General features: G+C 40.6%; 44 protein-coding genes and 2 tRNA genes (1 of these 46 only partly in view). 25 read left to right on the top strand and 21 right to left on the bottom strand.

Features of this window, described 5'->3' with window-relative positions; genetic code table 11:
* The 3 genes from gcvP to BWD42_RS13130 form a co-directional block, all read left to right on the top strand.
* Positions 1-1,545, top strand: partial view of an aminomethyl-transferring glycine dehydrogenase gene (gcvP, locus tag BWD42_RS13140; RefSeq protein WP_077436830.1) — the 3' portion only. It extends 1,329 nt beyond the left edge of the window; only the last 1,545 of its 2,874 coding nucleotides appear in the window; the start codon falls outside the window, past its left edge; it ends in the stop codon at positions 1,543-1,545.
* A gap of 255 nt (positions 1,546-1,800) precedes the next feature.
* Complete coding sequence (locus BWD42_RS13135) at positions 1,801-2,460, top strand: hypothetical protein (protein WP_077436829.1); 660 nt, start codon at positions 1,801-1,803, stop codon at positions 2,458-2,460.
* A 207-nt stretch (positions 2,461-2,667) separates the two neighbouring features.
* Entirely contained in the window at positions 2,668-3,492 is an 825-nt protein-coding gene (locus BWD42_RS13130) for an N-acetylmuramoyl-L-alanine amidase (RefSeq protein ID WP_077436828.1), read from the top strand.
* A gap of 169 nt (positions 3,493-3,661) precedes the next feature.
* Here BWD42_RS13130 and idi read toward each other — a convergent pair whose 3' ends face one another.
* The 7 genes from idi to BWD42_RS13095 form a co-directional block, all read right to left on the bottom strand.
* Positions 3,662-4,195 (bottom strand): isopentenyl-diphosphate Delta-isomerase, encoded by a 534-nt coding sequence (gene idi, locus BWD42_RS13125; RefSeq protein WP_077436827.1) that lies wholly within the window; start codon positions 4,193-4,195, stop codon positions 3,662-3,664.
* Positions 4,196-4,261: 66 nt separating this feature from the next.
* Positions 4,262-5,575, bottom strand: a complete 1,314-nt coding sequence (locus tag BWD42_RS13120) for a nicotinamide mononucleotide adenylyltransferase (RefSeq protein WP_077436826.1) — start codon at positions 5,573-5,575, stop codon at positions 4,262-4,264.
* Between the two features lie 78 nt (positions 5,576-5,653).
* A complete protein-coding gene (locus BWD42_RS13115) occupies positions 5,654-6,196 on the bottom strand; it encodes an NUDIX hydrolase (protein WP_077436825.1) in 543 nt (180 codons plus the stop codon).
* Positions 6,197-7,933 carry a phospho-sugar mutase gene (locus BWD42_RS13110; protein ID WP_077436824.1) on the bottom strand — a complete coding sequence of 579 codons (1,737 nt, stop codon included), beginning with the start codon at positions 7,931-7,933 and terminating at the stop codon, positions 6,197-6,199. It abuts the gene before it with no gap.
* Positions 7,934-7,966: 33 nt separating this feature from the next.
* Positions 7,967-8,650 carry a hypothetical protein gene (locus tag BWD42_RS13105; RefSeq protein WP_077436823.1) on the bottom strand — a complete coding sequence of 228 codons (684 nt, stop codon included), beginning with the start codon at positions 8,648-8,650 and terminating at the stop codon, positions 7,967-7,969.
* A gap of 21 nt (positions 8,651-8,671) precedes the next feature.
* Positions 8,672-9,436: an enoyl-CoA hydratase/isomerase family protein gene (locus BWD42_RS13100; protein ID WP_077436822.1), complete on the bottom strand. Its 765-nt coding sequence runs from the start codon at positions 9,434-9,436 to the stop codon at positions 8,672-8,674.
* A 39-nt stretch (positions 9,437-9,475) separates the two neighbouring features.
* A complete protein-coding gene (locus BWD42_RS13095; protein WP_077436821.1) occupies positions 9,476-12,160 on the bottom strand; it encodes a carboxypeptidase-like regulatory domain-containing protein in 2,685 nt (894 codons plus the stop codon).
* Positions 12,161-12,354: 194 nt separating this feature from the next.
* On the opposite strand from BWD42_RS13095, the gene purD reads away from it, so the two are divergent.
* Positions 12,355-13,629, top strand: a complete 1,275-nt coding sequence (gene purD, locus BWD42_RS13090) for a phosphoribosylamine--glycine ligase (RefSeq protein ID WP_077436820.1) — start codon at positions 12,355-12,357, stop codon at positions 13,627-13,629.
* A gap of 93 nt (positions 13,630-13,722) precedes the next feature.
* Positions 13,723-13,794 (top strand) — tRNA-Glu (locus BWD42_RS13085).
* 93 nt (positions 13,795-13,887) lie between these two features.
* Here BWD42_RS13085 and BWD42_RS13080 read toward each other — a convergent pair.
* Genes BWD42_RS13080 through BWD42_RS13070 form a run of 3 tightly spaced genes read right to left on the bottom strand, consistent with a single transcriptional unit; the run spans position 13,888 to position 17,925 of the window.
* Positions 13,888-15,408 (bottom strand): TlpA family protein disulfide reductase, encoded by a 1,521-nt coding sequence (locus BWD42_RS13080; RefSeq protein WP_077436819.1) that lies wholly within the window; start codon positions 15,406-15,408, stop codon positions 13,888-13,890.
* A complete protein-coding gene (locus tag BWD42_RS13075; RefSeq protein WP_077436818.1) occupies positions 15,405-16,163 on the bottom strand; it encodes a LytR/AlgR family response regulator transcription factor in 759 nt (252 codons plus the stop codon). Before BWD42_RS13075 ends, BWD42_RS13080 begins: the two co-directional genes overlap by 4 nt.
* 4 nt (positions 16,164-16,167) lie before the next feature.
* The gene (locus BWD42_RS13070; RefSeq protein ID WP_077436817.1) at positions 16,168-17,925 is read right to left on the bottom strand and encodes a sensor histidine kinase; all 1,758 of its coding nucleotides are present in this window, start codon (positions 17,923-17,925) and stop codon (positions 16,168-16,170) included.
* Positions 17,926-18,649: 724 nt separating this feature from the next.
* Between BWD42_RS13070 and BWD42_RS13065 the strand changes: the two genes are divergently transcribed.
* From BWD42_RS13065 to BWD42_RS13040, 6 genes are all read left to right on the top strand, one after another.
* Entirely contained in the window at positions 18,650-20,107 is a 1,458-nt protein-coding gene (locus BWD42_RS13065) for an IPT/TIG domain-containing protein (RefSeq protein WP_077436816.1), read from the top strand.
* A gap of 11 nt (positions 20,108-20,118) precedes the next feature.
* On the top strand, positions 20,119-23,280 hold the full coding sequence (locus tag BWD42_RS13060; RefSeq protein ID WP_254846233.1) for a SusC/RagA family TonB-linked outer membrane protein: 3,162 nt from the start codon (positions 20,119-20,121) through the stop codon (positions 23,278-23,280).
* A 12-nt stretch (positions 23,281-23,292) separates the two neighbouring features.
* The gene (locus BWD42_RS13055) at positions 23,293-25,350 is read left to right on the top strand and encodes a RagB/SusD family nutrient uptake outer membrane protein (RefSeq protein ID WP_077436814.1); all 2,058 of its coding nucleotides are present in this window, start codon (positions 23,293-23,295) and stop codon (positions 25,348-25,350) included.
* A gap of 15 nt (positions 25,351-25,365) precedes the next feature.
* Positions 25,366-26,349, top strand: a complete 984-nt coding sequence (locus BWD42_RS13050) for a DUF4973 domain-containing protein (RefSeq protein WP_077436813.1) — start codon at positions 25,366-25,368, stop codon at positions 26,347-26,349.
* Positions 26,350-26,407: 58 nt separating this feature from the next.
* Entirely contained in the window at positions 26,408-27,154 is a 747-nt protein-coding gene (locus BWD42_RS13045; protein ID WP_175992056.1) for an aspartate/glutamate racemase family protein, read from the top strand.
* Positions 27,155-27,256: 102 nt separating this feature from the next.
* Positions 27,257-27,970 (top strand): pirin family protein, encoded by a 714-nt coding sequence (locus BWD42_RS13040; RefSeq protein ID WP_077437017.1) that lies wholly within the window; start codon positions 27,257-27,259, stop codon positions 27,968-27,970.
* Positions 27,971-28,098: 128 nt separating this feature from the next.
* Here BWD42_RS13040 and xseB read toward each other — a convergent pair whose 3' ends face one another.
* Complete coding sequence (gene xseB / locus BWD42_RS13035; protein ID WP_077436811.1) at positions 28,099-28,317, bottom strand: exodeoxyribonuclease VII small subunit; 219 nt, start codon at positions 28,315-28,317, stop codon at positions 28,099-28,101.
* Between the two features lie 46 nt (positions 28,318-28,363).
* Positions 28,364-29,647 carry an exodeoxyribonuclease VII large subunit gene (gene xseA / locus BWD42_RS13030; protein ID WP_077436810.1) on the bottom strand — a complete coding sequence of 428 codons (1,284 nt, stop codon included), beginning with the start codon at positions 29,645-29,647 and terminating at the stop codon, positions 28,364-28,366.
* A 165-nt stretch (positions 29,648-29,812) separates the two neighbouring features.
* Between xseA and BWD42_RS13025 the strand changes: the two genes are divergently transcribed.
* From BWD42_RS13025 to radA, 3 genes are read left to right on the top strand one after another with little or no spacing between them, the layout of a single operon-like run.
* Positions 29,813-31,537, top strand: coding sequence for a serine hydrolase domain-containing protein (locus BWD42_RS13025; RefSeq protein WP_077436809.1), 1,725 nt, complete (start codon positions 29,813-29,815; stop codon positions 31,535-31,537).
* Positions 31,534-32,694: a dipeptidase gene (locus BWD42_RS13020; RefSeq protein ID WP_077436808.1), complete on the top strand. Its 1,161-nt coding sequence runs from the start codon at positions 31,534-31,536 to the stop codon at positions 32,692-32,694. Before BWD42_RS13025 ends, BWD42_RS13020 begins: the two co-directional genes overlap by 4 nt.
* Before the next feature lie 30 nt (positions 32,695-32,724).
* A complete protein-coding gene (radA, locus tag BWD42_RS13015; protein WP_077436807.1) occupies positions 32,725-34,110 on the top strand; it encodes a DNA repair protein RadA in 1,386 nt (461 codons plus the stop codon).
* Between the two features lie 189 nt (positions 34,111-34,299).
* Here the strand turns inward: radA and BWD42_RS13010 are convergent, their stop codons facing one another.
* The gene (locus BWD42_RS13010; protein WP_077436806.1) at positions 34,300-34,980 is read right to left on the bottom strand and encodes a peroxiredoxin family protein; all 681 of its coding nucleotides are present in this window, start codon (positions 34,978-34,980) and stop codon (positions 34,300-34,302) included.
* A gap of 72 nt (positions 34,981-35,052) precedes the next feature.
* Here BWD42_RS13010 and BWD42_RS13005 point away from each other — a divergent pair, with 72 nt between their 5' ends.
* From BWD42_RS13005 to BWD42_RS12995, 3 genes are all read left to right on the top strand, one after another.
* On the top strand, positions 35,053-36,201 hold the full coding sequence (locus tag BWD42_RS13005; RefSeq protein WP_077436805.1) for a methionine aminotransferase: 1,149 nt from the start codon (positions 35,053-35,055) through the stop codon (positions 36,199-36,201).
* A 141-nt stretch (positions 36,202-36,342) separates the two neighbouring features.
* Positions 36,343-38,271 carry a glucosamine-6-phosphate deaminase gene (gene nagB / locus BWD42_RS13000; RefSeq protein WP_077436804.1) on the top strand — a complete coding sequence of 643 codons (1,929 nt, stop codon included), beginning with the start codon at positions 36,343-36,345 and terminating at the stop codon, positions 38,269-38,271.
* Positions 38,272-38,413: 142 nt separating this feature from the next.
* Positions 38,414-40,909, top strand: coding sequence for a TonB-dependent receptor (locus BWD42_RS12995; protein ID WP_077436803.1), 2,496 nt, complete (start codon positions 38,414-38,416; stop codon positions 40,907-40,909).
* A gap of 160 nt (positions 40,910-41,069) precedes the next feature.
* On the opposite strand, the gene BWD42_RS12990 is transcribed toward BWD42_RS12995, so the two are convergent.
* Positions 41,070-43,586 carry a family 20 glycosylhydrolase gene (locus tag BWD42_RS12990; RefSeq protein ID WP_077436802.1) on the bottom strand — a complete coding sequence of 839 codons (2,517 nt, stop codon included), beginning with the start codon at positions 43,584-43,586 and terminating at the stop codon, positions 41,070-41,072.
* Between the two features lie 140 nt (positions 43,587-43,726).
* Between BWD42_RS12990 and BWD42_RS12985 the strand changes: the two genes are divergently transcribed.
* A tRNA-Glu gene (locus tag BWD42_RS12985) sits at positions 43,727-43,798 on the top strand.
* A 247-nt stretch (positions 43,799-44,045) separates the two neighbouring features.
* Positions 44,046-45,335: a site-specific integrase gene (locus BWD42_RS12980; RefSeq protein ID WP_077436801.1), complete on the top strand. Its 1,290-nt coding sequence runs from the start codon at positions 44,046-44,048 to the stop codon at positions 45,333-45,335.
* 254 nt (positions 45,336-45,589) lie between these two features.
* Here BWD42_RS12980 and BWD42_RS12975 read toward each other — a convergent pair whose 3' ends face one another.
* Positions 45,590-46,870 carry a S41 family peptidase gene (locus tag BWD42_RS12975; protein WP_077436800.1) on the bottom strand — a complete coding sequence of 427 codons (1,281 nt, stop codon included), beginning with the start codon at positions 46,868-46,870 and terminating at the stop codon, positions 45,590-45,592.
* A gap of 278 nt (positions 46,871-47,148) precedes the next feature.
* Here BWD42_RS12975 and BWD42_RS12970 point away from each other — a divergent pair, with 278 nt between their 5' ends.
* Both BWD42_RS12970 and BWD42_RS12965 read left to right on the top strand, forming a co-directional pair.
* Positions 47,149-48,045, top strand: a complete 897-nt coding sequence (locus BWD42_RS12970; RefSeq protein WP_077436799.1) for a hypothetical protein — start codon at positions 47,149-47,151, stop codon at positions 48,043-48,045.
* A gap of 4 nt (positions 48,046-48,049) precedes the next feature.
* Entirely contained in the window at positions 48,050-48,520 is a 471-nt protein-coding gene (locus BWD42_RS12965; protein ID WP_077436798.1) for a hypothetical protein, read from the top strand.
* A 220-nt stretch (positions 48,521-48,740) separates the two neighbouring features.
* Here the strand turns inward: BWD42_RS12965 and BWD42_RS12960 are convergent, their stop codons facing one another.
* Positions 48,741-49,127 carry a helix-turn-helix domain-containing protein gene (locus BWD42_RS12960; RefSeq protein WP_077436797.1) on the bottom strand — a complete coding sequence of 129 codons (387 nt, stop codon included), beginning with the start codon at positions 49,125-49,127 and terminating at the stop codon, positions 48,741-48,743.
* A 4-nt stretch (positions 49,128-49,131) separates the two neighbouring features.
* The gene (locus BWD42_RS12955; protein ID WP_077436796.1) at positions 49,132-49,497 is read right to left on the bottom strand and encodes a helix-turn-helix domain-containing protein; all 366 of its coding nucleotides are present in this window, start codon (positions 49,495-49,497) and stop codon (positions 49,132-49,134) included.
* Between the two features lie 763 nt (positions 49,498-50,260).
* On the opposite strand from BWD42_RS12955, the gene BWD42_RS12950 reads away from it, so the two are divergent.
* Positions 50,261-50,644 carry a helix-turn-helix domain-containing protein gene (locus BWD42_RS12950; protein ID WP_077436795.1) on the top strand — a complete coding sequence of 128 codons (384 nt, stop codon included), beginning with the start codon at positions 50,261-50,263 and terminating at the stop codon, positions 50,642-50,644.
* A gap of 544 nt (positions 50,645-51,188) precedes the next feature.
* On the opposite strand, the gene BWD42_RS12945 is transcribed toward BWD42_RS12950, so the two are convergent.
* The 4 genes from BWD42_RS12945 to BWD42_RS12930 form a co-directional block, all read right to left on the bottom strand.
* On the bottom strand, positions 51,189-52,730 hold the full coding sequence (locus tag BWD42_RS12945; protein WP_077436794.1) for a Fic family protein: 1,542 nt from the start codon (positions 52,728-52,730) through the stop codon (positions 51,189-51,191).
* Between the two features lie 520 nt (positions 52,731-53,250).
* A complete protein-coding gene (locus BWD42_RS12940; RefSeq protein WP_077436793.1) occupies positions 53,251-53,568 on the bottom strand; it encodes a hypothetical protein in 318 nt (105 codons plus the stop codon).
* Positions 53,561-53,833 (bottom strand): helix-turn-helix domain-containing protein, encoded by a 273-nt coding sequence (locus tag BWD42_RS12935; protein WP_077436792.1) that lies wholly within the window; start codon positions 53,831-53,833, stop codon positions 53,561-53,563. The genes BWD42_RS12940 and BWD42_RS12935 overlap by 8 nt, the downstream gene beginning before the upstream one ends.
* Before the next feature lie 133 nt (positions 53,834-53,966).
* Entirely contained in the window at positions 53,967-54,692 is a 726-nt protein-coding gene (locus BWD42_RS12930) for a TMF family protein (RefSeq protein ID WP_077436791.1), read from the bottom strand.
* Between the two features lie 508 nt (positions 54,693-55,200).
* Between BWD42_RS12930 and BWD42_RS12925 the strand changes: the two genes are divergently transcribed.
* The 3 genes from BWD42_RS12925 (at position 55,201) to BWD42_RS12915 (ending at position 57,656) form a co-directional block, all read left to right on the top strand.
* Complete coding sequence (locus tag BWD42_RS12925; protein ID WP_077436790.1) at positions 55,201-55,488, top strand: hypothetical protein; 288 nt, start codon at positions 55,201-55,203, stop codon at positions 55,486-55,488.
* 379 nt (positions 55,489-55,867) lie between these two features.
* Entirely contained in the window at positions 55,868-57,199 is a 1,332-nt protein-coding gene (locus BWD42_RS12920; protein WP_077436789.1) for a hypothetical protein, read from the top strand.
* A gap of 16 nt (positions 57,200-57,215) precedes the next feature.
* Positions 57,216-57,656, top strand: a complete 441-nt coding sequence (locus tag BWD42_RS12915; RefSeq protein WP_077436788.1) for a hypothetical protein — start codon at positions 57,216-57,218, stop codon at positions 57,654-57,656.
* Positions 57,657-57,671: the final 15 nt, after the last annotated feature.

Genomic DNA, 57,671 nt, shown 5'->3' with positions numbered 1-57,671 from the left:
TTGAACGATGTAGATTTTGATACATTAGAAGAAAATGTTGGCTCCTCAATCCCTGCTGAACTGGTCCGTACCTCAGCTTACTTAACGCATCCAAACTTTAATAGCTACCATTCAGAACATGAGATGTTACGCTATATTAAATCGTTGGAAGCGAAAGATTTGTCGTTGTGTCATTCGATGATCCCATTGGGTTCATGTACAATGAAATTGAATGCGACAGCTGAAATGACCCCTGTTACCTGGGCGAGGTTTGGTGGATTACATCCATTTGCGCCAGCTGACCAAACTTCCGGCTATATGCAGATGATCGGTGAATTGAATGATTGGTTATCAGAGATCACAGGTTTTGCTAAAATGAGCTTCCAGCCTAATTCAGGAGCACAAGGCGAATATGCCGGTCTAATGGTTATCCGTGCGTATCATGAGAGCCGTGGCGATCATGGCCGTAACATCTGTTTGATTCCAGCTTCTGCACATGGTACAAACCCTGCATCGGCTTCAATGGCTGGTCTGAAAGTGGTGGTCGTGAAATGTGACGAACTTGGAAACATTGATATCCCAGATTTGAGAGCTAAAGCGGAAGAGCATGCTGCTCATCTGAACTCATTAATGGTGACTTATCCATCTACACATGGTGTATTTGAAGAATCTATCATTGAAGTGTGTGAAATCATTCACGCCAATGGTGGTCAGGTATATATGGATGGTGCTAACATGAATGCTCAGGTAGGCTTGACTAGCCCAGGTCATATTGGTGCTGACGTTTGTCACTTAAACTTGCACAAAACGTTCTGTATTCCACATGGTGGTGGTGGTCCAGGTATGGGGCCGATCGGTGTTGCTAAACACTTGGTGCCTTTCTTGCCAAACCATCAAGTTGTTTCTACTTCAGGAGAAGAAGGAATTACAGCTGTTTCGGCGGCCCCATTTGGCTCAGCATCAATCTTAATTATCTCCCACGCTTATATTTCGATGATGGGTGGTGAAGGCTTGACTAATGCTACACGTACAGCAATATTGAATGCAAACTATATTAAAGCGCGTTTGGAGAATGCTTACCCAGTACTTTATTCTGGTAGCAACGGACGTTGTGCGCATGAGATGATCTTAGATTGCCGCGGTTTCAAAAATGTAGGTATCGAAGTTGCTGATATCGCAAAACGTTTGATGGACTACGGTTTCCATGCACCGACAGTTTCTTTCCCTGTGGCTGGTACATTGATGGTTGAACCAACGGAGTCGGAATCGAAAGCTGAATTGGATCGTTTCTGTGATGCATTAGTTGCAATTCGTCAGGAAATTGCTGCGGTTGAATCGGGCGAAGCAGAACAAGCAAATAACGTATTGAAGCATGCTCCGCATACAGCAGCAGTAGTTACTGCAGATGAGTGGGATAGACCTTACAGTCGTCAGACTGCGGCTTATCCTTTGGAGTACGTAAGAGAGCGTAAGTTCTGGCCGTCTGTAGGTCGCGTAAACGACTCTCAGGGAGATCGTACATTGATCTGCTCATGTCCTTCGATCGAAGAATATGCTGAGGCGTAACAACCTTGGAAAATAATATTACAATAGAGCCTCCGTATTACGGGGGCTTTTTTTTTTACTTAGAATTTGGAAAAGGTAAACGAAAAGAATAGATGCGAAAAAGGACGTAAGCATGATGGCCTCATAGCTTATTAGATCGGTTCTGATAGGTTCGGGAAAAACAAGTGGGACTATTTTACGGCTATATTTTAAATAGTTGCGCCTGTAAAATCATTTTTTTATCTTTCTGACGTTTTATCTAAAAAACTGATAATCATGAAAAGACAATTGAGTTTAATGTCCCTCTTATTGAGCGCGGCTATTTTGATCGCAGGTTGCGGTAACCGTAACGAATCCCAGGATGGTGCGGCGGATGATAATGAAACGAGTGCAGGGATCTCCGATGTGGTTAAAGGAGTATCTAATCTGGATAACCTGACTGATGGAGCAAAGAAAATGGAAGAACTCCAGACTAAACTAAAAGCTGAAAAACCATTGAGTTCGGAGGAATTAAAAGCATTTCTTCCGGAAAGTTTAGACGGTTTGAAAAGAACATCTTATTCTGCGGGCTCTATGTACGGTGTCAGTGTCATTTCTGGCGAGGCAACGTATACCGTGGATGATCAAAAGGACATTAAAATCAACATTATTGACGGTGCAGGTGAGAACGCTTCGGCTATTGTAAGTCTCGCTCAGATGGGTTTTATGGTCGATTCTGAAAATATTACGGACACAGAAGTAGAGAAAACAGGTGATTTTGAAGGAAAGCGTGCAAAAACAATGGACAATAAAGGCGTGGAAGGTTCGACACCAAAGAGCTCCGAAATAAGCTATCTCGAAAAAGACCGTTATTTGATCACATTAAGAGGTAATGGCTATAGTTTGGATGAGCTGAAAGCATTCATGGGTAAATTGAACGTAAGCGCTTTAAAATAAAATATCAATACGTTACATCGTTCTCAAAAAGTCCAGATACTCCATCTGGACTTTTTTGATGATCAGCTACTCGTGTGCAGTAGACCAATCAGGAACATTTGGCATTTCCCTGTTTTGCTTTAGAAAAAGAAGATTATTGTATCATTTTAGCGTATAATCACATTCATATCCTATTTTGGAGGTATATTTGTACAGAAACATTTCGATATGAGGATAACATCACGATTCAATCTTTTTATTATTGCAGCATTGATTACATCTTGTGCAGGCAATAAATATGCTAAAACGGAGAAAGTATATAAGAAACAGGCAAAAGAGTTCGCTAATTTGTATCGGCAATCTCCGGTATCCGGACAGCTGGAAAAAGTAAATGTGAAAGATCAACAATGGATTGCCTCTATCAATTTCGGTATCCGGAAGCCTAATTTTGTGGTCATTCACCATACAGCGCAAGATTCTCTGGGACAGACAATCCGTACCTTTCACTCTGCGAAAGCCGGTGTAAGTTCACATTATGTTGTGGGACGGGATGGTAAGGTGGTGCAGATGGTAAATGATCTATACCGGGCTCATCATGCAGGTCTGGGTAAATGGGGGAATGATACTGATCTGAACTCCGCATCGATAGGTATTGAACTGGATAATAATGGGACGACCGACCCCTGGACGGATGCACAGATAAATGCGTTGATTCAGCTGCTGAACTATTTGAAAAATACCTATAAGATTCCACAGGCAAATTTCATCGGGCATATGGATCTGGCACCTTCACGTAAAAATGATCCCTCACGGTTCCCTTGGAAAAAGTTGGCCGATCAGGGATTTGGTTATTGGTATGAGGAATTTTTAGAAACACCGCCTGTTGACTTTAACCCCAAAATGGCATTGCGTATCATTGGATACGATGTCAGTAACCTCGATGCGGCAATAAAGGCGTTTAAGATCCACTATATTCAGCAGGATGTGAATACCGCATTTTTGAGTGAAAACGATCTAAAAATTATGTATTCCATCTATAAGAAATATCTATAGTTGGCTACTCGAGGGTATAAAAAGAGAGGAGCATTTGTGATAGAATTGCTCCTTTTTATTTGTAGGGCTAGCGGCCCCTAGAGCTTCTATTATGGTGCTATTCATGGAGTTTGGCCATTACAAGGAGGACGTCGCTGTGCTTTTATCGCTACATGGCTTTTGGGATACCTTACTTCTTGTATTTGTCCAAATAGGTCTCAAATACACGTTGATAGATCATTTTGAACCAAGGGGTAAATTTCTCTGGAAAGTGCGTGATCTCATCTTTAATCTGTTGTTGATCCAAATATTGTATAGCAGCTACTTCTGCAACATTAAAATCAGATTCACCGTTGAATTTGCCAATAAGTACATGATCAAACTCATGCTCTGTAAGGCCATTGTCAAACTCGGCTTTGTATACAAATGAAAATGAATCATATAGGTCTGATGCTTCTATACGAAGCTCCTCCATCAGGCGCCGTGTGGCAGCTTCCAAATTACTTTCGCCAAGCCGTTGATGGGAACAGCAGCTGTTGGTCCATAATCCACCACAGTGATATTTGTCTAAGGCCCTTTGCTGTAAGAGCAGCTGACCCATGTCATTGAATAAAAAGACACTGAACGCCCGATGCAGCAAGCCCTTTTCGTGAGCTTCGTATTTCTCCATACCCCCAATGACAGTGTCATTGGAATCGACTAGTATTACATGTTCTTGCTTCATAAGGCTCAGATATAAATATAGTCCAATTTAACGAAATTGGACTATAAATTATAGCAAAGATTTGCACTATACGGTTTTTACAAACTTCTCGTCGTAATTTTCAATATCAATGATATAACCGTTTTTAATTAAGAATTCAAATAGCGGTTTGGCTTCTTCGGAGACGGGCATATTTTGCGTCGTGATGATTTTATTTTCCTTTTTCAATAGATATGGATAAGCATAAAGCTTTACATTTTTATTGAACATACCGGATATGTAGGATAATAACTCGTTGGTATAAAGCTCTTTGTTATAGTTGTCCGAATTGAAGATGTTTTTTAAGTTATAAACGTTTGTTGCAATTCCGATATTTTTGGGTTTAAAGTTACTAATAAACTCAGCGAGATGGTTATTTCTACGGAAGTTGCTGACAATAATATTATTGCCTGTAGCGCATAATTCATCTGCTCTCGATGCAAATTCCTGTAGATCTTCATCTGTGATTTCATGTGTATCCTCCAGTACATTTCCCATTAATACCTCGATCAATACGATGGTATCCTTGTCTGTTGCTCCCGTATTTTTCTTAAACTGCTCTACAGCAAGATTAAATAGGTCAAAGTTAGGAAGTGATTTCTGACGGTATTTTGTACGTAGCAAGATGATATTCTTTTTGTACAAATAATCCTTGATCTGTACTGCTTTTCCATCTGGTTGGAAAATAGCGGCTTTCGCAAACCCTTTGGCAATTAGGTATAAGTTGATCAGCCGTTGATTGACATTTTCAAACAAAGGGCCATTTAACTTAACAAGATCAATTTCTACTGATCCGACAGATAGATTGTCGACCAGGGATTCAATCATGGTCTGTACATTTTCCGTATAGTAGTAAGCCGCAAATAACAAGTTTACGCCAATAATACCCAATACTTTTTGTTGCAGCTGATTGTCGCTGTCCAAAAGCCTGACATGGACGATGATATCATTGGTGGGGCCACCGACTTCGTGCTGAAAACGGAGACCAATCCAGCCATGAGGCTCATTGGTTTTGGTGAAGTTCAGCGTAGTAACAGTATCTGCAAAGGCAAAGAACTTTTTGTTGCAATACTTATCACCATGTAGTCGTTGCGTCAGCAAATCAAATTCATGAGAAAGCATTTTTTGTAAGCGGGTTCTGCTGACATATCTGCCATCCTCTTCCTCGCCGTAAATCGCATCACTGAATGCCATGTCATACGCTGACATTGTTTTTGCAATTGTGCCGGAAGCAGCCCCTGCATTGAAAAAATTACGTGCGACTTCCTGTCCAGCACCGATCTCAGCGAAGGTTCCGTAAATCTCAGGATTTAGATTTATTTTCAGGGCCTTTCGCTTGGTTTCAAAAATTTCTCTTGCCATAGCACAAAGGTACAAAAATCAAAAGTCTAGTGAAAATTAAAGTATGAAAGGAAAAAACAGAATAAAATTAGGCTTGTTTTATAACAAGCCTAATTTATTAAAAGCATAGAATAAAGCGCTACTATGTAGTGCTTGGCTAAATTTATTCTCCAGCAGCATTGTTTTTGCTTCTTCAAGTGGGATAAGGAATACTTCGATTTCCTCGTGTTCATCCAGTTCCTGTTCCTGCACTTTACGTCCACCTGTCATCAGATAGGTATATGTAACGTTGCCACTTGTTGCGGGGTTGGCATAAAGGCTCGCAATCTCTTCAATGTTATCGAACTGATATCCCGTTTCTTCGAGCATTTCCCGGATTGCGGCATCTTTTGGATTTTCTCCCGGTTCCATTGTCCCGGCCGGAATTTCCAATGAAATCATACCGGCACCATGACGGTATTGTTGGATCACCAATAGCTCATTTTTCTCGGTAATGCCGACCATATTAACCCAATCCGGATATTCTAGTACATAATAATGGTCATTGATGCGTCCGTCGGGGAGCTCGCAGGTATCTCTGCGTAACGTTGCCCATGGCTCCTTACAGATATATTCAGATGATAATTGTTTCCACTTCTCCATTTAACCAACAATATCTTTCATCATACGGTCTACCTTTTCTTCCAATATTTTTTGAAGGCTTAGGTAATCACTTTTATCTTGAAGCGTTCCCTTAACCGAACAATAGAATTTGATCTTGGGCTCTGTACCCGAAGGTCTGGCTGAAATCACATCACCATCTACCGTGATAAACTGTAAGACATCCGATTTTGGAAGGGTAATTTCACTTTTACTGCCTGTTTTCATATCAGTCGTTTGTGAAAGCTCATAGTCCCGAATTTCTTTAACTTCGATTCCTCCGAGTTTGGCTGGTAGATTTTGGCGTAGACCGGCCATCATGGCCTGAATTTCTTCGGCTCCTGCTTTTCCTTTTTTTGTTAAGGAAATCAGTTTTTCCTGATAGCAGCCAAATTTCTGGTAGATATCTAATAAAACTTCGTAAACAGTCTTGCCTTTTGACTTAAAATATGCGGTCATTTCTGCTAGGAAGGCACAAGCATTCGGGGCGTCTTTATCGCGGACCAAATCACCGACTAAGTAGCCATAGCTTTCTTCCCCACCGGCAAGATATTGAGCTGAATCACCTAATTTTGTCATCAATTCACCGATGTATTTAAACCCGGTCAGTGTTTCATAATGCGTAACTTTGTAATGATCTGCAATATCAGACTGGAGGTTGCTGGTTACAATGGTTTTCACAATATAAGGATTGTTGCCCAATTGTTTTAAATCACTTTTTGCACTTAGTACATAATAGATTAACAAACTGCCGATCTGATTACCATTGAGTAATTGAAATTGGCCCTGACTATTTTTAATAGCAATACCTACACGGTCCGCATCAGGGTCGGTGGCCAAAACAAGGTCCGCATCAATCTCTTCACCTTTTTTCTTTGCTAAGGCCATAGCATCTTCTTCCTCAGGATTGGGGTAAACCACAGTGGGGAAGTTTCCGTCTGGAGTTGCCTGTTCTGTGACAATAGTAACGTTTTCAAAGCCCCAGGAAGCAAGCATTTTGGGAACGATTGTAATTCCGGTACCATGGATCGGAGAATAAACAATTTTTAGATCCTTCTGCGCATGTACAGCCTCTGGATGAATACGCAATGCTTTATTTGCCTCAATATAAATTGGATCGATTTCCTCGCCAACCGGAATAATATTTTGGGTATTCCCTTCAAATCGGATGTCGTTTACGCTGGCAATTGCATTGACTTCATCGATCACGTTTTTATCATGGGGAGCCGTCAATTGACACCCATCGTTCCAATAAGCTTTATAGCCGTTGTATTCTTTGGGATTATGTGAAGCTGTTAACATGACCCCGCTTTTGCAGCCAAAATGACGGATAGCAAAAGAGAGCATCGGAGTAGGGCGTAGTTCATTGAAAAGATAAACCTTTATACCATTTGCGGCAAATACTTGGGCAACAAGCTGACCAAAGGATTGTGAGTTATTGCGGCTATCGTAGGATACAGCTACTTTTATTTCCTCGTTGGGAAACTGTTTTTTTAGATAGTTTGATAATCCCTGGGTCGCTTTCCCAATCGTGTACTTATTCATACGGTTGGATCCTACACCCATAATCCCTCTTAAACCTCCTGTTCCAAATTCAAGATCCTTGTAGAATGAATCAATAAGTTCTGTCTCTGCCTGATCATCTATTAATTTCTGGACGGAGGTTCTTGTTTCCTCATCATAATTGGAGGTTAACCAATCGTCGATTTTCTTTTGTATGTCTTTATCTAAATTTCCCATGCTCTTAAAAATGGCTAAATGTAAAAAATCTTTTTATGCATCACAACCTGCATACGCGCGGTCTATAACTGTAATATACCATTTTTCTCCTTCTTTTGTTACATGAAAAACAAAAGGCTCTTCGCTTTCATTGGACGTCATGATCGCACGATAGCTTCTGGCTTCTATATTTCTCAGCCGCTGCAATTCGGTCCGATTAATTTTTGCATCTAAAATCTCGTTCATGAATTTAGCCGTTTGTGACAGTTCATTCGGACGGGACTTCTTATCATAAAAAAAGCCTAACTTATCCCATTTCATTGTTCCACAGTCAAAAGCAGGGAGCTTTCCTGCTTTTAACGGTCCTTTGTAACTCAGTTTTTCATACGAATGATATTCTGGGACCGGTTTGGAAAAATTAAAACTATTTTGATGCACATACGAATCCAATGCTCCCGGACGATAGATGATATAGATCCCTAATTTTGGATGTATATAGTTATTGATCGTTTTACTGTCTTGTTCAGTATATGCTTTGGCAATTTTTTCCAGTACTTCTTCCAGCGTTTCCGTATCCTCTTTCTTTATTTCTTTCTCGACCGTGTCCGGTTTACTTATCGTATCCAATGGAATAGAGTCCTGGGCAATTTTGACTGCCTTGTCTTCCTTTTTATTGTTTCTACAGGAAACCACACCTATGGAGAGACAGATAAGAACAAAGAAAAAGAGATTTCTCATGTTATTTTCGTTTATTAAATATTATTTTTTTGAAGTCAAATTTTCGATGATCGACTTTAATATAGACCGTGTTGACGGTAGCCACCATTGTTCGAGAATAGCCTGAATCGTCTCTTCTCTATTTTCACGCAATTTAAGAATTATTTCTTTTCGGAAGTTTAGTTTAGAAGTTTGCCAGGTTTTTTGATTAAACTGTGCGATCTGTTTTATTTTCTTCGATGCGGTATTAAATAGTATATCTGCCGGTACAACTTCGTCGACCAAGCCCTGTGATTTTGCTTCAAGCGGCGAGAGCAGTTTTCCTTCGAGCAGATTCTGATAAGCATGTCTTTTCCCGATCCAGAAAGCATAAAGTTGGAAGATACTTTCAGGTACGATAAGCCCCACTGGTATTTCATTGAGTCCTATCACGAAATTCCCTTCAGCCATAATCCTATAATCGCAGCATAGGGCGAATACACAACCTCCAGCCGGACTATGGCCCGATATGGCGGCGACTATCGGTTTCGGGAAAGATGCCAGTAGGGAAGTGGCCTCCAAAAAAAGATTCCAGAATTCCCGGATTTGATCCTCATCATAATCAATTAAGGTGATCAGGTCAAGACCTGCGCTAAAAAAGTTCTCCTTACCGATAAGAATCGCTCCGCGCACAGCATCGTTAGCCTGATTAGATTCGAGGGTCTCTATCAGCTCTTTTAATAACTGTGTATCGATGGCGTTGGACTTTCCCCGATCCAAAAAAATACTTAAAATATGGTCTTCTATTTTGGTTTTGATATGCTGCATAACGAATTTATTTAAATTTATAACGGTTTGTTCGGATTGCTATTGTGATTTTACTTCTATTAAATATTCAAGATGGGCAATTTTGCCTTCCATGTCAACGCCTTCGACTGTAATCTTATAGGTTCCGGGTTCATCGGAAGTAAAAAAATCAAATTTGGTTTTCCCATTTTTCTCGGTCACTAGATTAGGTTCCCAGGCGATGGTTGTTCTTAGGTCACGTTTAAGTTCCTGTTTTTGTGTAGTGTTATATTGTGGTTTGAAAAAGATGCGATTTACATGCAGTCCTTTAGGCACAATGGTGACGATCCCTGTAGGTGTATAGGAGGCTGACATTGCATCTCCGGATTTACTTGTAATGACCAATACACCGTTTCCGCCATACATACCATAGATTGCGGTGTTGCCGATGCTCCTCAGTACCTCGATACTGGCAATGTCCTGAACATTGATCATGTTGAGCTGATCCGCCTCGATGTACATCCCATCTAAAACAACCTGCATGGGATTACCACCGTTCATTCCCATCGAGCGGGTACTGTAAGGAACTCCATTTCGGAAGATAACGCCCACTAGTCTTCCTGCTAGACATTGCTCCAGGGTTGCGCAAGTAGATAGATCTTCCGCTGATATGACCTGATCGGCATGGCCCGGACCATTGAGATTTCTTGAATTTTTGTCCGCTTTATTGGTCCGCACCCTGTTAACCTGTACTTCCTCCAGTTTAATACTTTTTTGAATAATGCCGGCAGCTTCCAGTTCAGTCAAAAATTGCTGGCTACCTTTGAGCTGATCGATCAGTTTGCTGTTGACATCATTCACGATCAATGGCTGGTCTTTGCTTTCAGTAACAGCAGGAGCTGCGATCTCGTCAATAAGTATGTCAACCCTGTTCTTTTCCTTTTGACCATTCCCGGTTACGATAAATTTGATGCTATCGGCGAATAGTAGGTCATCAAAAATAAATCGACCATCATTATTTGTGGTTGTGTCTATACTCAGCATCATATTGCTGGTTGGTACTAAAGTCACTTTAGCATTGGGAACAACTGCTTTTCGTCCGGTTTTCTTGACGGTCCCGGAGATTGTGAGGCCTTTTTCCGGTCGATAAAGATTATTCGTTGCGCTCAGATAATTCTTCCAGTCCAGTTTACGCCAACCTTGGATCAACATGAGGTTGTCAAGTTCATTAAATCGGATGTTATCCAAATCATCAAAATAGTAATTGGGGCGCTCTACAAAACCACGGAGATCAGATTTTAGGAGAAGCTCAGAGACAATCGAAGAATAATATTGATCTGTCGTGGAATCAACTTTACTGCGGTTGACTACAGCGGCTGAGAGCGCCGCTATTTTTGAGGTATCGCTACTACCATCTTTAATGGAGAGGCTTGCGATGACTTGCTCTCTCGTAGCAAAGGAGGACTTGTTTAATTGGAGGGTTATTGGGAACAGTGTTTTAGGAGCATTGTAATTAAAGACAAGTCTTTCTATGATGGGAGTCATCTCCTCATTCAGTACGGAAAGTTGAATCACTCCCGAAGGAAGATCCTTTTTGGGAATGTTGAACAGGAGCTCCGGTCCATTTAACTTTTGCTTTACAGCATGTAGTACGATTCCATTGTATTGGGCAATTAGATAAACATCTTTTCGGCTGACCAGATCGTTAGTGGCGGATAATTGGGCTGCGATCTTGTCTTTTAAACCGGCATTGACGGTGAGCACATAACCAGATACTGCTACTGGAGGGAGTGCTGTACTCACAGAACTCCCGTCCGAAAAGACTGCAGTGACCATGTATTTTTTTTCGGAGCTTAGAATCAGTGGGATACTTCCCATGCCCAGCACATTGGTTTCAAATTCGATAAAGGGAGCTTGGTTTTCTTCTGCGATTTGGATTTTTGATTGAATACCCAAGCCCGAAGGGCTTAGTACTTTGACGCCGGTTTTGCTTAGGATATTATTTACAAATTCGCCGCTTTCAGGAAAAATCTGGATACTGTTTTGCTGATTTGGATTCGGGATAGTAAAGCTCTTTAGCACACGTCTTTTGTCTAAGGAGAGGAATTGCAATGTTAGCAGGCCTCCTTTAAAGTTATCTTTGAGTTCAAGTGCTATTGTTCCATTTTCATTGGATTTTAACCGGCCTGTTTTTTCCTTTTGGCCATTTTGTTGGAGCGTGTAGCTTATACTGCTGTTTATTAGAGGCGCTCCCTGAATTGTCTTTAGATCGATCTGGAAGAAATTTTCATTTCCATTTTTAAGCAATGTGCTTTGGGTTATGACATTATCTGCTCTCCCGTTGGTAATAGGGATAATACGCTCATAGAAATTGGATATGGAATCATTTTGCATCCAGCGGGTGTATGCTCTGATTCTATATGTGCCTTCTACTAGTGTGTCGGACAGGCTGAGATCGCCAATGCCGAGACCCAATGTGAGTGGGATCTTGATACTTTTAACGACGTCATTTGTTGGAGAGATCAATTCGATATTGGCGATTTTACTGATGTTGCTCAAGTAATTGAAGGGCGCCGTGGTACAATACATTTTGAACCAAATACTTTCACCAGCTGAATAGTCATTTTTGTCTAGATGTAGATAAATTTTTTCTGTGACATGATTTTCACGGTAGGTCTCCAGTTTCTGTAATGTTTGATCGATTTGAGAAAAGGCCCATAACGGAAGAAATAGGCAATTGACTAACAACAATATTCTAGCGTACATATGACCAATGTTTCTTGAAAATTAGAAAATATTTTTCCTTTAATCAACTTATAAATCAAAATATTATCTAGGTAGAGTTGCTAAACGATCTGTATGGATGCTTCGATCTTCATTTGTGCTGAAAAATAAATTTAAAATCTGTTTTTGAACCATCTTTTGCCTGAAAATTAGCATAAAAAAAATATCTTTGTGCTATGAATATCCTAATAATCGGTTCAGGAGGTCGGGAATCTGCCTTCGCCTATAAGTTGTCGAAAAGTCCACGTTTAGGTCAATTGTTTATAGCTCCAGGCAACGCTGGTACAGGAGCGTACGGCCAAAATGTCAATATTAAAGTTACTGATTTTGAAGCTATCGCTTCCTTTGTCTTGGAAAATGCCATACAAATGGTTGTCGTAGGTCCCGAAGAGCCTTTGGTAAAAGGTATTCATGATTATTTTTTAAACCGTACAGATTTAAAAGATATTCCGGTAATCGGCCCACAACAGGAAGGAGCTCAATTAGAAGGCTCAAAAGATTTTTCAAAACAGTTTATGGATAGACACGGTGTACCTACTGCTGCATCGCGTTCTTTTGATGTGGACTCTTTGGAGGAAGGACTGGTTTATCTAGAAAGTCAAAAGCTACCGATCGTGCTTAAAGCCGATGGTCTGGCTGCTGGAAAAGGTGTTTTGATCTGTGAAACGCTTGATGATGCTAAAGCCGAACTAAAAGCGATGATTGCGGATTCCAAATTTGGTGAGGCAAGCCGAGTTGTCGTCGTTGAGGAATTTTTAAAAGGAATTGAGCTATCGGTATTCGTATTGACTGATGGTAACTCGTATAAGGTATTGCCTTCTGCGAAGGATTATAAACGCATAGGAGAGGGAGATACGGGTTTAAATACAGGTGGAATGGGATCCATTTCTCCGGTACCTTTTGCTGATGAGACATTTTTGAATAAGGTAGAAGAACGTATCATCAAACCAACTGTTGAGGGATTGAAGAAAGATGGTATTCCATATAAAGGCTTTATTTTTATCGGTTTGATGAATGTCGATGGCGAGCCATATGTCATTGAATATAATGTTCGTATGGGCGATCCTGAAACAGAATCTGTATTACCGCGTATTGAGTCTGATCTCTTGGATCTGCTAGAAGGTGTTGCACAGGGAAATTTAGACCAACGTTCTTATACCGTCTCGCCAAAAACAGCAGTTACGGTGATGTTAGTGGCAGGAGGTTACCCTGGTACCTATGAATCCGGAAAGGAAATTGTGAATATGGAGAATGTCAAGGAATCTATTGTATTTCAGGCAGGCACCAAGGAGTTGGATGGTAAGGTTGTCACCGCTGGTGGTCGCGTGATTGCTGTTACCACGTTACAAGACTCTCTTTTTGAGGCTCTTCAACAGGCAACAGCAGATGCTGGAAGGATCTATTTTGAAGGAAAGTATTTCCGCCGCGATATCGGTTTTGATCTCATCTAAAAAATATTTAAAATTATTTTTGTAAAAATAATTTTAAGATCTATATTTGCAACTCCAAAAAACAAGAAAGCTTTTGGAGTTGCATTAAAAAATGGCCCGTTCGTCTAGGGGTTAGGACGCAAGATTTTCATTCTTGAAACAGGGGTTCGATTCCCCTACGGGCTACAAAAGAAAAACCTGCAAAATATCAAATTTGCAGGCTTTTTTGTTTTAGGAGGTAGATTGCCAAAATTTGAAGTATAAAGTGCTTCGTTGTACTTAAAGCTTCTTTTTCAATTTCTCCAAACTCAAACTTTGCATGGATAGAATGGAATGGTAATCATAAGCTCCATTGGGCTCAAGCAAAATATAGGAAGGAAAGCCTGTTTTGTCAAAAGTATTCATTACTTCAGTTATAACCTTAGAGTCGACAAAAACATGTGTTCCAGGCTGATCTAGTTCCAGGACTTTATTCCGCCATTTTTGTTCATCTGTTCCTGAGGAGCTACATAGATATACAAATTCTATGGGAAGTCCTGCATCGTGAATCTCCAGCTGGAGTTTTTTCCCAAAAGGCATCGCTTGAATACAGGGCATACACCATGTAGCCCATATATCAATTACAACTAGCTTGTTTTTAAAAGTGGATTTTAAAGCTGTTAGGAGTTCTTTACCAGACTTATGTTCGTTTAAATATAACTTAGAATTGGACTTGGTTTTTAGTATTGATTTGCCAAGGGAAGAATTTTCTTTATCTATGGATGATTTTACGTTTATGGAGTCAATTGCTTTGATTTTTTTTGCTAAGTCCGTCATTTGCGAATTCAGGTAATCTTTCGACCAATTATAACGCATGGTGGGCTTTAAGAGCTCGTATAGCTGAAATTTCTCTTTTAAATCACTATCGTCAAATTGCAGCTTCCCAAGATCAGCGTAAGTAGGAGGAAGCGTCTCGTCGTAATATTTAGCCAAGTTTGTAACACTAAATTTTTCCTTAGTCCCTTTGAAACCAACTGAAGCCATATATCTGTTCAGAAATTGAAGATATTCATGAGAATTATTTGAGATAGCATAAACTGGAATGAGTAGTTCGTTTATTGAATGAACAGGTTTAGCATTTCGATATAAATAGTTTAATTTTTTTGCATAATATGCCATATTTGTCTCCCCGTCAATCAATGTCTGCTGCGTATGGTCATAGGCCATGTAAAAGTCTTGGTTAACTTTTTGTTGAAAAGCAAATAAGCTATCCAGTATAGTCATATAATTGGAGTCTTCGGTTGCTAATACATTGATTTTATTTGAGAAATTTGCGTTATATTTTTTATTAAATAATATGTAATCATTCATAATTCGATTTTTGTCTCCATCTTTTCCTGCGAAGGTTACTCCCTCGCCATTGAAGTAAACAGCGTTTTTCTTCAATTTATTGAGATCAAAGGTGAGTACAAGTTCGTCATCACTGTAGAGGCAGATATAGGCATAGCTCCCAAATGATAACCAAATCTGACGATTTGGAAGCTTTTCGGGTAGTATAATCAGGAATGATCCATCTTGTTCAAGAGCGATTTCGTAAGTAGATTGTATCGGATTTCCAATGTTGACAACAGCGTACTTTACAATGATATCTTTTAGATCTGTCGAATTTCCATTGATAACCCATCCCTTAATTTTTGAATGGTTTTTTTGGGGATATTGCTGTGCGTACTCGGCATGCGTGATAGGTTGTTCCGATTTATTTTGCCCTAAAACAATTAAAGGGAAGATGCTTGTGATAAAATAAAAGAGGTAGGCTTTCATGATTTATTGTGTTTGTTTAAAATCTGATATACATATTCTTTTTTTTGACGAGCAATAGGTATTCGTGTGCCATTGTTCATCATGAGATAGGCCCCTTGGCCTTTAGTTACCGATACAACATGTTCGGGGTTGACAAGATGACTTTGATGAGAGCGGATGAAACCATAAATAGCTAACATGTCGTCGTACTCTTTTAACGTTTTACCAATAACGATTGATTTGTTATCTGTAAAATATATTTTAGTGTAATTATTGTCCGCTTGGCAATGAACGATATTAATAATGGGTATATATTGGGTTTCCCTTCCGGTCGCAAGTGCGATTTTATGTGTACTGCGTTGTTCATTGTTTAGATTCTGTATTAGGTTTTCAAGATTAGCATTGTGTTTTTTACGCTTAATCTTTTCGGAGGCTTTATATAGTGCGGCTTCTAATTCGATAAGATTAATTGGTTTTAGTAAGTAATCCAGCGCTGAAAACTTGATCGCCTGAATACCAAACTTATCGTATGCTGTAACGAAGATGACTTCGAAGTTTCTTTTGCCAAGTTCTTGGAGCAGGTCGAAGCCGCTTTTATCGGGCATTTGAATATCCAAAAACACCAATTCGGGCTGTTGCTGCTTAATCAATAGAAGCGCTTCGTCCGCATTGCCGGCTGTGCCGACAGGTTTTAAGAGGTCAGTATAATTATCCAAATAACTCTTTAGGATTTCGATGTTATTAATTTCATCGTCTACAATTATATAATTTATCATAATATTAGGGTTTGGCTATCCAGTCGGATATAATAATGCAGATTTTAGTAATTCCTGAGTTTGATGTTCTATGGATCTGAAAAGTGTTTTCGGGATAAAGCTTGCCCAGCAAGATTAATCGTTCCTCAGTAAGCCTTAGTCCATATCCACTGGTGGGTTTTGTCATCTTCACATTAAATCCCTTCCCATTATCGGAAACGCAGAGAAATAAATCTTGCTCTACTTGCTGGGCGGATAAGGTTATCATTCCTTGGGAGCCTATTGCCGCAATGCCATGTTTTACTGCATTTTCTACTATTGGTTGAAGTAACAAGCTTGGGATTTCGATCAAATCACCATGTACTTCTAAGTTGTTTAGTATTTCATATTTGAATCCAAACCTTAATTGTTCCATTTGTAAGTAATCGTCCAATAATTGAAACTCGTGATTTAAGGTGTTCATCTCTCTTTCAGCATTTTCTAGAGTGGCCCTGGTCAATGAGGAGAATTTGCTCAGATAATAATTGGTTCTTTCCTGGTCAGTTTTTTGAATAAGGTTTTGTATAGAGTTGATTGCATTGAATATAAAGTGAGGATTTAATTGGGACTGGATATTCCGTATCTGAAGCATCAGCGCTTGTCTTTGTTGTTCAAGCTTTTTTAAGCGTTTGCGGCTTCTATATCGGACAAGAATAAATATAGTGATGATAATTACGATGCTGACACAGAGTATTGGAAATAAGGTCGACCAAAAAAATGTCGCTGAAAATTGCTTAGGAGCGGGTGTAACGCGATAAGGGATCCTCAGAACCTCATCCGGACCGTATTTGCCGATATTCCCTGTTTTATGGATCAATAACTCATATTCTCCAATTTCATTTAAATATTGGTTTGAAACTTCAAATTGTTTGGATTGAGTCCACCATTCTAGTAGGATCGTGTCAACTATATTTTTTGTTTTTTTGATCAAATTGATGGAATAGGGGATCGTTTCGTGATTTTGAAATTCAAGGTTCAGAGAAGAGATGCTGTCTTTATTAAAAGTCAAATCTAAGGGTACTCCGGTAAGCTTATCATATTGTTGGATGTAGGATTTATTCAAAGTACGGTCCAATAGATTAAAATAGCCGTATTGACCAGCTCCACGGGCGATAATTTGATCTAAAATGGGACGTACATTTTTCCGCCAATCTAAAATATAACCATCTCTTATATTGTATACTTTCCGATGTTTGACTTCCACTAAGATCAGTTTATTTGGAAAGTTAAAAGTTCCAATATCACCATAGGGTTCTTTGGCTCCATAACTCATTGATAAGGCCGGTATCGGTGACCAGGGAACAAGTTCAATGCTATCATTTTCGATAACGCGGTACATAAAATCCTGATGGTTATTTTTATTGATCCCCATAGCGATTATTGTTGCATCGGAACTATCCGGGATAAAATAACTATTATATTTTTTTGAAAAATTTTGAACTTCAGGCGAGATAAAATTCTTCAATTTTGGATTTAGTTTTATACCCAGGATTATTGGTGAGTTGGGAGTCGCAGATAAGCCTTTCCCAGGTAGCTTTTTTGTGTTATCGAAGCTGTCGAAAATATGCCAGATATATTTTGCAGAAGTAATGTACCCCACTTTAGTTCTCACCATTGTCTGGGCATCAGTAGAGTAACCGCTAAAATGGAAATTGTCTCCAAAATAATAGTCGTTCCCTTGGGAATCTTGTGCCGAAATTGCAAAAAATTGAAATAGTAGAAATAATAAAATTGCCGTTCTCATCCTTTAAAGTTTACAGATCGAAAATGCCTAAAATAAATTGAAACAACGAAAAGGAATGAGTAATCGGATCGATGTAATTAGTATTTGGAAATACGATTAACAGATTTAGCTATTTAATAGCACTGGTTTTCCTGTTTGATACAAACAAGCAGATTATTGAGATAATTCGATAGTCTCAAAAATTTTACGTTAGCTACTTTTGAGTAATCAATTATAGAATATAATACCCTAGGGAAGCACCTAGAAACACAGATTAGAGATATACCCATTAAATTTTTGCTGAAAGAACGAATGCTATTGTGCTAGTAATAGATATCGCTTACATGTAGCGACCATTTGAACGAATGAAGAGAGTTATACTAAGAATTGCGGGGAGTATAATGCTTGGAATTTAAAAACGGAAATAGAAAGTATTAGAAAAGTAATTTAAATAAATTAGGAAGACTTTGAAGCTATTGCAATAAAGTCTTTTTTAGCTGTCAAAAGCTAATACCATTTAGCTTTTAATTTTAATTAATCAATTATGTGTAAACTTTTAAAAGGAGTTCGCCCTCCAAATGGGCGGGCATCGATTCGTTCGTCCTAAAATTTCCGACGTAATGAAAACCAGTTAAGTCCCTGACATGCTTTCAACGATATAAGCCTAAAGAAAAAATATCCGGAAGCGGTCCCACTGGGATACTAAAAAAAGTATTTGAAATAAATTTTAACCAATTAATAACTTATGAGAACAAAACAAGTAGCGAGTAGAGCCTTGTGCCGATTTGGTAGACTCTGGGTCTTTATGATTCTCACCTTTGGTCTTTGTGCCTGCAAGAACGATACAACGGCAATTATTGGAGAATCTAAGCCTTTTGATCCTACAAAACCAGTCATCGTGTCTGATTTCAGCCCAAAATCGGGTGGCATGGGGCAGCGTCTAATTATTTATGGGCAAAATTTTGGAAATGATCCCAAGAATGTTACCGTGTTGATAGGTGGACAACAAGCAGTCGTTATCAATGCTTTGGGCGAGTCATTGTATTGCCTTGTTCCCAAACAGGCTTTCGAAGGCGATATCGAAGTGCGTGTTGGCGGAGTCGAGAAACCTGTCATCGGACGGGCTGAAGCAAAGTTTGATTATAAACGTAAGCTAGTGGTGTCCACACTAGCCGGTTACAGGAACGCCCGCGGTGACGAACCTTGGAAAGACGGTAAGTTTAAAGATGCTGACCAAAACAAAATGGCCAGTGGCTTTTGGCTTTCCTCTTTTATGAAGTTTGATCCCACAAATCCCAAACACCTGTGGGTGACATTTGATGACAATAATGGCCTCTATCTGATTAATTTTGAGGATAGCACGATTACCAAAAAACGTTCCGATTTTAGCCGTCCACGTAGTGTAGATTTTTCGATAGATGGGAAATATATGATCGTAGCACAAGACCGGGGCGGAGAGAATGATGAGTCAACGTTATTGTTTTCCCGAGCAAGGAGCTTTCTCGATAAAGAAGTGCTGACCAAAAGCAGACAGTGTAATGGAGCCTCTATTCACCCTGTTAACGGAGAAATGTATTTTAACAGTTATGCAAAAGGAGAGTTCTTCCGTTTTGATCTCAATCAGTATTTCACGGATAAAACGGTAAAAGCGGAGCAGTTATATGTGATTCAGGATCCGGAATGGGAATATCGGGCTTTGATTCATCCAACAGGAAACTACGCGTATATTTTGGTGATCAACCAAGGTTATATTATGCGTGCGGATTACAATTGGGATAAAAAGCGGTTTAACCAACCCTATTTAGTTTGCGGGAAAGTCCGTGAATCGGGTTATAAAGATGGGGTAGGGTCCTCAGCCCGTGTCAATCAGCCTTATCAAGGGGTATTTGTCAAAAACCAGGCTTATGTGGAAGCCGGTAAACCCGATATCTACGATTTTTATTTTACCGACCTTATGAATCATGCCATTCGTATGCTTACGCCCGAAGGTGCCGTAACAACTTTTGCCGGCCGAGGGAGTTCGAGCCTGAATACGAATCCTTACGGCTATGTTAATGGAGATCTGAGGGCAGACGCTCGTTTTGATCGGCCATCAGGTATCGCCTATAACGAAAAAGAACAGGCTTTTTATATTGGAGACCGTGAAAATAGGCGGATTCGTAAGATCGCACTGGAGGAAATGGATGAAAATGACCAAGATTAACCTGTGATAAGATGATGAATAAAATAGTACTAACATGTATAGCGCTTCTCAGTTTCTGCTGGACTGTGTTTGCACAAGAAACTGTTGAGGTAAGGGGTGTCATTGTCGATACCCAAAGGTTGCCGCTTGTCGGTGTCAGCATCTCGGTGAAAGATGCTCCCGGCTTGGGGACGAGCTCGGATAGCAAGGGAAATTATAAGATAAAAGTAGAGCGTTACAAAACACTCGTATTCTCTTCTGTGGGATACCAAAAGAAAGAAGTACTTGTAAAAGATTCACAAATCATTGATGTGAGTTTGAAAGAATCGGAGACCAGTGTATTGGATGAAGTGGTAGTAACAGGTACTGGTACTCAAAAGAAGCTGACATTGACTGGGGCCGCAAGTGGAGTGGATGTGGAGACAATGAAAGCTAATCCGACATCAAGCATAACAAATGCACTTGCCGGTAATGTGCCCGGTGTCATGGCGATGATGCAGTCCGGGCAGCCCGGTAGAAATATCTCCGAGTTTTGGATACGTGGTATCTCTACCTTCGGTGGTGGTAGTGCCGCTTTAGTTTTGGTAGATAATGTCGAGCGCGATATTAATGATATAAATATCGAAGATATTGAAACGTTTACCGTGCTTAAAGATGCAGCCTTGACAGCAATTTATGGCTCTAGAGGAGCAAACGGCGTTATCCTGATCACAACAAAACGTGGTAAAGAGGGTAAAATCAATATCAATTTTAAAGACGAGACCATTTATAACACACGTACAATTACGCCTGAATTTGAGGATGGCGTAACCTATGCTAACCTACTAAATGAGGCCCGGATCACGCGAAATTTTGAACCGATTTATCGTCCGGAAGAGTTGGAGATCTTGCGCTTGGGATTGGACCCAGATCTTTACCCCAATGTCAACTGGAAAGACCTGTTATTGAAAGATGGTGCCATGACGTACCGGGCAAACCTTAACATGACCGGAGGTGGGGCTACAACGCGTTATTTCGTGTCGGGAAGCTATGTAGATGAAGGTGGTATGTATAAAACGGATGAAACACTGCGCAACGATTATAACACAAATGCGAATTACAAACGTTGGAATTATCGTCTGAATGCGGATATCAATGTGACCAAAAGCACCGTATTGAAAGTTGGTGTCGCGGGATCACTAGACAAACGGAATAGCCCAGGCCTGGGCGATCAGGATCTATGGGGTTCTTTTTTTGGATATTCTCCGATCAGTACACCAGTACTGTATTCCAACGGCCGTGTGCCAACGATAGGAGATGGCAATAAGATCAATCCATGGGTCATGTCAACACAGTCGGGATTCAATGAAAATTGGCAAAACAAAGTACAGACCGACGTTACAATTGAACAGAACTTTGATTTTATCACCAAAGGTTTAAAACTCAGAGGGATTGTCGGCTTTGATACCTATAATAATAACAATATCACGCGTATTAAATTGCCTGAATTATGGCATGCCGAACGCGCACGTGATGAGAATGGGAATCTGATTTTTACGCATAAGGCTAATCCCAGGGAAATGGAACAGGGCGGGTATTCCGAAGGAAATAGACGGGAGTTTTATGATGTTATGATTAATTATGACCGTAAAATTGGAGATCATAATTTGGGTGCAGTAGCACGTTTTACCCGGGATGCTTTTACCAAAACAGTTGATTTGGGCAATGACATCAAAAATGGGGTATCCAGACGTAACCAGGCATTAGCGGGAAGATTAACCTATAATTGGAAGTCACGTTATGTTGCTGATTTCAATTTTGGTTATACGGGTTCGGAAAACTTTGCCATAGGGCAACAATATGGTTTTTTCCCCGCTGTAGCAGCAGCATGGAATATCTCCGAGGAGCCTTTTGTAAAGAATAATGTTCCTTGGCTGAATTTGCTTAAAGTACGTTACTCCTGGGGTAAGGTGGGAAATGACCAACTTAAAATAGGCGATAACAACGAACGTTTCCCGTACTTATATACGATTGAGGAAATCTGGCGTAGAGATGATAGGGGTAACCTGATTCTGGATAGTGATGGTCAACGGATTCCCGTAGGGGGGTATCAATGGGCAGATTACGGTCTAGATCGTTCCTATGGCGGTATTCGGTATAGCCAGGTGGCTTCGCCCTATGTTACATGGGAAATGGCGACCAAAAATAACCTGGGTTTGGATATCGCTTTATTGCGGGATAAAATTGTCGCCAACTTCGATTTCTTTGATGAGAAACGTACCGGCATTTATATGGAACGAAGATTTTTGCCAAGCATGGTTGGCCTGGAAAGTATTCCAAGAGCGAATGTGGGTGGAGTAAAATCACGTGGTTTTGACGGGCGCCTCGAATATAAGCAGAAGATCGGCGAATTAAACCTTACGGCACGTAGCAATATCACCTATAGTAAGAACGAAATTACGGCAATCGACGAGGAAAATAACGTATACGGTTATCAAAATCAAAAAGGTTATCGTGTCGACCAGTCTATAGGATTGATCGCTTTAGGCCTGTTTAAAGATTACGATGATATTCGCAATAGCCCGAAACAACAGTTTGATAATAATCCGCCAAATTATCAGCCCGGAGATATAAAATATAAAGATGTCAATGGAGATGGGATAGTGGATGATGGTGACCGGGTGGCCATAGGCGCAACACGGCGGCCTAATTTGGTTTACGGTCTAGGTACTTCGCTGAGCTGGCGGGGATTTGACCTTAGTGTCCATTTCCAGGGATCGGGGAAGTCTACTTTTTCGATTTATGGAAAAACGGTACAGGCTTTTCGTGAGGGTGAATGGGGGCAGGTGATGAAAGGCGTCATGGGCGATAATCGTTGGATTTCAGCCGAGATATCGGGTGATCCGTCAACCGAAAATCCCAATGCATCTTATCCACGTTTAAGCTTTGGAGACAATATTAATAATTTCAGAGAGTCAACATTTTGGTTGAAAAACGGACAATATCTTCGTTTGAAAACCTTGGATATTGGTTATACATTGCCAAAACAGCTTACCAATCGGATTAAGGCCAATAGCATTCGCTTCTTCCTCGTTGGCTCAAATTTATTGACCTGGTCAAAATTCAAACTTTGGGATCCGGAGCTGGCCACCCCAAGGGGCGAAGATTATCCCCTGCCCAAGTCCTTTACATTTGGCATCAATATTAACCTGTAAAATTAGAAAAAGATGCAAAGAAAGACATTATATCTTGCACTTATGCTCGCTTTGGGCATGAATGTGATCTCATCCTGTAAAAAGGATTATTTAAAGTCCGACCAATATTTTAAAGATCGGATCACCTTGGAAAAAACATTTAAAAGCAAACTGTATTCGGAGAAATGGCTGGCTCATGTATTTGAAGAATTCAAAGGTGAAAATGCCGATGTCGCCAGTAAAGGCCTGACACCGCATTGTTTCGCGGATGATATGTATTATGGTGATCGGGACAAGGATTACGATCCATCAAAAAATGAGCTGTCCTATAATATGTTTAAAATGGGTTTGTATACCGAAACGGATAAACAGGGGACATGGACTCAATCGTATCGCGGGATTCGGAATGCTTCGACCTTTATCCATAATATCTACATGAATACGGAGATGTCCGAGGCCGAAATCGTAGATTATCGGGGGCAAGCGCGTTTTGCGCGGGCTTACCTCTACTGGTTATTGCTCCGTAAATATGGGCCTATTCCGATTCTGCCCGATGAAGGCCTGGATTATACAGATAGTTATGAAGAACTGGCTATTGCGCGAAATACTTATGATGAGTGTGCTGAATTCATCAGCAACGAACTATTAAAGGCTGCGAAAGAGATGGAAGCCCTTGGGATGAGGCGCGGACAGGATGGCTCTGCCCGCCCTTCTGTAGGTGCAGCATTGGCAGCGAGGGCTAAAGTGCTTCTGTATGCGGCAAGCCCCTTGGCCAATGGGAATAATTCCGCTTATGCTGCGCGCTTGGTAGACAAACAGATGAAACGCCTGTTGTCTGCCGATTATAAAGAAGAGAAATGGGCAAAGGCCGCGGCAGCGGCACGCGATGTTATCGAATTGGGGGTATATCGGCTTTACACGGCCCCTTTACAGGAAACAGGTGATGATGCAACAGTCAGACCGCCACAGGATCATAATTTTTCGGAAAAAAGCTGGCCAGCAGGTTGGGCCGACATCGATCCTGCCAAATCCTATGCAGAGGTCTTTAATGGGACATTGACTGCTTCGGGTAATCCGGAGTTAATATTTACCCGGGGTAACAACCAACCGAATGAGGGCATAGACCAAATGGTCATCCACCAACTGCCGCGTTCGGCAACAGGATGGAATACGCATGGGCTGACTCAGAAACTGGTTGATGCTTATTATATGAATGATGGTACGGATGTGCCAGGTAAGGATAAGGAAATCGGCCGTGGTAATGGTTCAGATCGTGTCAGTGGATTTGTGACACAGGAGGATTATGACAATAAAAAATACAGACCATTGCGTCCCGGCGTGTCGTTGCAATATGCAAACCGCGAACCGAGGTTCTACGCTTCGGTGGCTTATAGTGGAAGTTTTTGGACATTGCTTAATGAAACAAAAGAGGAAAACCGCAACAAACAAATCTTCTATTATAGCGCTGACCCGAAAGGAAACGGCTTTAATTCAGCGAATGGGTACTGGTTGCGGACGGGGTTCGGCGTTAAGAAGTTTGTTCATCCCAGTGATACTTACGAAGGTGGAGTTGGCTCACGTATTATTCCCAAGGCCGAACCCGCCATCCGTTATGCAGATGTATTGCTGATGTATGCCGAGGCGCTGAATGAGCTGAGCGGTTCGTATACGATTCCGTCTTGGCGCGGAGCAAGTTATACCATTAGCCGTGACATTGCCGAAATGAAAAAGGGTATCCATCCCGTACGCATCCGCGCGGGTGTGCCGGATTACGCTGCCAGTGTATATGGCAATAAGAATGAGCTACGTAAAGCATTGAAACGGGAGCGTTTTATTGAGCTTATGGGCGAAGGTCAACGCTATTATGATCTACGCCGCTGGATGGATGCACCTGTTGAAGAAGCATTGCCTGTGTATGGCTGTAACGTATTGATGAATGTAGCGGAACGCGACCTTTTTTACCAGCCCGTCGCGATATGGACCTTGAAGACAACCTTTGCCGACAAAATGTGGTTTTGGCCGATTAGCCATACCGAACTTAAGCGCAATAAGAATCTGACTCAAAATCCCGGATGGACTTACAATGATTAACCAAATATGCATTTTATGAACAAGTCATATATACAATTGTTGTTCCTCACTTTACTTGCTCTCTGCGGCTCTTGTAATGATGAATGGAAAGAGGAACAATTCGAACATTACATTTCTTTTAAAGCTCCCCTGGAAAGTGAAGGGGTCGCGAATATCTATGTTCGTTATAAGGATGGACAAAAGACCACCTTCATGCAACCCTTGGAAGTAAGCGGATCGACAACCAACGATAATAATCTTTCGGTCAAGGTTGGAGTGGATGCGGATACATTGGGCGTGCTAAATTACGAGCGGTTCCAGACGAGGACGGATTTTTATTACAAACAGCTCCGTACGGACTATTTTTCGATTCCATCAGCGGTGGATATCAAGTCTGGAGAAAATACCGGATTAATGGCCATAGATTTTACACTGAAAGGTATTGATATGACCGAAAAATGGGTCCTTCCCCTGACTATTTTGGATGACCCGGGAGCTAAATATAAGGTCAATCCCCGGAAGCATTATAAAAAGGCACTATTACGCATCAACCCTTTTAACAATTACTCTGGGACCTATAGCGGGACGGCATTGAAGGTTGTTATGGAAGGGCATGAAAATGAAACCCCGATCGTAAAAAGTCAGATCAAGAGCTATGTTGTCGATGAGAATACGATCTTCTTTTACGCGGGAAATATAGATGAAGAGCGAAAGGACCGGAAGAATTATCAAGTTTTTGCAACATTCAATGACAAGGGCGGTGTTACCTTTCGTGCCGCAAATCCAAATATGAAGTTCGTTGTGAAAAAAGATGCAAGTTATACCATTTCAGAACAGATGGACGCCGTCCGGCCCTATTTATTGCATCGTTATATCACGATCAATAACGTGGATTACGAGTTTACGGATTATACCCTTGTTGCGACTACGGCGATCAAATTCAAGGTTTCTGGTTCATTGATTTTGGAGCGTCAACTCAATACACAGATTCCAGATGAAGATCAGGCCATTGAATGGTAAACTTTATCAAACGATTCGGCGAGCTATTGGTTATATCATAAGGTATAAAAAATTTGTTATGATTGGTTTAGTAGGCGGCCTTGGCCCTTATGCAGGCTTGGATATAGCCAAGAAAATTATAGATGAGACAGTGGCAGGTTCCGATCAGGAACATTTGCCACTGTTATTGTTTTCCTGTCCCAATTTGATTCCGGATCGTTCCGCATATTTATTGGATAGATCAAAGGAGAATCCGGGAAAGGCAATAGCATTGATTTTAAAACAACTGGAACAGGCAGGGGCAACTATTGCGGCAATTCCGTCGAATACAGCGCATGCGGAGCCGATTTTTTCGGTGATTCAAGATGAGATGGCTCGCTTGGGGACAGAACTGAAGTTGCTCCATATTGTCCATGAGGCGGTACGCTTCATCCAAGAAAATTATCCGGATAGTACGATAGGCGTGCTGTCGACTGCGGGAGAACAGGCTTATAGTCAGTATCGGGAAGCTTTTATGAAAAAAGGGTTTCCTATTGTTGAGCCTGAAGGGACTCAGAAAGAGAAGGTAAACAATGCGATTTATGATAAAGATTACGGTATTAAGGCGCAACCAGCGCCCATCGCCAATAAAGCAAGGGAAGACCTTTTATTGGCGATGGATGATTTGAAAAAACAAGGTGCTCAAGCGATTATTTTGGGCTGTGCCGAACTGCCATTGGCTATTCCTGAGAAAGATCACAATGGAATGGTCGTAATTGATCCCAATCGTATCCTTGCAAGGGCACTTATCCATGCAGTTGCTCCTGATAAACTCAAAGCGCTCTAGCATTGTAGTTTTTGTCAAATTGGCAGGTTTTTTTACGGAAAGGCTTGTTGGTATGAGTTTTGTCCTCTGATTATTAGTTATTTATATAACATGGAGGAACAGATGCAAAAGATCATTCACCGGGAAAACGATCGTGGTCATGTGGACTTTGGTTGGCTTAAAAGCGCCTATTCGTTCAGTTTTGGGCAATATTTTGACCCAGAAAAAGTAAACTTCGGAGCTTTACGCGTATTGAACGATGACCAAGTTGAAGGGGGGCAGGGTTTCGGTCGTCATGCACATGACAATATGGAAATCGTGAGCATACCTTTGGAGGGAATCCTTTCCCATCAAGATAGTATGGGCAATGTCCGTAATATTGAAACAGGAGAAGTGCAGATAATGTCTGCAGGTAAAGGCGTGACGCATTCGGAGTTTAACGGAGACCAAAAAGATCCTGTTAAATTTCTGCAAATTTGGGTATTACCCAATGAACAGAATATAACACCGACTTACGAACAGAAGTCTTACCTTCATTTGGACCGTCATAATAAGTTTGTAACCATTGTGTCCCCTGATATATCGAATCCAGATGCAGTTCATATTCATCAGGATGCATACTTCAATATTGCGGACCTGGAGGAAGGGAACACAATTTCGTATACTGTTCATTCGGAAAGAAACGGGATATACCTTTTTGTCCTCGAAGGAAAGGTATCCGTAGCCAATGAAACATTAGAACGGAGAGATGGCATTGGAATCTATGATTCGGCTAAAATAGATATTGAGGCGACGTATAATGCTAAATTGCTGCTGATCGAAGTGCCCATGTTCTGATAGGGCTAATATGTTCTTTTCACGATTTAGTATGACGAATATGTATCATAGCCTACATTGTTGCCTATCAATACTCGGACTGCACACACGTATGATGCTATAGGCTGGTCAAGAGTATTTTCATTTCCTTATTCTTCATCTAAATCCTGAACCGGAGAGATCTTTTGCAACAACTGGTTTACCTCGTCTTCGGTTGCGGTCAATTTTGCCCGACAGACCTCAATGAGATCAGATGCTCGTTTGATTTTCTCCGCAAGTTCATCAATATTGGTTGTTCCATTTTCAATTTCTTTTACAATCGTTTGTAATTCATTGAAGGCATCGGTATACGTATATTTTTCTTCCATTGTCTTTTTATCGCTTTAAATTTTTCAGTTTCAAATAATATTACTGTTAGCTGCCGTCTAATCTGTCGCTCAGCGATTTCTTGTCGGTCACCGTACTGGTAATTTCCCCATCTTCCAGCATCGTCTGGATAAGGTCTCCCGGGGATAGCTGATCTACAGATTGCAATAATTTGCCATTGACTTTTGTGATGGAAAATCCTTGTTTGAGCAATCGCCGTGGGTCAGAGAGTTGGATAATCCGCTCCGTATGTGCCAAAGCCGTTTTATGTTCATAAAAACGCAGTTTAACCAATGCATTCAGCTCGTGTTGCATGTGCTGAATATTGGTGCGCGCAGTTTGAAGTTCTCTTTTCCCGATCCATTGAATATGCGTTGCCATTTGAGTCAAAGTATTCCGTTCTTCCTTAAATCGAGTAAATATCAGCTGTTGAATTCCTTCCGTGGCCTTTTCGATCGGAACAGAAAAATTATGAAATTTTTGAATGAGGAAATCAGCCAGCTCGCTGGGGGTGATTGCATTTTTATAGGCCACCATCTCGCTCACAGTATAGTTGGTCGAATGACCTATTCCCGTCAATACAGGAATAGGGAAGATTGCTATGGCCCTTGCCAACAGATAATTATTGTAGCTCGATAGGCCAACCTCACCGCCACCGCCACGAATAATGGCAACCACATCAAATTCAGCTATTTTATCGGCGATGATCGCGAGTTGATTGATGATTGAAGGGATGGATTTATCTCCCTGTAAGAGCGCTGGAAATAAGGTGCATTCCAACCGGTAGCCCCAGGGGTTTTGATTGATAATCTTGTAGAAATCAGAAAGTCCCTTGCTTGTCTCTACGGAAATAATTGCCAGTCTTTTTGGAAGCATGGGGAAGGGTACCAATTTATTGGCCTCGTAAATGCCCTCTTCCTTGAGCTTTTTAATGCTATCCAGCTTTTCTTTCTCCAGTTCACCTAGGGTAAAAGTCGGATCAATATCAACAATCCTCAAGCTCAAACCATACATCGGATCATAGGAAATACCTGCCTGAAATAACATTGTGATGCCCTCCCGCAGCGGTTCCTGTGCAATTTTCAGAAAATTGTTGTTGATCCGGTTGAAGTCCGCCTTCCATAAAGTAGACCTGATCTCAGCGACGATTTTGCCATCCTGTTTTTCAACGAGCTCAGGGTAACAATGTCCGGAATGCGTATAATGGTTCAGTTTATTCATCTCCGCCTTGATCCAATATAAGCTCTTGTAACGCTCAGCAAGCGTTTTTTGGATACTTTTGCTCACCTCTAGGAGGGAAAATATTGTTTTATCTTGAATCAATTCCGGCATTAATCAAACTTACAGAAAAAAAAAGATTTCAGCTTGCTCATCTGAAAAATCCCTAACTAGAAGCCCATTCCCGTAACAAAATTGATTTTTTACTGATGCTGAGCTTTGTTTTTTTATTTTATTCGTATTTTTATTTGATAGAACCTAAAAAACGATAAAATCAGAATGAAAAAAGGATTTTTTGGGGTGTTATTTGCAGGTTTCTTCTGTATTCCCCCCCTGTTCGCTCAATATAAATCGACCATAAAGAACGAAACCATACTTTATAATAATATCGATCAGTTACTGCCACTTACTGGACTGGATCAGTTGCGCATCGCAGTTGTTGTGCCGCATGCGGACAAATATGCACCGTTTACAAACCAGCTGGCACGGTATACAAATATAACAGTATTGGATTTTAGTAAATTTGATGAAGATATCAAATATTACAATACGATTATTGTCGCAGGGAAGGAAGATGATTTGGATGCGGATTGTTTGGCGCAGCTCAAGCAGGCTGTACTGAACAATAAGAAGGTTGTGCTCTGCCACTTCTTTGAACATGAGCGTGGCAAAAAGGCTGTTTCTGAGCATCTGCAGTCTGATTTAATCGAACTTTTGGCGCCTTTTACTACCGCTGGCCAATACAATGCTGCGATGTCTATCTTTGGCGGTGCAGCCATTACCGAAGGAAATGTTACGACGACTCAAACGCGTCTGCAATACAGTTCCGGGAAAAACTCAAACCTGAACTTGGGTAAACTGACCAAAAAGATTGATGCCATTGCACAGGAAGCGATCGATAAGCAGGCTACTCCCGGCGCAGTGGTGATGATTGTAAAAGATGGGCAGGTGCTATTGGAAAAATCGTATGGCTATCATACCTATACGAAAGCTATCCCAACGAAAGTAAGTGATATTTTTGATCTCGCCTCCGTCAGCAAAATTGCGGGTACTACACCCGTGATTATGCGCCTGACCGAGCGTAATATTATTAATTTGGATAGCACAATGGGCCATTACCTATGGCAGGCAAAGTATACGAATAAAAAAGATATCAAATTGCGCTCTGTGATGCTACATGAAGCAGGTTTTACGCCATTTATCCCATTTTATAAATATCTGAAAGCCGGAGATGTTGTTGGCAGCCCCGACCAGCAGCATCAGGTTAAGATGGCTGACAATAGTTATATTCTCAATCATTACTACCGGGATGTGATGTGGCCCGAAATGTTAAAGTCCCCGGTTAAGCCAACGGGAAATTATGTGTATAGCGACATAAGTATGTATGTGATGAAGGAAGTTGCGGAACATCAGACTGCAGTACCCATGCAAGATTATGTTCAGGAAAATTTCTATCGACCTTTGGGGATGACCCATGCAGGTTATCTTCCAAGGGAACGATTTGCCAAAGAGCAGATTGTGCCTACCGAACAGGATACGTCATTCCGTAGAACCCTTTTGGAAGGTTATGTGCATGATCAGGGTGCCGCGATGGCTGGAGGTATTGCCGGGCATGCCGGTTTATTTGCTACAGCCAATGATCTGGCAATATATGGACAGCTTTTGTTGAACCGCGGTGAATATGGCGGCGAGCGTTATTTTAAGACAGAAACAATAGATCAGTTTACCAGTAAACAGTCCATATCAAGTCGAAGGGGACTCGGATTTGACCGCTGGGATCCTAATCCGAAAAACGAATATCCATCTAAATTGGCCAATAGTACTGTTTTTGGACATACCGGATACACAGGCACATGTATCTGGGTGGATCCACAAAATCAATTGATTTATATCTTCCTATCCAATCGCGTGCACCCGCAGGTCAGTACCAAATTGTTGGATCTCAATATCCGTAGCCGGATTCAGGATGCCATTTATGAAACAATTAATGAGGCGAAAAAATGATAAAGAATCTATTGTTTACGGGCTTGTGTCTTTTAACCCTGAATCGCATGACCTATAGCCAGGAGTATAAGCAAATTCATGCCGATATGATTGTTGTAGATGGGCATAATGATGTGATTTATGAATCAATTTTTGGAGGAAAGGATATTGGTCAGCGACTGAGTACGGGTGCTACGGATTTACCAAGGTTAAAAGAAGGCGGAGTGGATGTGCAAGTCTTCGCTGTTTGGTCCGATGATGCAAAATGGAAGACCGGAGCCTTTGAGCATGCCAATGCGCAAATAGATGCACTGGAAAAAATGATTGCTACAAATGCGGAGGATATTGCCTTGGCGAAATCAGCGGCAGATATCGATGGCATTCTAAAAACGGGTAAAATTGCTGCGATTATTGGTGTGGAGGGAGGTAATATGATCGAGGGTAGCATAGACAAGCTCATCAAACTTCATCAACGTGGTGCGAAATATTTAACCTTGACCTGGAACTATAATGTGCCATGGGCGAGTTGTGCCGCAATGGAGTCTGGCGCGATGGATTCCAAGGCGAAGGGATTAACTGACCATGGGAAAGCGATCATTCGGAAAATGAATGAGCTTGGCATGCTGGTGGATCTCTCCCACGGTGGTGAGCAGACCTTTTATGATGTCCTTGCGGTTTCCAGTAAACCGATATTGGTGTCACACAGCAATGCTTATCGTTTATGTCCACATTTCCGCAACCTGAAAGACGAACAATTGGAGGCTCTGAAGAAAAATGGCGGCGTGATCGGTGTCAACTTTTACTCTGGTTTTTTAGATCCGACCTATGAAACGCGGTTAAAGAAGATCTACAAAAAACAAGTTGGAAAGGATGCCGATATGACGAAAAGCACCTGGAGTATGTATGATCAGTTATCCAAGGAGGCGAAATACGAAGTTGATGCTCCTTTATCCAAACTATTGGATCATATCGATTACCTTGTCCGTAAAGTTGGGATTGATCATGTAGCGATTGGATCAGATTTTGATGGTATCGAATCTGCTCCTCAGGGCTTGGAAGATGTTTCCAAGTTCCCTTTATTGACAAAGGGCCTTTTGGAAAGAGGCTATAAGAAAGGAGATATCGCTAAAATCATGGGCCAGAATTTTTTGCGGATTTTAAAAGAAAATGAAAGGTAAGGTAACGGATAGAAATTTGTAATTTCGTAGATGGCAAAAACAAAATCGGCATATTTCTGTCAAAACTGCGGCTATGAATCTCCCAAATGGATGGGACAGTGTCCTTCGTGCAAACAATGGAATAGTTTCGTTGAGGAGGTGGTCGAAAAGTCAAGCTCAAAAGTTCCTGAATGGCGAAGCACGACAACAACAGGAAATGCAAAGCGGGCAAACAAAGCAGCCATTATTCACGAGATTGTATACCAGGACGAATCGCGTATCCTGACTCCGGATCAAGAGTTTAACCGGGTGTTGGGCGGCGGAATCGTTCCAGGTTCGCTGGTGCTGATCGGAGGTGAACCCGGCATTGGAAAGTCTACTTTGATGCTCCAGCTGGCTTTGTCCATTCCACAGGTCAAGACCCTCTATATTTCCGGAGAGGAGAGCGAGCAGCAGATCAAGATGCGGGCTGAGCGCTTATCGCAATCATCTAAAGCGAACTGCTATATTCTGACGGAAACATCCACACAAAATATTTTTAAGCAGATTGAAACTGTACAACCCAATGTCATAGTCATTGATTCGATCCAAACACTGCATTCATCACAGATTGAATCAGCACCGGGCTCTGTTTCTCAGGTACGGGAATGCACGGCCGAATTACTACGGTTTGCCAAAGAAACCAGTACACCCGTATTTATTGTAGGCCATATCACCAAAGATGGTTCCATCGCTGGACCAAAGGTATTGGAACATATGGTTGATACCGTACTCCAGTTTGAAGGTGACCGCCATCATGTCTACCGCATTTTGCGCGCTGTCAAAAATAGGTTTGGCTCTGCTTCTGAATTAGGTATATATGAAATGCAGGGTTCGGGTTTACGGGAAGTGTCAAATCCGTCCGAAATTATGATTTCACAACGCGATGAGCCCGTGAGTGGAGTTTCCATTGCAGCTATGCTCGAGGGCATGCGGCCCATGATGATTGAAGTTCAGGCCTTAGTAAGCAACTCCGCATTCGGTACGGCTCAGCGCTCATCCACAGGCTATGATACAAAAAGGTTGAATATGCTGTTAGCAGTTTTGGAAAAGCGATTTGGTTTTCGTTTAAGTGCGCAGGATGTATTTTTAAACATTGCCGGAGGATTGCGGGTCGAAGATCCGGCCATTGATCTGGCGGTTATCGTAGCGATTATCTCATCACAGCAGGATATTCCTATCCAAAGCAATCTGACTTTTGCCGGAGAGGTGGGATTGTCAGGGGAAATCAGAGCTGTAAACCGGATTGAACAACGCATTCAGGAAGCAGAGAAGTTGGGCTTTGATGGAATTTTTATTTCCAAGTTCAATACCAAAGGTTTAGATGCAAAGAAGTATAATATTGCCATTCGGCCTGTGGCTAAGCTGGAAGATATTTTTAGCGCTTTATTTGGCTAATGGATCATAAATTTATATAAAAAAATAGGTGCCCGATTTTCGGGCACCTATTTTTTTATACTATCGCTGCTTTTCCAAGGGGATTTTTACTGACCTTCGATTGAGGGCGATCACCTTCATACTTAGCGGCTTTTGCGCCATCAGAAATAAGTTTCTGAAGCGCATTTAGGAATTCACAGTTTTAAATTCCTACTTTAATACTTCCCTTAATTTTGCACGTAAAGCATCCCCATGCAAATTCTTTGCAATGATTTTTCCATTGGGGTCAATCAGTACATTTTGAGGGATAGATTTCACCGCATAAAGCGTACCTACGTCGTTTTGCCAGCGTTTTAAGTCAGAGACATGTCTCCAATGAAGTTTATCTGCATGGATAGCCTTGATCCAGGAGTTGCGGTCTTTGTCAAAAGATATACCGAGGATTTCAAACTTGTCTCCTTTAAACTGTTCGTAAGTTTTTACAAGATCCGGGCTTTCAACGCGGCAATCGGGACACCAGGAAGCCCAAAAATCAAGTAACACATATTTGCCTTTGAAATCGGACAGCTGTACAGGATTGCCTGTTGTATCATTTTGCGTAAAAGCGGGTGCAACTTTTCCGATCTGAACAGTCTCCAATGCGTTTAAATATTCCTGGAATTCTTTTCCTTCATTAGAATTTTTGACATTGTTGCTCAGTGTATTATAAAGCGCCTGCAGTTCTGTATAGACAGGGTCATAGCCACCTACACGACGCAAGTCAACTAAAGTTGAGATGGAATCCGGTGCCGCTTTCACACGGGCGATATATTCCTGTTTGGTCAATTCTTTCTTCTGTGCGAAGCCGAAAAATGGGAGAACCAAAAAAAGTACTGTGATGTATTTTATCATGTTGCTATTCTTGTATATATTTACAAATATAAGAAAATCCACTAATTTAGTAGATTAATAAAATGTCAAAAAATGAACTTCGACCTAATACCTAAACTTCCACATGTCGGAACATCGATCTTTACCAAGATGACCATGCTTGCCAATCAGGAGCAGGCACTGAATCTGTCCCAGGGTTTTCCGGACTTTGAGACAGATCCCAAGCTTATACAATTGGTATCAGCAGCAATGGAAAAAGGGCATAACCAATATGCGCCGATGATCGGTGCGCAAAGCTTGCGTGAGGCCATCGTCGAAAAATACAAGAACGTATATACGGTGGACATCGATCCATTGGAAGAGCTTACTATTACAGCCGGAGGCACTCAGGCGCTCTTTACTGCGATTGCAACAGTTGTTGGCCACGGAGATGAAGTCATTATATTCGAACCTGCATACGATAGTTATGCCCCAACGATCGAATTGTTTGGTGGTAAAGTTGTGCCCGTTCGCTTATTGGCACCTGATTTTCAGATTGACTGGGATTACGTGGCGACATTGATCAACGAGAAAACTCGTTTAGTGATAATCAACAATCCGAACAACCCCACCGGAAAAGTGCTTCAAAAAGAAGAATTAAATAAACTTAGCAAGCTTTTGGAAGGGACCAATAGCCTATTGCTCAGTGATGAAGTTTATGAACATCTTGTCTTTGATGGAGTAGCTCCACAATCGGTGATAAGTATACCCGGTCTGCGTGAACGGAGTTTTGTTGTTGCCTCTTTTGGAAAACTGCTGCATACCACCGGGTGGAAGATCGGTTACTGTGTGGCTCCGACCCTCTTAATGCGTGAATTCCGAAAAATCCATCAGTTTAATGTATTCAGTGTGAATACCCCAATGCAGCTAGCGATAGCTGAATATTTAAAAGATATGGCTTATGTGGAGAGCCTGTCCGGTTTTTTTGAGAAAAAGAGAGACCTGCTCAAAAACGGATTAACGCAATCCCGCTTTAAGATTCTTCCTTGTCAAGGGACCTACTTTCTCAATCTTGATTATAGTGCCATTAGTCGGGAGAAGGAGTTTGATTTTGCCTGCCATCTGACCAAGCAGCACAAAATAGCGACAATTCCACTGTCAGCATTCTATAAACAAGCTACAGATCAGCAGGTTTTGCGCGTTTGTTTTGCTAAGCAAGATGTCACTTTGCTGAAAGCTGTGGCTATTTTGAATGAAATATAGCCGGTTTTCTGTGCTAAAATAAAGGCTAAAAGGATTTATTTAAAATATTGTTAAGAATAAGCCACTTTATTAAAATTTTACTTCAACTTAACTCACTAATTTCATAAATTTGTAATTCACGTTTATCAATATATCCATAAAATGGCTAGATTAAATTTATTGGAAGAAACACGCTTCGAAAAAGTCCCCGTAAGCGTCTATCCAGATCAAAATTCAGCTTCGAAAAACGTTGCAAATCGTATTGCTGAAATTATTCGTGCAAAGCAGGAGAAAGGTGAAAAAGCTGTTCTGGGTCTTGCTACTGGTGCTACGCCAGTGAAAGTCTATCAAGAACTGATTCGCTTGCACAAAGAAGAAGGTTTAAGCTTTAAGAACGTGATTACCTTCAATCTTGACGAATATTACCCTATGCAACCTGATGCCGATCAGAGCTATGTGACCTTTATGAACAAGAATTTGTTTGATCACGTAGATATTGACAAGGCGAACGTAAATATTCCTGATGGTACCCTGGCTCCAGATCAAGTCAATGCTTTTTGTGAGGCATACGAGCAAAAGATCACGGCCGCCGGTGGATTAGATATTCAATTATTAGGTATTGGCCGTACAGGCCATATCGGTTTTAATGAGCCGGGTTCTGCTCCAAACTCTGGTACCCGTATTGTCACCCTGGACGACTTGACTCGTCGGGATGCATCACGCGCCTTTGGTGGTAAAGAAAATGTGCCAAGAAAAGCGATTACTATGGGTGTCGGTACAATTTTCAAAGCTCGCGAGATCATCTTGATGGCCTGGACCGAAACCAAAGCGGAGATCATTAAGAAAGCTGTTGAGGGCGAGATCTCGTCAGAGATTCCTGCAACTTATCTTCAGCTATCGGATAATGTCGAATTCATCCTGGATGAAGCAGCGGCATCCCTGTTGACGCGTTTTGACCTCCCATGGTTGGCCGAAGATGTGACCTGGACACCAACTTTGATCAAAAAAGCTGTCGTTTGGTTAGCACTGGAAATCAATAAGCCGATTTTAAAACTTACAGATGAAGATTATAATGCGCATGGTATGGCCAAGCTGGTCACAGAAACTGGCCCTGCTTATAACATTAATATCCGCATCTTTAATGAGCTTCAACATACAATTACCGGATGGCCAGGAGGTAAGCCGAACGTAGACGATTCACAACGTCCTGAGCGTGCGAATCCGGCTAAGAAAAACGTGATCGTATTTTCTCCACACCCAGATGATGATGTAATCTCTATGGGTGGAACATTTATCCGTTTGGCAGATCAAGGACACAATGTACATGTTGCTTACCAGACTTGTGGTAATACTGCCGTATGGGATGATGATGTAGTCCGTTACTTGGAGTTTGCTGAGGACCTAGCAAACCAAATCGGTGCGAAGACAGAGGCCGCTCAGATCAGTCAGATTTATGATGAAGAAAGAGCAATCTTTGCGACTAAAAAACCAAATCAGATCGATACCGAACTCGTTCGAAAAATAAAGGCATTGATCCGTAAAGGAGAAGCTATTGCCGGTGCACGTTTGGTAGGTTTGCCGGATGAAAATATCCATTTCCAGGATTTACCATTCTACGACAGACAAAAATTTGCGAAGGATGTATCCTTTGAAGACGATATCCAACAAACGATGGAATTGTTGCGTCAGGTAAAACCGCACCAAGTATTTGCTGCAGGAGATTTTGCCGATCCACATGGTACGCATAAAGTATGTTTTGATATTTTGTTTGAAGCACTAAGAAGGTTGAGCAAAACGGATGAGTGGACAAAAGACTGTTGGTTGTGGCTGTACAGAGGTGCTTGGCATGAATACCCGATCCATGAGATCGAAATGGCGGTTCCATTATCTCCACAAGAGGTATATCGCAAACGTTTGGCGATCTTCAAACACCAGTCTCAAAAAGATTTACCGGTATTCCCGGGTGATGATCCACGTGAATTCTGGGTGCGTGCAGAAGACCGTACGAGCGATACCGCAGCATTGTACGATAGATTAGGCCTTGCCAACTATGAAGCGATAGAAGCTTTTGTACGCTGGAAGTTTGACTAAAACAGGCTGAGTTAATATAGGAAAGCTCTGAATCAGAAGTGGTTCAGAGCTTTTTTGTTTTTAATTGTTCTAACAAAGGAAATTTTTATACCTTTGTCGTGTTATTTAGATTAATTAAAAATAATTACCCAAGATTATTAACATGAACAAACACTTACTTGCACTTGCCTCTACATTTTTAATCGGAAGCGCTGTATATGGCCAAACTTCAGGAATCGTAAAAGGAAAGGTTGTTGATGCAAACAATAACCCATTAAGCTCAGTAACCGTTTCAATCGGTGATAAAACGGTCCGTACAGACCATAAAGGTCATTTTAGACTTCAGGGTGTCGCTCAGGATGCCGTCATTCGTTTTACTTATTTAGGTTATCAGACGACATCAATTGATTATGTGTTTAGTTCTACTAGCCCTGAGGTGGTACTAAAACCTGTGGTGCTGGTCGGCAATGAACAGGCCATCGATGAGGTGGAAGTATTTGGCGAGCGTAATAAGAAGCCGAAGGGACTTGAAATGATTACCCGTATGCCGCTAAAACCCTCCGATCAGATCCAGAGTATATCTGTTATATCCAACAAAGTCATCCAAGATCAAGGTATCCTGACGTTGACTGATGCGGTTAGAAATATTCCAGGGGTGACCTTATTCGGCTCATATGGTGGTGTCAAAGAATCACTATCGACTCGGGGATTCAGAGGTATACCGGTATTGAAAAATGGCGTACGTATGGATTCCCAGTTCCAGACCGCTTCGGGTGTCGTTGATATGCAAGGGGTGGAGTCTATCCAGATGATCAAAGGTTCTGCTGCGGTGACGCAAGGTGTGATTACCGACCTTGGCAATGCCGGTGGGGTAATTAACGTCGTGACGAAAACCCCTAATTTTACCAATTCAGGCGAGGTTGGGGTACGTGTGGGAAGCTGGGGACAGTTTCGGCCAACATTCGATTTCCAGACCGTATTAGATAAAAAGGAGACTGTTGCTTTTCGTATGGACGGTGCTTATGAAAGGAATGATAGTTTCAGAAAAGGACTTTCTGCTAATCGTGTTTATCTGAACCCATCTTTGGCCTGGAAGCCTACAGAGAAGACAACGATCACATTAGAAGGAGATTATTTCAACGATAACCGTACACCTGTCAATTCGGCCGTTAACCTAAATCCCTCACAGAGTATTAATGCTTTGTATGTGATACCCAACAATAAATTCTTGGGTATGAATTCTGATAACGTCAATACCGAGATGAAGAGTTTTATGGGGCAGATCAATCATGAATTGACCGATCGTTGGAGTATTCGGGCTTCAATAGCGACTTCTTCCTATCAGGTCGATAACCTCACGACTTCGGCTTCGCTGGTTAACGATGCGGACAAAAAGTTCAATACCTTTTCACGGAAGATGAGCAAGAGTTTGCGTGACGATAAAAATAAGACCTTCCAATTTGATTTGATCGGAAAGGATTTGTATACAGGCAAAGTAAAGCATTTGGTCCAAGCTGGTGTAGATTATCGTATTGCGGATGCAACAACAACTTCGTTTGGTACCAAATTGAGTTTGTTGGACAGTAAAATTCCATTGTCAAAGCCTGATCAGGCAGCTTTAGCTGCCGGGGTAATTGATGTTATTGATATTCATGGCGACTGGGCTAATGATTTGGATCAAGTATCTTATGTGGATTCGTTGGGAAATAAACGGACAGGTAAGAAGGTGGCTTTTGAGGCCAAAACACCTGTTCGGAATTATTATTCCTCTATTGGCTTTATGGCACAGGATGTCATTGAATTTAATAAATATATTAAAGCTGTTTTAGGCTTGCGTTACTCTGAAATTACTACGAAGGACTTTACCTCAAACGGAAATAAAAGGGAATCAGCCTGGAATCCGATGGCAGGGATTATCGTTACGCCTTTCGAGAATTTTAATGTATTCGGATCTTATACGAACTCAACCAGTCTCAGAAGTGCAGCCAATCCAATGGTTGATGGGACCAAGGCCGGTGCTTCAACTACGGAACAATTCGAAGGGGGGATTAAATCAGATTGGTTGGATAATAGACTGCGTTTCAATTTGACGTATTTCCATATTTATACATCTGACTTAACGAATGCGGAATATAATGATGCAAATCAGCCGACGGGTCTTTATTTTAAAGCGGGTGATTTAGTCCGGGATGGTATCGAAGCGGAATTAAACGGTCGTGTGTTGGAAAATCTAACGGTTATGTTGGGCTATGCATATTTAGATGCCCGATATAAAAACTCTCCATCCTATATGAATGGCTCAGCACCAATGAATGCGCCAAAACATACGGCCAATGCCTGGGTGCAATATGTGTTTAACCAAGGTGCCTTAAGAAATCTGAGTTTGAGTGCCGGAGTTTATTATGTAGGCGACCGTCCGGTGAATGAATATAGCCTAACGCCGCAGGGCCATGGCGAATATTATGGCGAAAAACCATTCAATATGCCTGCCTATACAACGTTAAATGCGCAGGTAGGCTATAAGTGGCGTAAGTTTGATGCCAAAGTCTTTGTGAACAATATTACCAATGAGATTGGCTTGAACTCGTATTTCCGTGGTGGTTTTATTAATCAGATCGACCCGCGAAATGCGGCTGTCTCATTGAGCTATAAGTTCTAAGCGGCTCGTATTTCATACTAAAGACAAGCAAAAAGGGATGATTTTCGAATAGAAATCATCCCTTTTTCGGTTTTAGAACTGCAATCAGCCTATGCTATTTCGTTGGCGAGCTTGAACAGCTTGGATGACGTTATTTTATTGTCATAATCCAGTTTAGTTTTTAATATGCAATAACCTCTCCGGATCTACCTTTGGCATCAAAGACTTTGAATAGATATTTCTTACCCATTTGATAAGGAATTGCACCACTTGCTTCTTTTGATTTCAACGTCGGTGTGCTTCCATTGTCCGTATAATATATTTTGAATCCGGGATAATCGGTGTTGATAAGGAGTTGGTTGCCCTCTTTTTTAATTCCAAGCTTTGGAAGGCGATAGGTATAACCACCGTCAATAATATCGAGTTTCTTCAATTCATCTTCGCCTAATTTTTTAATAAAGGCTGTGTACGATTTACGATAGCTTGCTTCATCATACGAGTTCCCTTTTTCCCAGTCTTGTTCTTGCGCCCAGGCACGATCGGCAATGGCGATTAAGCGCGGGAATATCATCTCTTCAAGACGTTGATCGGTGGATACTTTTTCAGCCCATAGCGCACCCTTGATGCCGAGTAGATTTTTCTTTCCTTCAGCAGTGAGCTGCTCTTTGTTGGTATAAGCTTCTTTTACGAGATCTTTTCCCGTGTCATCCTTACGAAGATTGATAAAGAAGTTTTCCGGAGAGAAAGAGTAAGTCCTGTTCAGGTTTACAGTACCCACCCAGCTATGGCCCGGATCTGCAAAGTCGCGGTCCCATGACATATCCAGGTAGTTGTTTGCTGCGCTGGTATAGACAACTTTATAGCCAACATTTGCTAAGCGGTAAGCGAGATCTTCCTGTCCTTGTCCAGGAAGGTTATTCCATACATTGAGATGGATGCCAGATTTGCCCAATTCAGCATTAACTTCCATTCCTTTCCCTTTATTACGCATGCCCATCTCTTCCCATCCAGACATCGTCAACCCCTTATCCTGAACAAGTTTGTTGATTTTGGCGATATATATCGGCCATACATCAAGTACATTACTGATATTATTTTCCTTCATGAAAGCAATGATCTTTGGCGATTTTTCCCAAACACCATTCGGCGTTTCATCGCCACCCAAATCGATAATTTTCAACGGCACTCCAGCTTTATCGTGGATCGCTTTAATTTCATCGACCACCTTGCTCAGGAAATGGTAGGTCGAAGGGAGGGCAGGGTTCATTACATTGTCGTTCCAGTTCTGTGCAGAGTTATAGACCGATTTATCATCCGCATCATCCAACAAGAATTCCTCCGCTTTTTGCTTGTCGCCAGCCTTCGTAAAATGTGCAAAGCGTGCACGCATCGCTTTGATCGCTGCACGGGCATGCCCTGGGGTTTCTACCTCTGGTATTACATCAATATGCCTTGCTTTTGCATATTGTAAGATTTCGATATAATCGGCTACGGTGTAGAATTGATTTGTTTTTGCAGTTGCACCAGATCCATAAGCTGGTTGAATTCCTTTGCCGTCTTCAAAACTCGCTGTGCGGTTAGCACCCACAGCAGTAAGTTCTGGTAAGGATGGGATCTCTAATCGCCAACCTTCATCGTCAATAAAGTGGAAATGGAACTTATTTAATTTGTAGGCAGCCATCAGATCCAATATCCGTAACACTTCTGCTTTGCTGTGGAAATTGCGGGCAGCATCCAACATAAATCCACGGTAGCCATAACGCGGACTATCTGCTACTTTCGCGTAAGGTAGGCCTATTGATTTTGCGGTTTTATTCCATTGTCGATGATTGATCAAGGATTTCAAAGACTGTATGGCATAAAATGCGCCTGCCTTATCTGCAGCTTCGATTCGGATACCTTTTGCATCGATGTTTAGGCGATAAGATTCAGGTTTCAGATCGTTTGCTTTGATAATCACAACACCATCCTGTTTTTCTGAGCTAGTTGACAGCTTAATCCCTGTGTATTGGTTTAGAAAGTCTGTCAGGAAGCCTCCTTCGGAGGCAAATTCGTCAGTAATGTATACTTTTGTACCTGTTGTTATATTGAATTTTGCAGTATTGTTGATACTAATGCTGGCAGGTAGGGGGATAATGGCCTGAGCGTCTATACCTTCAGTAAGTTTATTTTGGTCATATTTATAAGACCAAAAATCTGCTTTGTCAGTATCGGATTGAGGAGCTGTTTTTACAGCGGTATAGTTGCGAACATCTGTTGAAAGCCCGGTTTTGCTATTTTTTATGTACAAACCGATTGGTCCATCGGTATAATTGACGAGTCCTGTTGTGATAAAATCAATATGGATTGTATCCTGTGCTTTTAGCAAAAAATTGTTTTTCTTAAAGCTTACCTGAAATAGGTCACCATTTCTGTGGTCAATGGCAAATCTTTTATCTACTTTATTGGGATCGATAGACCGGATAAAGTTAAACCACAGACTCCAATCATTAAGCTGTATAGCGCTTTTGCCCTTGTTTTTCAGAATAATTGTTGAGATAGGGTTTTTCCGGATGTTCTGACCTTCCTTTACCTGCCAGGTGACTTGCAGCTGATCGGCGATTGAGCTCGATTTTTGAGCGTATGCAGCCTGGCCAAAAAATGCCATGCCAAGGCCAGCATAGAGCAAATGGTTTTTAATTTTTTTAAAATTAGTCATGTTGGTTACTTTTTCAATGAGTCTAAATATAGCTATTTTAGAGGGCTTTGCGATCTATTTTAAAAAAAATGAATAAAATTTTCATAAAAATTTGGTGAAGTTTAGAAATCTTTCTATATTTGCACACCGAAACAGAAAACGGCCCGTTCGTCTAGGGGTTAGGACGCAAGATTTTCATTCTTGAAACAGGGGTTCGATTCCCCTACGGGCTACAGATCTAAAAGTCAAAACATACAAAAGCCTGCAAATTAAACGTTTGCAGGCTTTTTTGTTTTTCAGTATCTACAAAGCCTATATTGATTCCCGAGAAAAAAGTGAGTCATTCAGTGAGTCATTTTCGCTCATGTATCTACTCACTGAAATGATGATAACATACTTATAGTCAAGTTGTTCTAAAATTAAACATCTTGATCCGTTTTAGCTGCAAGGCTAAATTTGTTTCACTTAAATCATGTTGTCATGAGTACAAATTATTCCTTGCTCTTCTACTTGAAGAAATCAAAAAATTACAGCGGCGGTGCTAAGCCAATCTACATGCGGATTACCGTCAGTGGCCTGCCAAAAGAGGTCTCCACGGGACGTGAATGCGAGCCGTCGAAATGGAATTCCAAAGCTAACCGCGTAAAAGGTACAACAGAAACTATAAAGACCTTGAACAGTTACCTTGATACACTCGTAACTAAAGTCAGCACGATCCATACCACTATGGTAGCGGCAGGGGAAGAAATTACAGCGGAGTCCATTAAACTGCGGTTTCAGGGAAAGGATATCAAACGCAAAAACTTTTTAGATGTATTCATGGAGCATAACTTACAGATGGAAGAGCTTTTGGGCAATGGATTTAAGCCCAATACCCTCAAAGGTTATAAAACCTCTTTTTCCCATGTTGGTGGATATCTGGAAAAAGAATACAGGTCGAAGGATATTGACACAAGAAAGATTGACCATGCTTTCGTTACCGGATACGAGTTTTTTCTGCGTTCTAGAATGGGTTGTTCGGCTGTATCGGCGGCAAAATACATGAAACATCTGCGCAAGATCATCAAGATCTGTATTGCACACCGTTGGATCACATATGATCCATTTGCATTCTACAAGATCAAAGCGAAGGCTAAAGAAAAGGAGTTTCTAACAGATGCGGAACTTCGTCGGATAGAAGAAAAGGAATTCAAGATACCAAGATTAGCGCATGTGCGTGATATCTTTGTCTTTTGCTGCTACACAGGACTTTCCTATGCGGATGTGAAGAAATTAAAATGGGTCGATATTGCCGAGGGTATGGACGGAAAACTATGGATCTTCACAAGCAGGGAAAAAACAGAAACATCATCAAATATTCCGCTATTGGCAAAGGCACTTGAAATTATTGAAAGATACCGCGATTATTCGCCCTGCATAGCGAAAGATATGGTATTGCCTGTTCTCAGCAATCAGAAAATGAACAGCTATTTAAAGGAAATAGCGGACCTGTGCGAGATCACCAAAGAGCTGACCTTCCATAAATCACGCCATACGTTCGCGACTTCTGTTACACTGGCCAATAGTGTACCTATCGAAACTGTTTCCAAGATGCTTGGACATACGGACATTAAGACTACGCAGCATTATGCAAAATTATTGGACAACCGGGTAGCTGCCGATATGGAAAAACTGGAAAGAAAGATGAAAGGTAAACCCTCACCAAGGAAAGAAGCTGTTGTGAAGGTACTATGTAATCCACAGCCCTTTACTTTTATCGGTGCCGGCTAGAGCAGGCAACTTGATATCAATAAAAATTGGGTAGTGATATCCCATATATCGCCACCCAATTTAATGCATACATGCCTACCATAATTACATCAACAACTATTCCCAATAGAGATGTATGACGCGTTTTAAAAAGCAAATAAGTTGAGATCGTTCAGCAATATCTACATAAAGAGATTTCTATACCTATAATGAATCTGTTGGTATTGCACATATAATAGCTACTACTATTACAATCTAAATGTGGATTTAGGTTCCTATTTCTTTAATTTATAATGTTTTTTAATCAAAGGAATAATTTGACCGTTTTGATTCTGACCATCATTTGCGCTATCCAAACCAGCTTTTACAATTGCCTTTAATGGGGGCTTGGTGGTCTTTTGTGCTAGTTTCATCGTGAAGTCGTTTAATATTGCTGTGAGAAATGTTTCTGTTCTATCCGTTGGAGAGTCAGGTGATACAGAAATATCTGGTTTCATCCCATCAAAGTAAGCAGACCAACCATCTGCGTTACGGAGTAGAAAGCTTATCATATTTACCTTGAATTTATCGATATTGATTGGAAAAAAAACCACAGGTTTGCCATAGGTTCTTTGGCCAACCAGCCTAATCGGGATGTGGGGCTTAAAGCAACTGATCAGCAGTTCACTAGCAGATGCCGTTTGGTTGTTTACAATAAAATATATTTTTTTAATTGTTTCCAATTTACCTTCTTTCTTAAATTTCGTAGTATTTTCTTCCTCTGAGAAGTCAATATCAGCTAAAGTAGCAAATCGATCCTTGTATTTCACTGGTTTACCTTCTTCTAGATAAGGTTGATTTTTTAATATCTTGGCATTTCCTGAGCGCAGTATCGGATTACACAGTTCTGAAAACATAATTTTTCCATTGATCGTACTGGGAGCAATCAGGTTCGCTAGATATTCTACAGTTTCTACATGCCCACCTCGATTATTGCGCAGATCAATGATTAACGTTTCGATGTTATTTACAGCATAACCACTAAACATGTTATCTAATCTTGGTTTTATATCATCGAGATCTACAAACGCGTCAATGTCTAAATAACTGACTTTTCCCAAATCTATAGAGGCTGCCTGCAATTGATCTTGAGATTGCTTAGTTGCAGTAATAGAAGCCACAACTGCAGAAGAAGTATTACTCAGTCCGATCGAGGAATAACGAGGATATTCTCCCAAAAGAGATTTTTCGTAAGGTATTCCATTTGCATTTAACTTATACTGTGTGATATCATAGAGCTCTTTTTGAAATGCGGCCAGATCTGAAAATATACCAGCATACCTAGTCCTAGGGCTAAAAGTAGCATAATCTGGTAGAGCATCTTGCCATAAATAGATTTCCTTTGCATACAAAAATATAGAATCTAAAGTAAATTCGGTACGAGTTCCCGTTGTTGGAGATATATTAGGTGATATACTTTCGTCATTACTTTTCTTACAAGCCGAGAGACACCAAATTGGAAATATGATAAAACTACTTTTGATTATCCATTTGGACTTTAGTTGTTTAATTAGCATGATACACCTTTTTAACTGTAGCGGACTATTATTTTCTATCTCCAATTATGACGGTTAGAATATCAATTTGTCCCAAAATTTGTATCATAATTTATCTATAAGCTATCTAATCAAAATAAAAACAAGCCTTCCATTGCTAGAATATTTAGAAAAAGTACTTTCAGAAACTTTGGGACAATTTAAAGTTTCAACCGTCTTATATCCGATGTTAAGTTAGACTAAGATCAACTTTGACCTAAGTTAATTACTAGCAGTTAAACATAATTATTAACAACAAAATGAAACAGAGAACCAATCTCAGAAGTACTTTTAAAACATTTGTAGTAATTTCTACTGCATTTCTATTCGTGTTCAATAGTTGTCAAAAAGATGACCAGGCACAACAAAAACCTAAAGTTAAGAAATTAGCATGCTGGCCAGGTTATCCTTTTGTTGACGAGTATGGTAGACCAATTGAATATGATGGCGATACTCCAAGTGAGTTTGATTGTCCTTCCGGTACAAAAGTTGGAGGCACTTTACCAGAAGTTCAAGTATACGGATCTACAACACCTTGGACACTTATGGATCCCTGGCAAAGTAATATACCATTATTTTACGATTTCGATCAATACAGTTCCGATGGAGGAACAACCGGAACGGGGGCAGGGGGCGGTACAGGAGTTGAAGGTTACGAGGAAGGGGGAATCAGTGTTGAATACAACGGAGAGAGAGATCCGGATCTAAAGTCAAACTGTGCCAGTTTTGCATATGAACCTGTTGCAGGTGGTGATTACCAGGTCTGTGGCGTAACAGATTTAAGATTTGATTTTACTACAGAATGGGTAAATTTGAAGGGGCAGGTTCAGGTAGATTATTTTCGCGCAACATTCGATAGAACCGTGTACTTTGAGTTCCCTAGAATGCGTGACAATGATGACATGATTACTGCCAGAGCAGCAGCAATTTTAACGGCAGAACTAAAAGACCGAGCTGAAAATGCGCTGGAAAGTCAGATAGAAAACTCGCCACCTCCAAAAAATGGTGTTGAACTGGAATTATTGTTCAAAAGATTTATGGGCATCCTGAATTATGAAATGAAAACTGTTGGAGGTAGAGTAACATTTAAGAATAATTACAACACAACATCAATTAGAGAATACAGCAAGTCAATATTTGGTGCAGGAGGGTGTTAATCTTATGGAAAATAATGAACATTTTTTAACTCTTTTAGAGGGCCATCCCTTATTTAGATCGATAATAAAAAACCAGGATTTCAGTGGAGTTAATCTGAAAGATCAGGTATATACCGAAGAACTTGGAAATATATACAATTTCAAAAGTATGCAGGTCGGAAAACATATTTTTAAAAATGTACAGGTTTCAATTTCACCTCAGATCACGATGGTTACCATAGTTACTGACGAAACCATATTTTTCGATGAGCCCGTCCGCTATTTTAACCAGGAAGGGTATATACAGGAAGCGGAGCCTTATCTGGTAGATTCTGTTCCAGTTATTGAGCTCAGAAGAAAATTGAGAACTTTTCAAATGCTCGGTAGGACTACAAGATTATCTGTATATAAATGTATTGTTTATGGGTGCATGATAAAATTCTCCTTTCCCAATGAGTCTAAAATTAAGGAGATTATGGATAATTTCGACTTTTAAGATTTTAAAGTGCAGATCAATAAGAATCTGCACTTTGAGTTATCCTGTAGAGGTTACAGACATCGAAGTCCGGGAAATAACGTTTCTAAATTATCTCACAGACGCACAATGGAGTTAAATCATGAAACATTTTGATTTTAAGTATATTCCATCCTATCTGTTATATGAGCAAAAAATTGTTCCGCATGTCATTTATTTGCTAAAATTGAACAGTCTTGTTTTATCTGAGTTTATTTCTCAGAATCTTTACTTTATCTCTTTCGAGCTGGAGTAGCCGTTCATAGAGCTCGATTACCTTGTCAAAGGCATTGTGCTGACAATTTAAATTGTTTGTGTAGACTGTTGAAATGCTAAACATGTTTTCTATTTGCAGTATTAGCTTGTCCTGACTGAAACTTTCAATGATATCTTCAGATAGGTTCAATGCATGAGCTATCCTTGCGAACTTCTCTTGTCTAATGTTTTTGGCGCGTTCCATTTTGGATATAGCCTGCTTACTGACACCTAATCTTCGCCCAAGCTCTGTCTGGCTCATGCCCATTAACTTTCTGATCTGTTCGATCCTTTCTCCATTAGAAATAGTTCTTACACCTCTCGTAGTTTCCATTACTTTAATCTTTGTTCATGAATCGTTTCTTTTCCCTTTCGCTTTCCAAAAGGCGCTCGTAGAGTTCGATAACCTTGTCCAGAGGGTTGTAACTGGATTTAAAATTATAGGTGCGTGCCATCATATTATCATACATACACTGGATATGGAACACGAGTGCTTCTTCGCTGAAATTGATGATTGCCTTTGCACTGACGTCCAATACCTCTGCTATACGCTGTAGCTTGTTCTCATCGATGTACTCACTCTGCTCGATAACTGATATTGCCGACTGGCTTATGCCAAGTTCATTGGCCAATACTTCTTGTTTGATCCCCCTTAGCTCTCTGGCCCGTCTGATCTTACTTCCGATATGAATTATTTGCTCCATGTGTTCGTTTAATGTTCTGTAATAGCACAAATACTTAACAAGTATTTCTCTTATAAATTCCCGATTTAAAAAAGTAATTTATTAATTATTAGAATGGTCATAAACCAGTCTGTATATGGTCGAAAAATCACTGGAGCAAAATGGTATAAAGTTTCCGTTCTGCGTTTTCCAGAGAATTTTTCGATGGAAAATTGGTTTGTTCTGGCTTATAACTATAAAAATAATCGTCCCTGTCCCTTGGAAAATTTGTGAAGGATTCGGCCGGGATAGAAGGGACGGTATATAGGTATCCGTAGGGTTATTCCGGTGGACAGATTAAATTTTGAAGTAATTGTTTTTTGTAATTCATGGCTCATCAAGTTTTGAGCCATTTCAGCACCGATCAAAAAAAACGTTAGGTCGGGGCATATTGAATTGTCCAAGCTCCCATGTAGGAATGGGGAGTGACCCGAAGATCACTCTAGACGCAACCAATAAGTGCCCCGACCCAACGCAAATGCCTTGGTGTCGGGTGTCCACTTACCCCTCGCGTCCTTGAAATTTCCTACATTGCTTGGACGAGGCTCTTTATTGTGAACACCCTCTATAGAGTGCAAATATAATATTTCTTTTTTTGCTACTTTTTAATATTTCATTTATTCAATATATTTTTAAAAAGAATTTTACCTTTTATAAAGGTCGGAATTTGCATTTCAAAATTACGCCTACTTTTAGTATCTTTAAGGATACTTTTAGTGTCTATTTAGATAAATAAGTAAGAAATATGGGAGCTATACAATCAAAAATTAAACGGTTCAGAGAGGCTGAGGGTATGACGCAACAAGAGATGGCGGACAACCTCCATATCCATGTGAAAACTTGGCAGAAAATTGAAAATGGAATTACGCGTCTAGATTTGGATAGATTAAAACAAATTGCTAATGTTTATGATATACCAGTTGAAGATTTAATTAATACAGATGATAGCATTTATATTAGTGAAATAAAGGACAATAAAGTAGGTTTCAATAATTCACATGTGACCATAAATGATAAATCGGAAAATGAAATCAAATTATATGAAAAATTACTTGAGGAAAAGGATCGTACGATAGAGATTCAATCCAAACTTATCGCAGAATTGGAGGAAAAATTAAGAAGTAAATAGATCCATATATTTAAATTAAAGGCTGAGAACTTGGTCTCTATCCCTTGGGGTGGGGGCCTTTTTTATTTCAATTTTAGATAAAAGACGATATTAAGGTCTAGAGTTACCCTGTAAATATTTTTCAAGAAATGACGGTTCTCTTAAGATTTACAATTGAATGCAGGCAGAGGAGGCTATTGGTCTAATAGGCTATTATCCAAATAAGCTATTGGGCAATCGTGCTTATAGGCTATTAGGCTTGCCCCACAGCCTATCGAATCTCGTTGTTATTCAACCGGAGATTCGTTCATGCAACAAAACCTACTCATGTTTTGTTACCTGCAAGTTGTGTTTTCGGGTACCCCGAAAACCATCTTGCCTTTAGCCAGCGACATCCCGTTTGGGGAGTCGCTGGCTAAAGGGAGAAAAATCTTCGCAACTCGGTTTTTCTTTCCAATGCTGAGAATAGCCCAATAGAGTGCTTGAAAATGCTAAAATATGGAATTTTGGTCCATATCTTTATCACCTGTTACACTCTCTCCTCAGGACTTAATGTAATGAGAAATTAACGTCTGGGGCTACTACCCCTGTCCTGTCCATCGTCATCCTGCTCCCATGGCTTTCGGTTCGGGGTAGCAATCTGAAGAATATATCCGTCGTCCTCCCTGAAAGCGTTACTCGCTTCAAGCACATGCTGCATGGCAGACAGGTCTTCTCCCTTAATCGTTTCGCTGAACAACTGTGCTCTCTGCAACATCCGTATAAAGGTATCCGGCTGCTGTCTGCGTGTCAATTGTCTGAGTGCGCCAAGGTAATCTTCGCGGAAAACGGTTGGAATAATGATCTTGGTCTGTCCCTGGCTGGTCAGTTCAGCATTCATCATCACTCTTGCCAATCTTCCATTTCCATCCAAAAAAGGATGTACCTCGCTGATCATAAACATCATGAATGCGGCTCTGGCAAATGGGTGCCTCAATGCTCTGTAGAAATTAAACCCCTGTACCAATGTACCTCCGACAAGCTCATGGTCGACAAATTCAGTATCACCGGCCCGGTTATTACGGTCCTTGAACTCGCCGGGATTTTTGTCCGGTCTGGCAGTCAGCATGGTCTTATGTCGATAACGAAGGATATGAACGAGCTCATCAGAATTCTTGGGGACAACCTGCATTTCCCCGCGATTACTGACCATTTGGTAAGTTCCCAGTATATCATGAGAATCTTCACCCCTTGCAGGCAATGGCCTTCCGCTATCAATGATCCTCAGAGCCTCCTCTACCTCAAAACGGGTCCCCTCGATGAAGTTAGAGAAATAGGCTTCGTAGAAAGCAAAATTACGGAATGCCCGGGGCGTTTGGTTTGCGTCATATATATCTGCAAACTCACGCTGCTGCAATTCCACAAAGAGTTTTTCGAAGAGTTCCAACCGTGCCGGATCATAGGGATGCCCAAACGCCCGGGCAATGGCCACCGAAGATTTCAAGATGCTCGAGGGCTTGGTCGACAACATTGCACCGACCAATCGGTTCAGCTTTTCGAACTCCTTATCCATGCCCAGCCTGGCACTGATTTCCCTTGCCCTATCCCGAAATTCATTTAGCCCCTGTTCACCTTTGACCCGTACAATCTGATCCAATTTTTCTTCTATCTGAGGAATTGTCCATGTTTTGGACTCCCCGCCAACTTTACGCGATTCCTGTAGGTTCTCCAATAATGCACGTTCCTGTCCTGAGACATAGAGTCCATCGGAAAACAGTAAATCTTCCGGGAGCGGCTCTTGTCCCTGCATTAAATTCAATGTAAGTCCCGGGAGCTTGACCTTCCTATCATAGGTATAAGTTAGGAACATATCACCGGTATCTGTGGGTTTAAATTCCAGCGCGGAGCGGTGACTGAGCAGAATACCGGGATATAGATGTCCGATGATCTTGAACCTATTCCGAAACACAATAGCCTCCGGCTCTTCCTGCAGATTCGGGGTATATATCTTCGGTGCGATCTTCCTCAGTTTTCCTTCTTTGACAAGTTTGCCAATGGTTCTGCTTATGTTGGAATCGCTGGAAGAAAATACTATTTCCTGTAGGTGTAATGGGATATCCTTGTCCATGATCTTTACAAATTTTTGGAATTAATTATAGCCAATCATTTTGTCGGTATAAATTTTTCAGACTAACAACGTGTCTTTTCGCAAATTTTTCCAACTAATTTAAACAAAAATAAAGATTTTTCAGATTTCCATTGAAAAACTATGGTTACTATTTTTCAAAAATTTCTGATTAAGCTCTTCAAAAAGGCCTCGGCCTACAAATTTTTCAAATTAAACATATAGGTTTGTACAAATTATTTTTGTTAATGAGCACTTGACCCGTCTACCAGAGGATACATAGGAACCAAGGCGGGAACCGCTTCTTGTTTTCGGATAAATGAAAGTATACGGTTCGCTACTGGAAAGTACCTTTTTCAGAACCTCGTCATTCAGTTCTGCAGGATCCTTCTTGCTCCTGTAGAAATAATCGACCATCTGCATGACCAGTAGACGCTTTGTCCGACCCAGCTTACGGGAAATATGCTCAAGCCTGCAGCCCACTTCCATAGGGAAGCGGGAGTACCTTGCGTTTTCATTTGGTCTAACCATTGCTACCAGGATTATTGTTAGCGATAAACCTAAATCTGCTGGCCCTGGTAGGATGCCAGGAAGGGATGTACTCAAGATAGCCATACCGCACAAGTTCGGAGAGACATCTGTGATAGGTAGCGATGGAACGTATCCGTGAAAAATGCATCAGCTTCCTGCGGCTGGAATGGAAGAAATCCAGAGGATCGTTCTTCCCCTGATAATAGAAAAGTGCCATGACCAGCCCGATGTGTGACGGAAGGAGTCTATTATCCTGTGCGATATGTTCAAAGTAACGGCTAAAGTTATAATCACCTATATTGTTATCCATTACCTTCACCTCCTTCCATCATCTTATCCACATCGCTGGCACGATAATACATGCTACCGCCGATTTTCTTGAATGGGAGGGTGCCCGTGATCCGTAGGTTCTGTAGTGTACCCGGAGATATTTTCAGTTTTTTTCTTACCTCACGGCTGCGGAGCCACTCCCTGTTCTCGTTAGTTTTTTCTTTTGTCAGGATCTGTCTGATTTCTTCGAGCAGTTCTTTCTTGAACTGCGACAGGTCTTCTTTTGTCAGGATGTCTAATAGCATGCTATACCAATTTTGTTGAACAATATAAGCCCCTGTTATTACCGGGTCAATGCTACAAAATTGGGTTATTGTGAGGAGGTTTGGATGACCAACTCGGCACGATGGTCATGTTCAGGGATCAAACAGGATGGGATCAATCCTTCTTTTTAGGCAAGATGACGAACAGCTGCCGATCTTCTGGAATTTTTACTTCTTTCTGTGAATCATCTTTACCTACAAAATAATTCTTAGCAGTGTCTATACTGATCTTCTTTTTGTTGTTGCTAAAATAATTGGACACAATTTTATAATAGGGGCTGAGCATATCCTTACGTAACAGGGGAGCGCCGTTAGGAAGCTTTAATTTTTGCATCTGTTGAAACAGATCAATTACTGTGGTATGGTAGTCATCGTATATTTCGATCTTGCGTTTAATAGTGAAATCGGATAACTTTTTATTCTCCTCCCGTAGTTTTGCGATCAGTTCATCTTTTTCTTTGAGAAGAATATCATTTGGACGAATATTCCACCTGTCCTTTGGTGAAAGGAAATCCAGAAATCCGTTCAGCTTTTTGATATTGGAAACGTAAAGTGGATGTTTCTTGGAAAATGGATCCTGGTTATTGAAGTAATCTATCCTGGTAGAAACGATGTACCAAAGGTGGGAAAAGAACTCCTTTTCTGTTCGGTCTGTATCCGAGAGATAATATTTCAGGTGGTAACGATAATAATCATCAAAAGATTCCTCTTTCATACTGTATATCTTCAGTAGGAAATGATTGTCTTCATACCCCCTTTTGAGTCCCATGATAGTTCCCAGTTCAAATGGATGGGGATTGAAATCGAAAGCTCTTCTGGGTTTAAAGTAGTGTAATGCCATAGCCCTAATTTAACGAAAAAATATTTTTCCCATAGATAGATGGATATGATCTGTTTAGTATAAGAAATTATTTTTGGCAAATGTGTCTGACGTTTTCATTTTTTTTGTATATTAAAGTAACAAAGGATGCCAAGACATTTCACCTTCTTTTAACGAATTCTTTCATATTTAGGTTTATAATGACACTCCTGCTTCAATCTCCCAATGACAGGCAGGAGTTTTTTATGCAATCCTCTTTTTACCTCCCCCAAATTTAATATAGTTATCTGGCCTATTGTTAAGGAATTGAATATGATTTAAAGTATATTGCTCAATATACCAAAAATGAGCCTTATGATAGGGTATTATACGTGTATAGCTTTGCAGTTTTGATTAAAAACGTAAACAGAAATGAAAAAGCTTTTTCACGATTTGAATTCGAAGAAGAATTTAAAGAGAAATTAGTAGAGCTGGTGCTCTATAAAAATGTGTCAGTAGAACAAACTGCAAAAAATACGGACTACCCAATATGACGATCTTAATCAATTGGATTAGCAATAATAAACGCAAATTAGAAAAGGGAGCCGTAACATTAATAGAAAAGCCAGGAACAAAAGACGTTACTGTTCTAAAAAAACGGATCAAGGATCTGAAGAAAGCTTTAGAAAAAGCCAATGGACTAATTTACGGTCTTAACTTTATGATTGACTATGCTGAAAAGGAGAATAAAATTGAGATCCGAAAAAGCGTGGTACCAAATAATAAAGCTAATCAAAGAAAATCATGTAACAAGGATGTGGGTGGGGCCACTTTGTAAATTGTTTGGTAAAAGCCGACAAGCTTATTATGATCATATTTGGCATCTTCACGACAATACGGATCAGGAAAATCTGGCTGTAGAAATGGTTCGCTTGGTTCGCCGTGAACTACCTGGGTTAGGTGGCCACAAGCTTTATAAATGTCTATATACTCCTTTCCGAAATAATGAATAAATATTGGACAAGACAAGTTATATAAAGTTCTCAAAAAGCATAGATTGTTGATAGATAGGAAGACACAATTTATAGGGCTGTTATAAATTAATTTTCATGTCTCCTAACAGATTTTAACAACACGCTTTAAATTATTTTCACTTATATCGGGACAATTTCATTTCTCACCCGTCCTGTTAATGAATTAACTTAATTTATTAACGTATGAAGACAATATTTGTCAAAATCTTAGTTGTGCTCAGTCTGTTTGGAATTATTTACGCCTGTAAAAAAGACTTACAAATCGAACAACCTCCAGCGATCTCTGAAGAAATCAATGCACTCTCCGAATGGTACAACAGGCAAATCATGCCCAACGAAAACCCGCAGGCATTTGCCAATATGAATAAACCGGATTGGAGGGGAACTGTTGTCAAGAAAAAGGGAGATTCAACATTGTTTACAACGCTCTTATTGAAAGACGGACAAATTGTACGTGAGCTCCAGGTTATTTATTATGATGAATCCTACACTGGACTTGTGCGTCAGTATGAATATGCACGAAAGGATTCAACCGCTGTCGGCAGTTTTACTATTAATGGAAGGATGCTTGATATTGGATATTTTGATGCAAATAACAAATACACACTGAAAGCTGTTACTGGCAAACGCAATATTGTGTTGATGGGAACTGAACTGCCAATTGTGGATGTTTATCCACCGGGAACTGGTGGTACCGGGTCAGGTGGAACGGGAACCGGTGGTACAGTAACTCCGCCAACTGGAACTTTTCCTATTGGAACTGGCGGTTCAAGCTCTAGCACTTACTTCTCGGAAAGCGAATTTGACAACGTTTTAGCAAATTTAAAAAACGGATTGAATGGTGATCCTATTGAATTTTATCTCATTGCAAGTTATAAAAATAGTAAGTTACTCAACTCTTCAACTTATTCTGTAGGTGCCAATAGTATAAAAGTGGGTGATTATACCTTAACACCGCATTATGATTCCAAAGGCGTATTAAAATTCTATTCAGCTTCTCGGAATACGACTTTCGGTATTGAATACATTGTTCGTGCGGATGCCCTAAGTAAGTTTCAAAACAATTATACATTGTACAGTGCAGCGGCAAATGCTTTCTATTTTAATGGCATTCCTTCCCACTCCCAGATACAAATGGCATCAGGAGACTTTTTCGCTGGCCTTACCGGTTCATGGGCCAGTGCTATACAGGATCCTGCATATTATGCATATTTAACACATGTATTGTATGGTATCGGTGTCAATACTTTTGAATTACAACCTTCAGGTTTGGGTTCAACAGGTAGGACGACAGCTAATAACTTAGATGAACTATTGGCTATGAAGGAGATAATGTCAGATCCCACTCGAGGCACTATTGCAATGACTGGAATGGGAGATCCCCGTTGGTTGGGTTGGGACAAAATGCAATATATTCATTATAGACCGGATGGAACCAAAATTACAATACATTATGTTGGCAAACACGTGAATAGAGTTTTAATAGCAATTGATGATTTTAAATTTGTAAATTAATAGTTTTAAGAATTATATGATAATACGTTGTATAAATAATACAGGATCCAGTTTGCGCATTTTTGAGTATAGTGAAATATATAATCAAGATATATTTGGAAGATTTGGCGCTTCTGCTAAATCAAACTATCCAATAGTCGTTGGCAAGGAATATTTAGTAATGGGATTGATCGTTTACAAAGACCATCAGGGCTATTTAATTGACGACGAGGGGTTTATTGCATGCTGTCCTTGTCAGCTATTCGAAATTATTGTGCCAAAAGTAAATCTTAATTGGCATTTTAGGTTAGTAGAAAAAGATGAAAACATTTATCCATTTGTGCAGGCAATCTTTGGTTATCCTGAACTGTGCTCTGATAAACATGCCTATGAAAATCTAATCGTAGATATAGATCACGACACACAGCGCACTTATTTCCGAAGAAAGATCGAACTCGAAAAGGAACTTGAAGATTAGAGACAATTAGAATAA

Origin of the sequence: Sphingobacterium sp. CZ-UAM (assembly GCF_002000245.1) — a bacterium.
In the GTDB taxonomy this organism is placed as follows: Bacteria; Bacteroidota; Bacteroidia; order Sphingobacteriales; family Sphingobacteriaceae; genus Sphingobacterium.
Note: the sequence above shows the minus strand (reverse complement) of the source record. Positions and strands in the feature narration are given on the sequence as shown.

Bases quoted from the DNA above. Each gene is read 5' to 3' on its own strand.
- BWD42_RS13010 (WP_077436806.1), bottom strand. From the start codon at position 34,980: ATGATAAAATACATCACAGTACTTTTTTTGGTTCTCCCATTTTTCGGC.
- BWD42_RS12915 (WP_077436788.1), top strand. From the start codon at position 57,216: ATGATAATACGTTGTATAAATAATACAGGATCCAGTTTGCGCATTTTT.
- BWD42_RS13065 (WP_077436816.1), top strand. From the start codon at position 18,650: ATGAGAACAAAACAAGTAGCGAGTAGAGCCTTGTGCCGATTTGGTAGA.
- BWD42_RS13105 (WP_077436823.1), bottom strand. From the start codon at position 8,650: ATGAGAAATCTCTTTTTCTTTGTTCTTATCTGTCTCTCCATAGGTGTG.
- BWD42_RS12930 (WP_077436791.1), bottom strand. From the start codon at position 54,692: ATGGCATTACACTACTTTAAACCCAGAAGAGCTTTCGATTTCAATCCC.
- idi (WP_077436827.1), bottom strand. From the start codon at position 4,195: ATGAAGCAAGAACATGTAATACTAGTCGATTCCAATGACACTGTCATT.
- BWD42_RS13050 (WP_077436813.1), top strand. From the start codon at position 25,366: ATGAACAAGTCATATATACAATTGTTGTTCCTCACTTTACTTGCTCTC.
- BWD42_RS12920 (WP_077436789.1), top strand. From the start codon at position 55,868: ATGAAGACAATATTTGTCAAAATCTTAGTTGTGCTCAGTCTGTTTGGA.
- BWD42_RS13005 (WP_077436805.1), top strand. From the start codon at position 35,053: ATGAACTTCGACCTAATACCTAAACTTCCACATGTCGGAACATCGATC.
- BWD42_RS13110 (WP_077436824.1), bottom strand. From the start codon at position 7,933: ATGGGAAATTTAGATAAAGACATACAAAAGAAAATCGACGATTGGTTA.
- BWD42_RS12925 (WP_077436790.1), top strand. From the start codon at position 55,201: ATGACGATCTTAATCAATTGGATTAGCAATAATAAACGCAAATTAGAA.
- BWD42_RS13095 (WP_077436821.1), bottom strand. From the start codon at position 12,160: ATGTACGCTAGAATATTGTTGTTAGTCAATTGCCTATTTCTTCCGTTA.
- BWD42_RS13075 (WP_077436818.1), bottom strand. From the start codon at position 16,163: ATGATAAATTATATAATTGTAGACGATGAAATTAATAACATCGAAATC.
- BWD42_RS13020 (WP_077436808.1), top strand. From the start codon at position 31,534: ATGATAAAGAATCTATTGTTTACGGGCTTGTGTCTTTTAACCCTGAAT.
- BWD42_RS12950 (WP_077436795.1), top strand. From the start codon at position 50,261: ATGGGAGCTATACAATCAAAAATTAAACGGTTCAGAGAGGCTGAGGGT.
- BWD42_RS12995 (WP_077436803.1), top strand. From the start codon at position 38,414: ATGAACAAACACTTACTTGCACTTGCCTCTACATTTTTAATCGGAAGC.
- BWD42_RS13100 (WP_077436822.1), bottom strand. From the start codon at position 9,436: ATGCAGCATATCAAAACCAAAATAGAAGACCATATTTTAAGTATTTTT.
- BWD42_RS13055 (WP_077436814.1), top strand. From the start codon at position 23,293: ATGCAAAGAAAGACATTATATCTTGCACTTATGCTCGCTTTGGGCATG.
- BWD42_RS12970 (WP_077436799.1), top strand. From the start codon at position 47,149: ATGAAACAGAGAACCAATCTCAGAAGTACTTTTAAAACATTTGTAGTA.
- BWD42_RS13025 (WP_077436809.1), top strand. From the start codon at position 29,813: ATGAAAAAAGGATTTTTTGGGGTGTTATTTGCAGGTTTCTTCTGTATT.
- BWD42_RS13045 (WP_175992056.1), top strand. From the start codon at position 26,408: ATGATTGGTTTAGTAGGCGGCCTTGGCCCTTATGCAGGCTTGGATATA.
- BWD42_RS12940 (WP_077436793.1), bottom strand. From the start codon at position 53,568: ATGGATAACAATATAGGTGATTATAACTTTAGCCGTTACTTTGAACAT.
- BWD42_RS12975 (WP_077436800.1), bottom strand. From the start codon at position 46,870: ATGCTAATTAAACAACTAAAGTCCAAATGGATAATCAAAAGTAGTTTT.
- radA (WP_077436807.1), top strand. From the start codon at position 32,725: ATGGCAAAAACAAAATCGGCATATTTCTGTCAAAACTGCGGCTATGAA.
- BWD42_RS12945 (WP_077436794.1), bottom strand. From the start codon at position 52,730: ATGGACAAGGATATCCCATTACACCTACAGGAAATAGTATTTTCTTCC.
- xseB (WP_077436811.1), bottom strand. From the start codon at position 28,317: ATGGAAGAAAAATATACGTATACCGATGCCTTCAATGAATTACAAACG.
- BWD42_RS13115 (WP_077436825.1), bottom strand. From the start codon at position 6,196: ATGGAGAAGTGGAAACAATTATCATCTGAATATATCTGTAAGGAGCCA.
- BWD42_RS13135 (WP_077436829.1), top strand. From the start codon at position 1,801: ATGAAAAGACAATTGAGTTTAATGTCCCTCTTATTGAGCGCGGCTATT.
- BWD42_RS13080 (WP_077436819.1), bottom strand. From the start codon at position 15,408: ATGAAAGCCTACCTCTTTTATTTTATCACAAGCATCTTCCCTTTAATT.
- BWD42_RS12935 (WP_077436792.1), bottom strand. From the start codon at position 53,833: ATGCTATTAGACATCCTGACAAAAGAAGACCTGTCGCAGTTCAAGAAA.
- BWD42_RS12965 (WP_077436798.1), top strand. From the start codon at position 48,050: ATGGAAAATAATGAACATTTTTTAACTCTTTTAGAGGGCCATCCCTTA.
- BWD42_RS12980 (WP_077436801.1), top strand. From the start codon at position 44,046: ATGAGTACAAATTATTCCTTGCTCTTCTACTTGAAGAAATCAAAAAAT.
- BWD42_RS12955 (WP_077436796.1), bottom strand. From the start codon at position 49,497: ATGGAGCAAATAATTCATATCGGAAGTAAGATCAGACGGGCCAGAGAG.
- BWD42_RS13060 (WP_254846233.1), top strand. From the start codon at position 20,119: ATGATGAATAAAATAGTACTAACATGTATAGCGCTTCTCAGTTTCTGC.
- purD (WP_077436820.1), top strand. From the start codon at position 12,355: ATGAATATCCTAATAATCGGTTCAGGAGGTCGGGAATCTGCCTTCGCC.
- BWD42_RS13120 (WP_077436826.1), bottom strand. From the start codon at position 5,575: ATGGCAAGAGAAATTTTTGAAACCAAGCGAAAGGCCCTGAAAATAAAT.
- BWD42_RS13040 (WP_077437017.1), top strand. From the start codon at position 27,257: ATGCAAAAGATCATTCACCGGGAAAACGATCGTGGTCATGTGGACTTT.
- BWD42_RS12990 (WP_077436802.1), bottom strand. From the start codon at position 43,586: ATGACTAATTTTAAAAAAATTAAAAACCATTTGCTCTATGCTGGCCTT.
- BWD42_RS13070 (WP_077436817.1), bottom strand. From the start codon at position 17,925: ATGAGAACGGCAATTTTATTATTTCTACTATTTCAATTTTTTGCAATT.
- xseA (WP_077436810.1), bottom strand. From the start codon at position 29,647: ATGCCGGAATTGATTCAAGATAAAACAATATTTTCCCTCCTAGAGGTG.
- BWD42_RS12960 (WP_077436797.1), bottom strand. From the start codon at position 49,127: ATGGAAACTACGAGAGGTGTAAGAACTATTTCTAATGGAGAAAGGATC.
- nagB (WP_077436804.1), top strand. From the start codon at position 36,343: ATGGCTAGATTAAATTTATTGGAAGAAACACGCTTCGAAAAAGTCCCC.
- BWD42_RS13130 (WP_077436828.1), top strand. From the start codon at position 2,668: ATGAGGATAACATCACGATTCAATCTTTTTATTATTGCAGCATTGATT.